Genomic DNA, 54,958 nt, shown 5'->3' on the forward strand with positions numbered 1-54,958 from the left:
TTGTCGTTGGGTGGGGCCTGCGGCCACGGCCTAAAACAGGGGCTTTTCGGTTTGGGAATTTCCCAAGCCGGCAGGCCTTCCCCGTGTCCGGACCCGGGACCTTCACTGTGCGGCTTATTCAACGCCAGCTTCAGGGGGCGGCATAGCTGGGCGATAATGCTGCTCCTTCGTTTAGAGGGTTTTTCTGACTTACGTGGTCAAATGCTATAGCTGGTTGCCCGGATAAATTCGAGAGCGGCTCTGAAACGGGCGCCCGAACGATGCATTTTTCAGCCTGCGGCGAGGGCTGCGTTGACGAGCTTGGCGAGTTCGGGTGCGTCGGCTGCGGTTACTGCACCCACGGTGCCGCTCTTCATAACGGTGACCGCCAGGTTCCCCTTAACTCCGAAAACGGTGAGATTGCAGACCTGTTTCTGCCCGCCTGGGGTGGTCTGAATGGTCAGTGCAGCCATCGACTTATCGGCCTGCACCGCTGCGTCCAGGGGTTTCAATTCGTTGGTGATCTTCTTCCCCTTCAACTCGATGGTGTACGTCGAGCAGTCATTCAGCGCCGCCGCGCTCTTCTCGAATTGGGCAGTCATCACCGAAGGGTCTTTGACCGCGAACACCGTCATCACCGTCGCCGTTTGAGCCTTCCCCGCCAGGCTCGCCCCGGCGGCGTAGGTGCTGCCCTCGGGAACCTGGGTGTTGTTATCAAATAGCACCCCGCAGGCCTCGGGCGTTATGACCGCGGTTTTGAGCATTTCCCGGGCTGCTATCAACCCCTGGTCGATCTGGGCGGCCGGGACCACGGACAGGGCATTCCCCTGGGCATCCTTGAGGCCGGCGACAATTGCATTGAGGTCCTCGTTGCTGTAAGCCTTAGCCGGCGCTGAGGCGGTCGTCGCGGAGGAGGACGCGGCCGCGGGCGGCGGGGTCGTGTTTGTTTGGTCCGACCCGCCGCAGCCTGTGAGGCTTATCGCCGCTGCTGCGATGGCAAGTGTCGCTGGTGCAATGCTTCGATTCATGAATGATTCCCGTCCCCTGGGGCCGGCCTGCCCGCGGGTTCCGCAGGCACGTCCCGGAATCACACCCTCAATGGTGGAGTGGCCGCACATTGAAGCTGCCAACCCGGCTGGCGCGATTGCTCAGAGCCTACGACTGGCGGGCAAACAGGCACCAGAGCCGCTGCTACCTGTCTTTCCCGGCACCTCTACCTGCCTGGCCGACCACCTCAACCCGATACGGCATCTGAGAACAGTTGTCCGCTGCGCGCCAGCCGGCGGTGAGCGTAGGAGGGGCAAGCATGCATCAGATGCAGTAATCACGACTTTGCTGGCACCCCTGCGGATCAAAGTCATGCGTATTCCTGCATCAGACCCCGAACTCAGAGTCGACAAGTGAAACCAAAGACGGTCGTTAGAGGGACACTTTACGGTTCTTGCCTGACGAGTTCGAGGACGTGGGCATGGGGCAGTCCCGTACTACCAGCATCGGAGTTGGTAGGGCTGGCGATCAGGCTGCCTTTTGCTGCATTGATTTGCCGGGTTAGCGTGGCTCCCCATTCTCCGTCGCCTTAGACAGCGTGAATATCCCATAGCGCATCGCACCAGTGCGGTAGGCCAGGATCAAGCGGGGGAAGCTCAAAACGAAGATGCGATTGCGTGCGCCAAGGGCGAGGCGACGGGTCTCGCGGTCCACGAGCAAGGCCTTCACAAGTCGACGGGCGCAGATCGTCCATGTGCGCGCGACGCGGCGGCTGACATCCTCATAGCCATCGATCGCAAAGCCCGCCGCCACTGCCATCGCCTCATAATCCTCGCGCGTGCCCATCGAGGGCAGGCGCCCTTCACGGCAGATCGGCTCGAGCAGGTGGCGAACCTTCCAACCGCTGGCATCAGTCTCGGCGAGCCATGCGCAGACGACGAAGCGGCCATTGGGCAATAGCACGCGATGCGCCTCGTCGAAGAACCTGGGCTTGTCGACCATGTGCTCGCTCGACTCGATCGCCCATGCGGCATTGGCCGAGGTATCGGGCACCCCGTTGACGAGCCAGTCGCGGAGATGGATGTCCACATCGGGTACGGGATGGGCGGCGGCGTAGTGGGCCTGCTCAGCTGAAAGCGTGAAGCCGGCGACGCGGACCTTGCGTTTCACCGCGAGTTGCCGTGCGGTGGAGCCATAGCCGCAGCCGATGTCAACGCACGCCTCGCCGGGCATAAGACGCAGCCGGTCAGCGACCGTGTCGACTAGCGCCTCGACGGCCTCGGCGGGCGTCTCGCGACCCGTTGCCCAGAGCCCGTGATGAACATGCTCGCCCCACACTCGACGATAGATCGGATCGAGCTCGTCGTAGTGATCCGCGACCGCCACGGCGTTCTGGGGAATATCGGGAACGATCACGCCATCACGTTACAACGCCAGCCCTTGCCATCGGAAGGTTTCAGCCCAAGACTCCATAGCTGCCATCACGCGCGGAACCCCTTGCGGCGGCAGGCCACTGATGCTTGGCTGGTGAAATGGTTGACGAAGAGGTTTCCAAAGACATTCCTGATGACGAGCACCTGCGGCAGGACGTTGCGCCAGATTCCGGGGGAGAAGCGCAGGACGCGCCGGACAGCGGTTTCACGCCGGGACAAACCAACGCCGGACAACAGGTGGGAGGGCTTGCTTCTGCCACCGGCTACGGCAAGGACCTGGATCCCGAAGCCCAGCCTGACGGAAACAACCCGGTGTAGGCGGAGATTCAAACAAAGTAACTAACGACGGCGACACTCGGCACACACCACCCGAATGCCGCCGTCGCTGTGTAACGGCAACGGCGTGGGGGACTAGACCGCCGCCGGCTCGAGCTCTCCGGCGGCCTCCACCTCGGTGGTTTCCGCGGGGTGGGGCACAAACCGGACAAACATGGCTTTGAAGCCGGGGGTGTTGGACTCGCGCGCCACGTTCTCCTTGTGGACCAGGGCGTTGGCTTCCGGGAAGTACGCGGCGGCGCAGCCCTTGGCGGTGGGGTAGGCCACGAGGCGGAACTTTTCGGCGTTACGGTCAACGCCGCGGAAGGTGCTGACCACGTCCACGAGGTCCCGGTCCTGGAAGCCGAGCTCTGCAAGGTCCTCCGGGTGCACCAGGATCACGCGGCGGCCGCCGGAAACGCCGCGGTAGCGGTCGTCCAGGCCGTAGAACGTGGTGTTGTACTGGTCGTGACTGCGGATGGTTTGAAGCACCAGGTGCCCCTCCGGCGGGGTCAGGTACTCCAGCGGGCTGACCGTAAAGCGCCCGCGCCCGATGTCTGTCTTGAACGAACGGGTGTCACGCGGCGGGTTGGGCAGCACGAAGCCGTTTTTGGTCCGGATCCGGGTGTTGAAGTCCTCGAAGCCGGGCAGGACGCGTTCGATGTGCTCGCGGATGACGTCGTAGTCCTCGGCCATGGCTTTCCAGTCCACCGAATGGTCCGGACCGAAGGTCGCCTCTGCCATCCGGGCCACGATGACCGGCTCGGCCAGCAGGTGCTCGGATACCGGCGTCAGCCTGCCCTGGGTGGAGTGGACCACGGACATGGAGTCCTCCACGGACAGGAACTGGGCGCCCTTGGGGTGCTTGTCATCCTTGTCCGTCCTGCCCAGGGTGGGGAGGATCAGCGAGGTGCGGCCGTGCACCACATGCGAACGGTTCGGTTTGGTGGAAATGTGCACGGTCAAGCCGATCCGCTGCATGCCGGCCTCGAGGGTTTCGGTGTCTGAGCAGGCCAGGGAGAAGTTGCCGCCCATGGACACAAAGACGTCCACCTCGTCGCGTTCGAAGGCCTCCATGGCTTCGACGGCGTCATGGCCGTGGTGCCGCGGGGAAGTGATTCCAAACTCGCCATCCAGTGCTTCGAGGAGCCATTCCTTTGGTTTTTCCCAGATGCCCATGGTCCGGTCGCCCTGGACGTTGGAGTGGCCTCGGACCGGGCAGGCTCCGGCGCCTGGCTTGCCGAAGTTGCCCTGCAGCAGCAGGACGTTCACCATTTCCTTGATGGTGTCCACCGAGTGCGGCTGCTGAGTGACGCCCAGGGCCCAGCAGAAGATGGTGGCCTTGGATTGGATCAGCATCCCGGCCACGGTCTCGATCTGTTCGCGGGACAGGCCGGTCGCCTTCTCGGTTTCCGCCCAGTCAAGCTCACCGCGGGCCTCGCGGTAGGCCTCGAATCCGTCCGTCTGCGCTTCTACGAAGGAATGGTCGACGACGGTGCCAGGGTTGCGTGCCTCCTCGGCCAGGAGGAGGTGGCCCAGCGCCTGGAACAGTGCCAGGTCACCGCCCACCTTGATCTGCAGGTATTCGTCGGCCAGCGGCGTTCCGCCGCCCACCACACCGGAGACCGTCTGGGGGTCCTTGAAGTTGAACAGTCCGGCCTCGGGCAGGGGATTGACCGCCACCACCTTGCCGCCCTTGTCCTTGCATTCCTTCAGCGCGGACAGCATCCGCGGGTGGTTGGTCCCCGGGTTCTGCCCGACGACGAAGATCAGCTCGGAATCGTGGATGTCATCCAGGGACACGGTCCCCTTGCCGATGCCGATGGTGGGGTTCAGTGCGGAGCCTGAGGACTCGTGGCACATGTTGGAGCAGTCCGGCAGGTTGTTGGTGCCCAGGGCACGGGCGAACAGCTGGTACATAAAGGCCGTCTCGTTCGCGGTGCGCCCGGAGGTGTAAAAGACACAACGGTCTGGAGTGCTGGCCCGGACATGCTCGCCGATCAGCTCGAAAGCCTCCGCCCAGGAGATCGGCGAATAGTGCGTTTCACCGTCCCGGATCACCACCGGTTCGCTGAGCCGGCCCTGGTTGCCCAGCCAGTACTCAGTCTTCGTTGCGAGTTCGGCAATGGAGTGCTTGGCCCAGAACTCGGCACCTACCGTGCGGAGGGTGTTTTCCTCGGCCACGGCCTTGGCGCCGTTTTCGCAGAACTCGGCCGCCTTGCGTTTCTTGTCCGACTCCGGCCAGGCACAGCCCGGGCAGTCGAACCCGCCCCGCTGGTTCAACCGCAGCAGCGACTGCGTCGTCCGCGTCACCCCGGCCTGGGCCACGGCGCGTTCCAGCGCCACCATCACGGCCTTCACGCCCGCCGCTTCCCTTTTCGGCTTGTGGACTTCGAGGTTGTCCTCATTGATGTCCGCCACGGGGGCGGGCTGCTTGCCGAACTTCATTGTTCCAACTTCCTTAGTTCACTGACTACTGCGAAACCTTCGCCAGCGTTTCCCGCTCGGCCTCGATCGTTGTGTTGTCGCCGTGCCCTGTACGGACCACGGTTTCGGGCGGCAGCGTCAGAAGCCGCTCGCGGATGGAGGTGAGGATGGTGGGGTAGTCGCTGTACGAGCGGCCGGTGGCGCCCGGGCCGCCGTTGAAGAGTGTGTCCCCGGTGAAGACCGTTCCTTCGCTTTCGAGGTAGAAGCAGGTGGAGCCGGGGGAGTGGCCGGGCGTGTGGATCGCCTGCAGCGTCGCGCCGCCCACTTCGAATACATCACCATCAGCCAGGGAACGGTCCGGCTTGAAACCCGGGTAGACCTGCTCCCACAGGATGTGGTCTTCCGGGTTCAGGTGGATCGGGGCTCCGACGGCGTCGGCTACCTCGCGGGCGGCACCGATGTGGTCGTTGTGCGCGTGCGTGAGCAGGATGGCCAGGACCTTCCGGCCCTTCACCTGGTTGATGATCGCGGCGGCGTCGTGCGGGGAGTCGATGATGACGCATTCCTCGTCGTTGCCCACGATCCAGACGTTGTTGTCCACGTCCCAGGTGCCGCCGTCGAGCGAAAATGTGCCCGAGGTGACCAGGTTCTCGATCTGGACGCCCATCAGGAAGCCACCGCCGGCTCGATCTCAACGACGGAACGCAGGACCTTGCCCTCGTGCATCCTGGCGAAGGCTTCTTCCACCTGCTCGATGGTGATGCGTTCGGTGACAAACGCGTCCAGGTCCAGGTTGCCCTGCTTGTAGTGCGCCACCAGCATGGGGAAGTCGCGGGAGGGCAGGCAGTCGCCGTACCAGGAGGACTTCAGCGACCCGCCCCGGCCAAAGACGTCCAGCAGGGGCAGCTCGAGCTGCATGTCCGGCGTCGGGACGCCCACCAGCACCACGCGGCCGGCGAGGTCTCGGGCGTAGAACGCCTGCTTGTACGTTTCGGGACGTCCGACGGCGTCAATCACCACGTCTGCGCCGTTGCCGTTGGTGAGGGCGCGGATGGCCTCGATCGGGTCTTCCTTGCTGGAGTCCACGCCGTGGGTGGCGCCCAGGGACTTGGCCATTTCCACCTTGTTCGCATCGATGTCCACGGCGATGATGGTGGTGGCGCCGGCCAGCCTGGCCCCGGCGATCGCGGCGATGCCCACGCCGCCACAGCCGATCACGGCCACGGATTCGCCGCGCTTGACCTCGCCGGTGTTGATGGCGGCACCGATGCCGGCCATCACGCCGCAGCCCAGCAGCCCGACGGCGGCAGCATCAACCTCGGGGTCGACTTTGGTGCACTGCCCTGCCGCCACGAGGGTCTTCTCAGCGAAAGCACCGATGCCCAGCGCGGGGGAGAGCTCCGTACCGTCCTCAAGGGTCATCTTCTGCGTGGCGTTGTGCGTGTTGAAGCAGTACTGCGGCTGGCCCTTGGCGCACGCCCGGCACTCACCGCAGACGGCACGCCAGTTCAGGATGACGCGGTCACCCGGGGCAACTTCGGTGACGCCCTCGCCAACGGCGCTGACCACACCCGTAGCCTCGTGGCCCAGCAGGATGGGGAAGTCGTCGGTGATTCCCCCCTGCTTGTAATGCAGGTCCGTGTGGCAGACGCCGCAGGTCAGGATGTCCACCAGAGCCTCGCCCGGACCCGGGTCCGGAACCAGGATGGTCTGCACTGACACCGGGGCGTTCTTTTCCTTGGCAATGACTGCCTTGACTTTGTGAACCATGAAACTGGTGTTCCTTTCCTAAGTCCCCGGACTCCTGGCTGCGGTAATCCGGGCAGGCCAACCGGCCCGGGTTCAACCTTCTCACTGCTGCCGCTCCCCAGCCCAGTGCGCTTTGGCCGCTCACGCCCTAATTGCGTAATGCACAACACGATGCACATAGCGCGTACTGGAAATATGTCAGCCGTCACAGCGCGTGTCAAGGGAGGCGCCGAGTACTACGCCCGCCCTTGTTTATATTCTCACGCGCTCGCGGCCGCACCTGCGCAACGCAATTCCTGTTAGCGCAACGGGCGGCAATTTTGCTTCAGCGTACGCATCCTTGCTGTGCCGCGCCGCCTTGCTGCGAAAATATGGCCACAGATACAACAAGCCCCATTGACCGTGGTGAAAATCACCCCTAGTCTGTTGCAACAGGGTTGCACCGATTGCAACCAACCCTCTTCTAGCTTCGTAGAACCCCAGAAAGGCCAACCACGATGACCATCACCACCGAGAACGCCACCACCGTCGCCGAACTGGAGCGCACGAAGGTCCTCAAGAACGGCGAAAAAGTCCGCCTCACCTTCTCTGACGCCGAGTTTGAGCGCAGGCTCGCCGGGCTCCGCCGCATCATGGAAGAAAAGGACCTCGACGCCGTCGTCCTCACCAGCTACCACTCCATCAAGTACTACTCCGACTTCCTGTTCACCACCTTCGGCCGCCCCTACGGCATGGTGGTCACCAAGGATGACACCGTCACCGTCACCGCCAATATCGACGCCGGGATGCCTTGGCGGCGGAGCTACGGTGACAACATCGTCTACACGGACTGGCGCCGCAACAACTACATCTTCGCCATCCAGGAAGTCCTGCGCACCCGCGGCATCAACCCCCGCCGTCTCGGCGTCGAGGACGACTCCCTGCCGCTGGACAACCGCAACAAGATCCAGGCCGCATTCCCCTCCGCAACCCTGGTGGACGTGGCGCAGGCAGCCATGCGCCAGCGCATGATCAAATCTGCCGAGGAAATCGAGGTCATCAAGCACGGAGCACGGATCGGTGACCTGGGCGGCGAAGCCATCCGCAACGCCATCACCGCCGGAATTTCCGAGTACGAGGTCGCCCTGATCGGCACCGAGGCCATGGTGCACGAGATCGCCCGGACCTTCCCCGACTCCGAAATCCGCGACACCTGGGTGTGGTTCCAGTCCGGCATCAACACCGACGGCGCGCACAATTGGGCCACCACCCGCAAGATCCAGGAACACGACATCCTGTCCCTGAACTGCTTCCCCATGACCTCCGGCTACTACACCGCCCTCGAGCGCACCCTGTTCTACGGCGAACCCGACGCCCGCTCCCTGGAGCTGTGGAACATCAACGTCGAAGTCCACAAGCGCGGCCTCGAACTCATCAAGCCGGGGGCGGTCTGCAAGGACATCGCCGCCGAACTCAACGAGATCTACGTCGGCCATGGCCTGCTGGCCAACCGCACCTTCGGCTACGGACACTCGTTCGGCGTCCTCAGCCACTACTACGGCCGGGAAGCCGGTCTGGAGCTTCGCGAGGACATCGATACCGTGCTCGAACCGGGCATGGTGGTGTCCATGGAACCGATGATCACGGTCCTGGACGGCCAGCCGGGCGCCGGCGGCTACCGCGAGCACGACATCCTGGTGGTGGGGGAGGACGGCGCGGAGAACATCACCAAGTTCCCGTTCGGTCCCGAGTACAACATCATCGGCGCCTAGTCTTTCAAACAGTGCCATACCTGGAAGCGGCGTCATCAATCCGGTGGCGCCGCTTCCGGCCGCCCTTAAGGAATGATGGGTAGCACCATGAGCGCAACAGAACCCGAGACCACAGGCAGCGGCGACAGCAAGGGCGCGTCCGTCATCGTCAACGCGATCGCCGTCCTCCGCACCTTCACGGCGGACGAGCCGCTCCTCGGGGTCACCGAGATCGCCAACCGCGTCGGGCTGCACAAAAGCACCGTCTCCAGGATCCTGGCCACCTTCGAGCAGGAACACCTGGTGGAACGGGACGCCGAGACCCGCCGCTTCCGGCTGGGACTCGGGTTGATTGCGGTGGCGGGACCCCTGCTGGCGGAGCTCGAGGAGCGGCGCGTTGCCTACCCGGTGCTGCGCGAACTGTCGGAGCAGACCGGCGAAACCAGCGCGCTCATGGTGTGGAGCGGGGACGAGTCCATCTGCGTGGAACAGATCGCCAGCCACCACCAGATCAAACACACCACCCCGCTCGGTGCCCGCTACAGCGACGCCCTCAGCGCTTCCGTGCAGGTGTTCCTCGCCCGGGAACCGGAACCCCGCGTCCGTTCCCTCCTCAGCAGCGGTGCCATCACCTACCCGGGCCTGGATGAGTCCAGCCTGGACGCCTACCTTGTCCGTCTGAAGGACGACCTCCGGCGCGGCTGGGCAATCAACTACGGGGAAACCTCCATTGACGAAGTGGGCCTGGCAGCGCCTGTCTACGACCACCGCGGCGAAGTGGTGGCCGCGGTCCTGATCCCGGCGCCCCGGTTCCGCGTATCCCAGGACCGGTTGCAGGCACTCGGTGAATCATGCGCCGCCGCGGCCGGGAAGGTCACAGCCCGCCTGGGCGGAAGGGTGCGCGGAACCGCCACGTAGACTGGCAGGATGCGGTTGGTGGCAAGTGACATAGACGGAACGATCCTCGGGCACGACGGAAAGATCAGTGACCGCACTGTCCGCGCCTTCCACGCCTGCCGGGACGCCGGCGTCGAGCTCGTTTTTGTCACCGGCCGGCCGCCGCGCTGGCTGCACCCCCTGCAGGACCAGCTCGGCCACGCCGGCACGGTCATCTGCTCCAACGGCGCCGTGGTCTGGGACCTCGAAGCCGAACAGCTTGTATCCGCCCGCACCCTCGCCATCAAGTCCGTGCTGGAGATCCGCCACATCATCAAGGAGCTCCGGCCGGGCGCCCTGTTTGCGGCGGAAACACTGACCGGATTCCACCTCGAACCCGGCTTCATCGAAAACGGGTCCAGCGAGCTGCTCTCCGAATTCACCCCGGCGCCGCTGGCCGAAACGCTCACCGCGGCTGACGCCGTCGTGAAGTTCCTGGCGATTGTCCGGGAGGGCAATCCCGACGACTTCCTGGCTGAGGTGCGGCCCGCCGTCGAACACCTGGCCGCCGCCACGCACTCCTCGCCCGGCGTGTCCATGCTGGAGCTGTGCCTTCCCGGCGTCAACAAGGCAGTGACGCTCGCCGAATATGCCGCCTCGCTGGGTATCGGCGCCGCCGATGTTGTGGCGTTCGGAGACATGCCCAACGACATCGAGATGCTCCGCTGGGCAGGCCACGGCTACGCAATGGCCAGCGGACATCCGGAAGCCATTCTCGCCGCAGGGCAGCAGGCACCCCATTTCGACGACGACGGCGTGGCCCAGGTTCTCGAGGCCCGCCTGGCGTCGCTGGGTGTCAAACTTCCCTGAGCTCAATTCACAGCTGACGCTCACCTTGCGTTCACTTCTTCTCTGTAGCGTGGAGTGCGGGGAGCCGAGACCTCCCCTTTTCGGGTCAAGGGGTAATGATGGCAAAGAACGTCAAGCACGACGCTGTTGATTCGCCGCTGCGCAGGGCAACCCCCGCGCCGCATTGGAAGCAGCTGCGTCAGGGCGACCGCGTCCGCGTGGTCTTCTCACCCGGATTCGAGGCCGGCGGCCTGGTGGACGCAATCACCGGGGACCACGCGGCAGTGTGGATCAACCTCGACGGCGGCCGTGGCCGCACCATGCTGCACTGCAGCGACGGCGTGGAGGTTCTTCCCGAAGAGGATTAGGGCCCGGCAAGTCCGGCGTTCGGGGACTCCGGTACGCTCGCAGGGTGAGTTTGCCGTTCTTCAGCAGCCCTGGTGCTGCTGGCCCCCAGCTGCCTGTCGCCATGGCCCACCGCGGGTTTTCCTACGACGGGCTGGAGAATTCAATGGCCGCGTTCCGTGCCGCAGTCGAACTCGGTTACCGGTACCTGGAAACCGACGTGCACACCACGGCGGACGGCGTGGTGCTCGTCTTGCATGATGACACACTGGACCGGGTGACGGACGGGACGGGGCGGGTTGCGAATCTCACCGCAGCCGAGGTGGCCCGCGCCCGTATTGATGGCCGCGAGCCCATCCCCACCTTCGAGGACCTGGTCACCGGGCTGCCCGGTGTCCGGCTGAACGTGGATGTCAAGGACTGGAACTCGGTCCGGAGCCTTGCTGCGGCGATCGAACGTCACCAAGCACACTCCCGCGTCCTGGTCACCAGCTTCTCGGACCGGCGACGGCGGGCGGTGCTGAAGCTGCTGAGCCGTCCGGTGGCGTCGTCGGCGGGGGTTGTCACGGTGGGCCTGTTCACGGCCCTGGGCCGGGTGCTGCCCGGACCAGTCTTCCGGTTGGTCCTCCGCCGCATCCTGCGTGACGTCCACGCGCTTCAGGTTCCCGTGCGGTACGGGCCGATTGAAGTGGTCACGCCCGGGTTTGTGCGTCGCGCTCACGCCCTGGGACTCGTGGTCCATGTGTGGACGGTCAATGATCCCGAGGAGATGCGCCGGCTGCTGCAGCTCGGAGTGGACGGGCTCGTGACCGACCGGGCGGACCTTCTCCGGGACGTGCTGCAGGAGCGCGGCGAGTGGCCTGACCCGGAGGTTTCCTAGCCCCGGCCGGTGCTGGTCGACGGGTCCTGGTCCCCTTCGGAAGGATCTGCGCGCAGTTCGTCCGGATCGCCGTCCGGCAGGCCTGCTGATCCCGGAACATCGCGCGGAACTCCTTCCGTGCCGCCCGATGGTGCAGAGGCGTTGCCGGTCAATCCGGTTGCATCCGCCCCGCTGCCACCTTGGACGCTGTGCGGCGTCCCGGCGTCTTCCCCTTCCTCGACGTCCCCGCCCAGGGGAGCTTCGGAAACCGGGCCCGGCGCCGCGCCCGTCTTCAAACCGGGAGCCTTTTGCTTCTCGGCTTCCATGGCGTTGGATCCCTCACTGAGGGAGGAGTGGACTTCCACGTCGTCGTTGGGATCCGAGGGGTCCGGAACATCCAGTTTCTCAGTGGGCTTGCTTGTTCCTGCTAAGTCCTCCATGGCGTTCTCTGCTGCCTTGCCGATGCTGTCGCCGATGCCCATGTGACTGCTCCTTCTGACATTGCCTGCCGGTGCCCCCAGTGGACTTCCGGAACATTACCTATCCAGAATTATCAGCATGCTTACAATTAGTCCAGAGCTGGGGCACCAGACCACGGCCGATCAGGAAGGGCGAGTACTGTGAGCAGCTACCATCCGGAAAACGACCCCGCGAACCCGGATCAGCCGGGCAAAGAGCAGCAGGCAACCAAGGAAGCTGGTGCAGGCCAGCAAAGCGGCCGGGACGCGGCCGGTTCAGCCAATCCGGACCCGGCGGCAGGCAACGTCACGGGGCTGGAACCCGGCGGGGGAGTACCGCCCGGGGAAACTCCACCCGCGGAGGACCAAATGAGCGCAGACCAAGGCCACGACGAATAGCCGGTCCGCAGCGGATAGCACCCGTCCACCAAGCCCGTTGGACCGCCCAAGCCCGTCGGACCGCCCAAGCCCGTTGGACCGCCGGTTACGCCGGAGGGTTCGACCGACAAAGCCGGGCGTCAGCGGGAATCGGTGGGCGGAGAAATCCGGCCGGACGTCTCAGGTCCGACCAGCTGGCGCTTCAGCCCGTCCAAGTCGACGCTGGTGTTCCAGCTTGACCAGTCCTGGGGCCGGACCGACGGCCTGCCCAGCAGGTAGCCCTGGCCCGCGCTGATCCCAAGCTCTGTCAGGACCTTCAGTTCGCCGACTGTCTCGATGCCCTCCGCCACTAGGGTGGTGCCGATCTGCTCGGCGAAGTCCACCAGGCAGGCAACCATGGCCCGCTGGATGCCGTCATTGTCCACATCACCGATGACGTTCCGGCCCACCTTCAGGAAGTCCGGCCGCAGATGCACCATCCGGCTCAGCGCGCCGGCCCCCGAGTGGGTATCGTCGACGGCGAGGCGCAGGCCCTTCTCGCGCAGCGGGTTGACCGCCGCGATGAACTGCGGGTACTCCTCGTCGCTGATGGTTTCCGTCAGTTCAAGCACCACGCGGCTGATGGGAAGGTCGATGTGCTGGAACAGTTCCGGCAGGCGCGGGTCCAGGCACGACGTGGGCGAAATGTTGAGCGAAACGTACAGATCCGCAGGAAGGTCCCTGGCCGCCGCAGCGGCGGATCCGAGGGCCGAAAACTCAAGGTTGGCGCCCAGGCCTACAGCCGCCGCCTCCGCGAACCACAGTTCCGCGGCGGCGCCGTCATCGCTGACGAACCGGGACAGTGCCTCGACCCCCACCACAGTTTCTTCGGAGAGTCCGTAGATGGGCTGGAATGCCGTCATCAGCATCTGGCTCTCGAGCAACGCGCTGATGCGTGACATGCTGCGGATCGCATCGAGTTGTTCAGCGAGTTTCGGTGGCATGGCGGCCGGTTCGAGGCGCATTTTCCGGGCGCTGTCCAGCGTTTCCACGGTATTGGCATCGCTGCGCCGCGTTTCCAGGAGGTACTCCAGCAAAGCCCTTTCGGGCACGCCGGGATTCTCATCAAGGCTGTTGCTAAGTCGCTGCCGGACAGCGGCCCCGGAAGGATCCGGATCCGCCAGCACAGCGGCGATGATTCCCCACGCCTGTACACGAACCGACATTAGCTACGCCCCCAGTTGACGAAGTAATGACCCATTGGCCCTTTTTTGTTCAATTTCCAACCGCTTCTAAAGTTCTATGCTGCTGGCAGGCCGCGATACTCACGGCGACGAAAAACAGACCCAGCACGATGATCGTATATCGGGGCGAACAAAAGCGCAGTAGTTTTTTGCTTACTGCTTCGCGCTTTCCGGCTGGGCCGCGAGCAATCCGGGAACCTCGTCGGGCGGGACCGGCCGGCTGAAGTAGTAGCCCTGGGCGCTGAGGCACCCCAGTCCGCGGAGTATTTCGGCCTGCTCCGCCGTCTCGACGCCTTCCCAGACAGCCTCCAGGCCGCACGCGCGCACGAGTTGCAGGACAGCAGCCACCAGGGCGGGCTGGCTGGGGTCGGTGCCGAGGCCGGAGATAAGGGAACGGTCCACCTTCACCCGGTCCACCGGCAGTCGGCGCAGGTAGCTGATGGATGAGTAACCGGTTCCGAAGTCGTCGATCTCGATCCCCACGCCAAGGCCGCGCAGCCCGCCGAGCGAGTAGCGGTCCAGTTCGTTGCCCTTGACGATGGCCACTTCCGTCAGTTCCAGGACCACCTGCTCCGGCCGGACTTTGGTTTCCTTCAGGACATTCCGCACATCTTCGATGAACTGCAGGCTTTGCAGGTCGGTGGCGGAGATATTGATTCGGACGGAAAAGTGGCTGTCCACGAGGGATGCGGCAATCCATTGCCGGAGCTGGCGCACTGCCGTGCGAAGCACCCACAAGCCAAGCTCGGAGATCAGGCCGGCATCCTCGGCCAGTGGAATGAACTCATCCGGCATGATGAGTCCGCGCGTCGGGTGGTTCCAGCGGACCAGGGCCTCCACGCCTTCGATCCGGCTGGAGCTAAGTTCCACCACGGGCTGGTAATGCAGGGTCAGTCCGTCGCTCTTGATCGCCGCCCGGAGATCCTCCACCAGTTGGCTGCGGAGCCTGCGGACCAGAAGGAGGCCTGGCTCGAACCGGTGGAGCCTGTTCTGGCCTTCCGCCTTGGAGGCGTACATGGCGACGTCGGCCTCCATCAGCATGTCCTCGGGGGTCTGGCCGGTTCCGCCGACGCTTAGCCCGATGCTCGCGCCGCAGCGCACGCTTCGCCCCGGCAGCTCAATCGGTTCGCTGAGGGCCGCAAGGATGCGGTGCCCCACGATGGCTGCCTGGTCTGAGGAGACTGCCGGCATCACGATCGCGAATTCGTCCCCACCAAGGCGTGCGACGACGTCCGTGGCGCGCACTGCGCCGCGGATCCGTTCCCCCACAGTGATCAGGACGTTGTCCCCGGCGGTGTGGCCCAGGCTGTCGTTGATGGATTTGAAGGCATCGAGGTCGAGCAGCAGGATGACGGGCCCTTCACCGGCATCGTCGTTGTCAATGGCCGCGCGTAAAGCCTCGAGGAGCGCCGAGCGGTTTGCCAGTCCGGTCAGCGGGTCCTGCATGGCCATCTTTTGCATTTCCAAGTGGGCCTCGTGCAGCAGCTGGGTGCGCACCTGCACGCGCTGTTCGAGTTCCTCGTAAATTATCTGCAGGTCCTCGGCCAGGAGGTTGGTGCCCATGATGATGGCGTCGAGCTCATCGCGGGCGTCGGATACCTCGATCCGGGAGCTGAGGTCCCCAGACGCCAGCCGGACAATGCCCTCCAGCAGTTGGGAGAGCCGGGGGTCGTTGTCAGCAAACATCGGTCCTCCTTCCCGCGCTCAGTTGGCCCGGCTGCGGCAGGGATCCAGCGGGAGGCTGACGGTGACCGTTGTCCCCGCGCCCAGGGTGGAAGCCACGTCGATGCGGCCGCCGTGGCGCGCCACTATATCCTTGGTGATGGCCAGGCCCAGCCCGGTTCCGGGGATGGCCCCGGACATTGCGTTGGAGGCGCGGTAGAACCGGGTGAAGACCTGGTCGATTTCCTCGCTGGAGATGCCGATGCCGTTGTCCGCGACGCGGACGGTGGCCCACCTGGTGCCGTCAGCCGCCGCGCGCGATTCGCTGCCCACCTCGATCCGGCCCCCGCTGGGGGTGAACTTAATGGCGTTGGACACCAGGTTGGTGAACACCTGCTGCAGCTGTACCTCGTCCGCCAGGATTTCCGGATCGTCAGGGAGGGGGTCGACGGCGATGGTTACGTTCTGCAGCTGGGCCAGGGGACGGAGTGCGCCGGCGACAAGGTCCAGGGTCTGTCCCAGGCGCACCGGGGTCAGATGCATCAGGTTGTCATCGAGCCCGTTGCGGGACACGCTCAGCATGTCTTCGATCAGCATCCGGAGCCGCTCCGTGTTCCGTACCACGATGTCCAGCATCTGGTGGACTTCGGGGGAGACGGGCTGGTCAGTACTTTCCTGGATCATGTCCAGATACGCCATGATGGACGTCAGCGGTGTCCTCAACTCATGGTTAACGGTGGCCAGGAAGTCGGTTTTCGCCTTGTCGAGCTGCTGAAGTTGCTTAACCACCTGTTGCTGGCTGCTGATCAGGTGGCTTTGGATCAGGCCGTGCGCGGCGTTGCCCGCCACGTGCTGGATCAGTCCCAGCTCGGCGCGCGACCATTGCCGCGGCTGGTCCAGCATCACGATCCAGATGATGCCCAGCGAGGAGCCTCCGTCGCCCATCGGTACCGCCAGCAGGGAGGCGGCAGGGGCAAGGCGCGGGGTGACCGATGCTTCACCCGCCCTCGTGTCCTCTTCGGACCCGTCGAAGGAAAGCGTTTCAGCCGCTGCCCAGAGCCTATTGGCCGTGTGCCGGGCGGAGTCCTCATCCGGAAGCGCTTCTGCTGGAAGCTTGTCGAGCCCCGGCCGGGTCCATGTTGCGGTAATCGGAGGAACCCGCTCGTCGGCGAACGTGGTCAGCCGGACATGGTCCGCCTTGAACGTCCTGCCGAATCCCTCCACTACCAGACGGGCAATTTCCTGCGGATCATTGGTGCCCCGGACGGCAGCCGAGACCAGGCGCAGCTGCTCACGGAGGCCTTCGGCTTCCTGCCGGGCCGCGGCCCGCCGGGACACCTGCCTGATGAGTGCTGTGGCCCGGTGAACCAGTTCTTTCGGCGGCACTGGTTTGGCTACGCAGTCGTGGATGCCGGGAGGCTGCATGGCTGCAAGTTCGGCGGCGCTGTCCAGGTCCACCATCACCAGGACGGGGGCTTCTGCTTCCACGGCCGACAAGGACGTATCAACGACGACCACCGAAGGTTCGCCTGCCTCGAGCAGGGCGGCAAGCCCGCCCGCATCCCCGGCAGTACGCACCTCGTAGCCGGCGTCGCGCAGTGCCTGCGCGTTGACCGCCAGCCTTCCGCCGTCGGGGTCCGCCATAACAGCAGTGCGGGGCACAGCCGAGTCCCACGGCATGTCAGCCGTCACAATGCCCCCTTCGCTCCCAGTTGAGTACATTGTATGGCGGACGCAGGCTGGATGGACCCGAAGAAGTTGAACATCCCGCAAGAGTGACGAAACAACCGGACGCGGACCACCGCCGCACAGTCGAAAGGGACGCTTGGCCGCCGGCTTGGCAGCGCAACCCATATATTTGATCCGTGTCCTCTCCAGCGAAATCAGTGCGCTCTGCCTGGCAGAAGTACCTGATGATTCCCAAACTCGTCCGCCTGTCCCGCTCTGCGCACAAGGACCGGCCGGTGGCTTGGGACAGGTACTGGGCAGGCATCAACGTGACCGGCGCGGATGGCGAGGTTCTCTGGGACTCCGGCAGGGACCATGAATTCCTGGGGTACAAGGAGGTGCTGGTGCGGTACCTGGACCCGGAGCTTCCCACGGTTGACGTGGGATGCGGGCACGGCAGCCTCACGCGAGCGCTCGCCGGGGTATTCCCTGCCGTAATTGGCGTAGACGTCTCTGCCCATGCAATTGAGCGCGCACGGTCTGAATCCGAAAAGGAGGGCGACAGGGCAGGGTGCGTCCGCTACGAGGTGCGGGACATGACAGCGCCCGGTGCTGCAACCGGGCTGGCAGACGAACGCGGGGCGAACGTCTTTGTCCGCGGCGTGTTCCACGTACTCACCACCGATGACCAGATGGCACTGGCGGAAAACCTTTGGAGCCTGGCCGGCAGGCACGGCACCGTATTCCTCGCAGAAACCAACTTCCAGGGAAACCCCGTGGACTATGTCTCGCACCTGGGAGCAACCACCAGGGGCATTCCGGCGCCGCTGGAGCGCGCCATCCGTGAGCTGCCCATGCCCGGCCATTTTGGCCCTGCCGAACGGGCGCGTGTCCTTCCGGGGGAAACCTGGGAGCTCCTGGAGGACGGTGCCGTCGCCATCCAGACGAACCCGATGACGGACGTGGCCGAGCAGAGCCTGATCCCCGGCTACTATGCGGTGGCGCGTCCCCGGACCTAGCCGCACGTAAGGGGCAGAGGTACAATCTTCATCCGCCCCGTCCCATGGCACTGCCCCCTTGACATGGAGGCGGAGCGGGAGGCTACATAGTAAGTAGACTTACTAATTGGCCGTAGGGGAAAGGATGGCCACCATGGCGCAGGACAAGGTCAATAAGACCCGCGAGTCTCAAACGGACCAGGACGAAGAGGACCTGGGCGCCGGCCCGGACGACGGGAAGGTCCGCACTGGACCGGAATCATCCAAATCACTGAAGTATTCCCAGGAGGTCACCTCAACGGAAGACGAACCGGAGCGCGAGGGCCGGAGCCTGGTCACCACGCACCATGAAGTCATCAGGCAGTGGGCAGAGGACCGCGACGGCGTTCCCGCCACGGTGGAAGGCACCGGGCACGGTGACCACCTTGGCGTACTGCGGATCGACTTTGGTGGCGAAAATGACAAGCTCCGCCACGTCAGCTGGGAGGAATGGTTTGAAACCTTCGACTCCCGCCAGCTGAACTTCATACACCAGGAACAGCGCAGCGACGGCCAACAATCAAACTTCTTCCGGCTTGAAAACCCTGGCCGGGAAGACGCCTAAGCCGCATTCGTCCAGCCGTACCCCGCAAGACCAGCACCGGATCACCTCCGGCGCCGTCCCGTCGTCGGCAGGCGCAAACCAACAGGAACAACCATGCGCGAACTTATCCCTTCCGGTTCCCTCCGCGGGATGCTGCTGCCGCCAACCTACGGCCGGCACGTCACGGACAGCACCGCATTCACCGTATTGTCCGTCGAGATCTGGACCACCGGCCTGGTGGTCACCATCCAGATGGCATCCGACGACGGGCCGGAGCCCAACATCATCCTCCAGGACCACTTCGGTACCGAGTATTCGCTGCGCAATTCGGCCAATTTGGGCTCCCGCAACCTCCAGGTATTCACCCCCTCGGTGCCGCCCGGGACCAGGAGCCTTACGGTCAAGTCGGCCGACGATGCCCACGCCCGTCCGGTGGTTACCTTCGCCGTCCCGCTCCTGACTATGCGGGACGCCCCGAACGACTCCAACGATGACGGCTACCCCTCGCCGCCGGAACTGCGCCGTCCGGCCTGAAGACAAAGGAGACACCATGCAGGACTCCACGGGGTTCAGCCCCACCACCGCCATTGTCACCGCGTCAGACTCCGGCATCGGGAAGGCTACGGCCGTTGCGCTGGCCAAGGCGGGCATGGATGTGGGCGTGACCTGGCATTCGGACAGGGCGGGCGCCAAAGCGACGGCCGAAGAAATCCGGAGCCTGGGACGTAAGGCAGTGGTGCGGCAGCTGGATACCACTGAGCTTGGGGCCGCCGGCAGGGTAATCGAGGAACTGGCCGAGGAGCTCGGCGGGGTGGACGTGTTCGTCAACAATGCCGGCACCGGCGACGGGACTAAGTTCCTGGACCTGGACGTAAACACCTGGATGCAAACCCTGGACACGAACCTCAATGGCGCCTTCGTCTGCCTGCAGGCGGCCGCCCGGCGCATGGTCCAGGCCGGCAGGGGAGGGCGGTTGATTGCCGTCACCAGCGTGCACGAGTTCCAGCCGCGGGTGGGATCGTCCGCCTACGACGCCTCCAAGCACGGCCTGGGCGGGCTGATGAAGACGCTGGCCCTGGAACTCGCCGAGCACGGCATTACCGCCAACAGCGTTGCCCCCGGCGAGATAGCCACCCCCATGACAGGGCAGGAGGATGAGGACCCGACGACGAAGGACCGGCCCGGCGTGCCGCTGGGCAGGCCGGGCGACGCGCGGGAAGTGGCTGCCGTGATTGCCTTCCTCGCATCGCCCGCTTCGAGCTACGTCACCGGCGCTTCCTGGGTGGTGGATGGCGGCATGCTGCAGATGGGCCCGCAGGGCGGCTCGCACATTACCGGCCACGGATGGCGCGAAGGGTAGGAGCTTCCGGCCGGACCTGCGGTGGACGGTGCCCGACCGGGTGACATATGGCAAGCGCTTTCCTGCTCGGTGCTGGCATGATGGAGCCCATGCGCATTCTTATTGCTCCGGACAAGTTCAAGGGTTCCCTCACAGCCGCTGAAGCAGCTGCCGCCATCGCGGAGGGTGCCCTGCGCGTTTACCCGGATGCCGTCGCCACACAGTTCCCCATCGCCGATGGCGGCGAGGGCACCCTCGAAGCTGCCGTCGCTGCCGGCTACGAGGAGCGGATCAACGCGGTGGTAGGCCCCATCCTTGCCCCTGTCGGCGCGGCCTGGGCCATCCGGAAGGGCGACGGCGGCAGGGTTACCGCAGTCATTGAAACGGCGCAGGCCTCAGGCCTGGCCGAGATGGAGCCCACCCCGGCCAACGCGCTCCGGGCCCACAGCTACGGCTGCGGCCAGCTGATTGCGGCAGCGCTGGACGCCGGTGCCACAGAAGTTGTGCTGGGGCTCGGCGGATCCGCAATGACCGACGGCGGCAGCGGCGCCCTGCGCGCCCTGGGCCTAAAGCCGCTGGACCGGGCCGGGAATGTGGTGCCGCTGGGTGGCGGCTCACTCGCCGACATCGTGGCGCTGGATTCCTCCGAACTGGACCCCCGGCTGGCCGGCACCAGCTTCCGTATCGCCGTGGACGTGCGGAACCCGCTCTACGGCACGCTGGGCGCCGCGCACGTCTTCTCCCCGCAAAAGGGCGCGGACGAGGAGGCCGTTGAGCTGCTCGACGCCGGGCTCCGCAACTGGGCGTCCCTCCTGCGCGAAGCTACGGGCCGGGACGTCAACATCGAGGGGGCAGGCGCCGCCGGTGGCTTCCCGGCGTCGTTCCTTGCCTTTACCGACGCCGCGCTGGAAGGCGGGTTCGCACTGGTGGCGGGACTGACGGGTCTGGCAGGTCAGTTAGCGGAAAGCGACCTGGTTATCACTGGCGAAGGATCCATGGACCACCAATCGCTGACCGGCAAAGCCCCGATCGCGCTCGCGGATGCTGCCAGGGAACGCGGCATTCCGGTCATCGTGGTGGCCGGCAGGATTCTGGTGACTCCCGAGGACCTTGCAGGGCACGGAGTGGTTGCCGCTGCCCAGTTGCTGGACGTGGCGTCAAGCCCGGAGGATGCAGTGGCCAATGCCGCCAAGTACCTGGCCTGGGCAACAAGCCAGGTACTCGAAGGCGCCTAGGTAAGTGCTGCGCATTCACCAGGCGACAAGTAGCTAAACGATGGTCTTTTTGCCCCTGAGGCGGTTCCAAACCAGGATCGCGATCAGCGTCAACAGGATGATCCCGCCGATGACCCAGGGTGTGTTGTCGGTCCGGGAGGATTCGTTCTCAGCGGATTCGCCCGTGCCCGGATTGGCCGGGCCGCTGGATGCGGTGTCGCCGGGCGAAGGCGTGGGGGAGGCGACGGACAGCGCAACGGTGGTTGCCGTGGTGTGCGCAGCCGGCGAGGCATGGGCGGCGCCGAGCGAAAGTGCCGGTGCGGCAAGCACCAGCAGGGCCGCCAGTGCGATCTTCAAAAGTGTTTTCATAGGGTTCTCCTGTCGTTGTCCGCCGCCGTGTGTCCGGCCGCGCGGCTGGTAAAGGGCAAATGGTTGTAGCTGGGCGAAAGAGTGGGTGACCGGCCCGGGAGCCGTCCGCAGGGCGGCTGTGCGGCTGCGCGACGGGTGGTAACTTACCGGCCTGCCTCGGCGCGCCTGTTCAGGTGGATGGGGACGTAGACCAGCAGGACCACCATCACGGCCATCAACGCTCCGCCGGCAGTGAGGCCGGCTGTGCGTCCTGCGGTCACGTCGAACACCAGGGCCGCTGTGCCGGCACTCAGCAGCGCGATTCCGGCAAGAGTGATCTTGGCGATGGTGTCGCCGCTGGAAACCAGGGTCTCCTTCAGCCGCTTCCGGAAGAGCCGCCGGTGGACACTGACCGGCAAAAGGATGAGTGCTGTGGTCAGCGCAGCGACCATTACGTTGGTCAGGTAGAGGGCAATCTGGAAGTCATCGAGGTCTTCGAACCGTTCCTGGAAAGGCAGGGTCAGCAGAAAGCCGCCCAGGATCTGTACGCCCATCTGCAGCACCCGCATCTCCTGCAGCAGCTCCGCCCAGTTGCGGTCCAGCTGTTCTTCACGGGTCTCATTCCTGCCTGTCCGGGCGGTGTAATCCTCCACATCCGACATTGCTTCTCCTTTCTGCGCCGCCCAGCCTCTGGCAGCCTTGCTACTCCCCAAGTACCCAGAAACAAGGACAACGTTGCGCCGCGCCCCACATTTGATAAGTTTACTGATTATTCGCACGGAACGGTGGACTTTGCTCCTCGGGCCGGGATAGCTTCGAAGGGCCGGTGCACGGCTGGGCCCTCGGAAACCGACACAGTGAGTAGGCGGACTATGAGCGACACGGAAAAGCAGACAGACCAGCCAAAGGACCCCCGGGGCGGCTACTACGCAGGTGGGTTCCCTGAGCAGGAGCAGAAGCAGCCCGGCCTGACGGCGCCCATGGAGCCCAAGCCGGACCACGGGGAACTCAGCTATGAGGGGCACGGGAAACTGCAGGGCAAGGCAGCCCTCATCACGGGCGGCGATTCGGGCATCGGCAAGGCAGCCGCCATCGCCTTCGCCCGCGAGGGCGCCGACGTGGCCATCTCCTACCTGCCCGAAGAGGAGGAAGACGCCCAGGACACCGCGGACTGGATCCGGAAAGCGGGCCAGCGGGTCCTCCTGTTTCCCGGTGACGGCCGCGAAGAGGAGTTCAGCACCCGGATCGCCAACGAAACAGCGGCCGAGTTCGGACGCCTTGATGTGGTGGTGCTGAACGCGGCGTACCAGAAGAACCGCGAGAGCCTGGAGTCACTTCCCACCGAGGAATTCGACCGGGTCTTCAAGACCAACCTGTACTCGCTGCTGTGGACGGCGCGGGCGGCCGTGTCCCACCTGAAGCCGGGCGCCTCGATCATCACCACAGCTTCAATCCAGGCCTTCAACCCTTCGCCCGGCCTGATCGACTACGCCATGACCAAGGCGGCCCAGGTGGCATTCACCAAAGCGCTTGCGCAGGAACTTGGCCCGAAGGGCATCAGGGTCAATGCCGTGGCTCCCGGACCGATCTGGACCCCGCTGATTCCCGCGACCGAATGGCCGGAGAAGCTTCCGACGTTCGGCCAGGACACCCCGCTGGAACGCGCGGGCCAGCCCGCCGAGCTTGCCGCGGCCTACGTGCTGCTGGCTTCAGAGGACGGGTCTTACATTTCCGGCGCCGTACTGCCGGTCACTGGTGGAAAGGGGCTCTGAGCAGCCTCCGAGGTCAGCTTTCATTCAACGCACAACAGGAGGAACCATGACACAGGAAAACCAGCACGCCCAGCCGGAATCAGACCCCGGCGGATATGGCACCCCCACCGCTGAGCAGGAAATGGGAGGAGCCCAGGGCTCCGTAGACGGCTCGGCCGCAGGCAGCACGGGCGGAGCGGACACAAATGAGCCGCAGTCCGGCACCGGCGGGGACCCCTTGCCCCGGGACGTGGACCTTCCCTCCGGCGAAGCTGAACTGGATGAGTCGAACGACGACTCCCAGGGCTCTGCCCCGGTGTCCTCCGAGCCCGGGCAGGAAGCCACCGGGATCCCGGACGGCAGCGGCAATGACTTGCCCAAGGAAAAGTCACCGAACGACGACGGCGGCGAGAGCTTCGACGCCGGATAACCGGTCGGGTGCCGCTCCCTAAGAGAGAGCGCACCTGATCGCTGAAGGCCTCCCCCTGCTGCCCTCCGTGTGGCACCGGGCGGAGGCCTTCGCCGTGCCCGGGCATACATGGAAGCTGAAGTGGGTACAGCACACGACGAACCCCATTCATCAATGCCGAGGCAGGCGCCAGGAGGTTGGGTGTGAGCAGGAGATCATCAGAACAGTGGGCACGGCGTGTTGAGGTGCCGGACAGTGTTGCAGTGGACGTGCTGATTCCCACGTGCAACCGCCCGGCAGAACTGCCCGTGACACTGGCCGGACTGGCAGGGCAGGCCGACCCGACCTTCCGCGTGGTGGTCAGCGACCAGTCCACCGGCACTCCCGGTTGGGAACATCCGGCGGCGGCGGCGATGGTCCGCGTCCTCGAAGCGCAGGGCCGCCCTGTCACGCTGCTCCGGCACCTGCCCCGGCGCGGACTGGCGGAGCACCGCCAGTTCCTGCTGGAACAGTCGACGGCTGAACAGAGCCTTTTCCTTGATGATGACATCTGGCTGGAACCGGGAGCGCTGGAACGGCTCAGCCGGTCGCTCGACGAGCTGGACTGCGGTTTTGTGGGGATGGCTCCGCAGGGTTTGTCCTACCTTGACGACAGGCGGCCGGAGCAGACAGCCGGCTTTGAAGCGTGGAACGGTCCCGTCACCGCTGAGCGCATCCGGCCCGGCGCCCCTGGATTTGACCGCTGGCCGCTTCATAACGCCGCAAATCTCAGCCACCTCAGCGCTGACCTTTCCCTGGAACCCGGGGAGTGGTTGCCCTATCGCGTGGCCTGGCTTGGCGGATGTGTGCTCTACCGGCGGGAAGCCCTGAACACCGCCGGCGGCTTTGCTTTCTGGACAAGCCTTCCGGTCGACCACGCGGGCGAGGACGTTGTGGCCCAATGGGAGGTCATGGAAAGATACGGAGCTGCCGGTATCCTGCCCTCGGGCGCTGTCCATTTGGAGTCCCCCACCACGGTGACGGACCGGCGGGTGGAGGCATACGACGTCGTACTGACCGCAAACGCGCAGGCGTACGCAGGGAACGCCGGCGAACCAGACTAGGCATGCAACCGCACTGCCCCCTCCCGCGCGCACGGCGCGGGACGTATCCTTAGAACCAGGTTTTGCAGTAGGCCGCCAGCGCTTCAACCAAGGCATGCAACATGGCCGCAGGACCCACGGAGCAGGTCGGATGGGGACCGCCTCCACTGCCCCCGGAGCCGGTTTTCGACAGCAAGGACGTCGAAAACTACCTCTGGGAGGTCACCCGCGAGTTCATGACGGACATCGAGGGCGAAATCCGCGGTATCGGCTGGGCCGCCACCCTCTTCCGCCTCGGGAAGGCGCGCACCCTGGCTGCAAGCACCGACCGGGCGCTCGAGGCGGACCGGGAACAGTGTTCGTTTGCTGACGGACCGGTCATCGAAGCGCTGCGGAGCGGCGAGTTCGTATTGCTTTCCGACGTCGGGCGGGACCGGCGCTGGCCCGGGTACGCGAGTGCGGCGGCCGGCCACGGTGTCCAGTCACTCCTGTCAGTGCCCATCGTGTCCGAGGGCGGTACGAGTGCAGCCATCAATCTTTATGCATCTTCGCCGCATGCGTTTACCAGCGATGACCTCCTCCGAAGCCGCAGCTACGTGCAGCAGGTGGCGCGCTCGCTGCGCGTAGTAGTCAGGGTGGCCGAGCGGGCGGAGGCCACGGCGGGCCTTGCCGTCGCCCAAAGTTCGCTGGTCCTGGTGGATCTGGCGGTGCGCAGCCTTATGGACGAGTACGGCCTCAGCCGGGAAGGTGCCCTGCGCTTCCTGCAGAGGGAGGCGTCGCACCACGAGTGGGGCCTGCGGGATGCGGCCCTGAATGTTGTTGCTCCTGGCCCCGGCCGGGATCCGTCCGCGCCCCGGAGGGACTTGGCCGATGACCTGGAGGACTTCCGCCTGATGGCCCCGGCGGAGCTGGACCAGCCGCTCGAGGCAGTTGCTGCCCCGGAAACCTACCCTTCCACGACGACGACGACGACGGCGAAAGGACGGCCGGCATGACCATCGAAGAGCAAGAGACGCGCCCTGGACGGCCGCCGGCTGAACGGCACCCGTGGCACCGCTTCGTAGCCCTTGGCGACTCCTACACCGAAGGAATCGGTGACCCGGAGCCCCGCAGCCCCGGCGGTCTCCGCGGCTGGGCTGACCGGGCCGCCGAGGAACTCAGCAATGGCCAGAGCGACTTCGCCTACGCCAACCTTGCCGTGCGGGGAATGGTGCTCCAGGAGATCCTGGACCGGCAACTCGAGCCGGCCCTGGCACTCAAACCGGACCTGACAGCAATGTCCGGCGGCGGAAATGATGTAATTTTCCACCGCGGCGATCCTGACAAGCTGGCCGAGAAGATGGACTTGGCCGTGGGCCAGTTGGCTGAAAACGGCGGCACCGTCCTGCTGTTCGCCGGGCCGGACTGGGGCAGTACACCGGTGTTCGGCCAGATCCGGGGAAGGCTGGCCGTCTACAACGAGCACCTCCACACAATCGGACTGCGTCACCACGCGGTGATGGTGGACCTGTGGTGCTTGCCGGCGCTCCACGACGCCCGAATGTGGGACAGGGACCGGCTGCACCTTTCGCCGCTGGGCCACCACGTGGTGGCCGTCGCCACCCTTGACGCACTGGGGGTGCCGCATGCGCTCAAGACCCTGCAGCCGCGGCCTGTACCGTCCCATGGCTGGAAACAGGCCAGGGCGGATGACCTGATCTGGGCGCGGCAGTACCTGTTCCCCTGGGTCCTTGACCGGCTGCGGCCCCACTCGGCGAAGTCTTTGGCGGCGAAGCGGCCGCAGGCGGGCCCTGTCTTCGGCGTTGGCTTGCCTGGTCCGTTCCCTCCCGGTCATCCGGCCGGAATGGGCGTGGCTAACCTGCCGGAGGACGGTATTTCGACGGCGGGCGGCTTCGGGCTCCAGGCCACCTCCGGGCTGGAGGGCGGGGACGGGCCTGAGGACGCGGAAGACGCCGGGGAAGTGGCCTAGCTGATGTGGCGCTAGCGTTTTTTGGGCGTGCGCTTGGCTGCTGCGTTCATGGCCGCCTTGGCTGCCGGCGGCAGGCCGGCCTGCTCCGTCTCGGGCTCCGCCACGGTGCCGCGGGCCTTCGCGATGGCCTTCATGCCGTGGTAGATCACCAGGGCGGCGGCGGAACCGAGGGCGATGCCCGTGAACGTGAGGTCGCCGATGGTCCACGTGTAGTCGGCGATGCCGATGATCAGGGCCACGGCTGCGGTGGTGAGGTTCACCGGGTTCGAGAAGTTCACCTTGTTCTGCACCCAGATCTTCACACCCAGAATACCGATCATGCCGTACAGCATGGTGGCGGCGCCGCCCAAAACACCTGGCGGAACGGTGGCGATGAGCTCGCCGAACTTGGGGGAGAAGCTCAGCAGGATGGCGAAGACGCCCGCCACCCAGTAGGCCGCCGTTGAGTAGACCTTGGTGGCGGCCATAACGCCGATGTTCTCGGCGTAGGTGGTGGTTCCGGAACCGCCGCCAAAGCCGGCCAGGACGGTGGCGGCGCCGTCGGCCATCAGCGCGCGGCCGGAGACGCCGTCGAGGTTCTGTCCGGTCATTGCGGCAACTGACTTTACGTGGCCGATGTTTTCAGCCACCAGCACCAGTACCACGGGTACGAACAGGCCCAGGACGCCCACATGGAACTCGGGGGTCTGGAACTGCGGGAGGCCCACCCAGGCGGCGGCGTCCATCTTCCCGTAGCTCACTTCGCCGCGCAGCATGGCAACGAGGTAGCCCACCACCACGCCCACGAGGATGCTCAGGCGGCCCAGGATGCCACGGAAGAGGACGCTCACCAGGATGATGGTGGCCAGCGTGACGACGGCGGTGACGGGGTCGGCGTCGAAATTGTTCTTGGCGGCGGGGGCAAGGTTAAGGCCGATCAGCGCCACGATGGCACCGGTGACGATCGGCGGCATGAGCCGGTTGATCCAGCCTGCACCGAACTTCTGCACAATGGCGCCCACCAGGGCCAGGGTTGCGCCCGCCAGCACCACGCCGCCGAGTGCCCCGGGCACGCCGAACTGCTGCTGGGACGCCATGATGGGAGCGATGAACGCGAAGCTTGAGCCGAGGTAGCTGGGCACCCGGCCCTTGGTGATCACCAGGAAAAGCAGCGTGCCGATGCCTGAGAAGAACAGCGTGGTGGCGGGCGGCATGCCGGTGATGATGGGCACCAGGAACGTGGCGCCGAACATGGCCACCACGTGCTGCATGCCAACGCCGATGGTCAGTGGCCAGGTGAGCCGCTCATCAGGTGCCACAACGTGGCCGGGCTTGATGGACTTGCCGGTGCCGTGCAGCTTCCATTTGATTCCAAGCATGCTCATGGGCGGGAGGCCTTTCAAAAGGGTGGTGCCTCGGAGGGCGAAGATCAACTGGCTCCAGAATACCGCCAGCGTTCGCTGCCGGACCGCTGTGCCCAACGTCACCCGCCGTTACGGGAAGAGGCCTCGGCTACTTGAAGTTGCAAGGATGGAAAGCAACAAGGCCGCCCCAAGAAGCGGGGAGGCGCAGCGAAAGGTAAGCCAATGACCATTGCCCACGAAGAAGCAGTAATCGATTCGGCCGCCATCGACGCCATCTTTGCCCAGGCCCGCACCGCCAACTCCTTCACCGGAGAGGTGACCGACGAGCAGGCGCAGGCCATCTATGAGCTGACCAAGTTCGGCCCCACGGCTTTTAACTCCCAGCCGCTGCGGGTCACCTACGTCCGGTCGGACGAGGCCCGCGCCACGCTCGTTGACGCCCTCTCCAACGGGAACAAGGCGAAGACCGCCTCCGCGCCGCTCGTGGCCATCCTCAGCTACGACACCGACTGGGCCGGGCAGTGGGACAACTTCCTCCCCGGCTACAACGCCCCGAAGGCCATGTACGACGCCAACCCGGAACTCGCCGCCGCCACGGGCAGCAACAACGCCCACCTGCAGGCCGGCTACTTCATCCTGGCCGTCCGCTCCCTTGGGTTTGCCGCAGGTCCCATGACCGGCGCAGATTTCGGCGCGATTGACGCCGCCTTCTTCCCGAAGGGCGACCAGAAGAGCTTCCTGGTGGTCAACATCGGCCGGCCCGCAGAGGACGCCTTTGGTGAAGCCAAGCCCAAGTTCTCCTACGAGGACGTCGTCCGCACCGTTTAACCCCTAAGACCCCCGCTCACCCCCGCCGCAGGAGGTGAGCGGGCGTTTGGGTTTAAGCCGGCCATTAGTGAGCGGGCGTCTGGGGTTTAAGGGTCATAGGTGAGAGAGCGTCCGAGGGGCGGTGGGAGACTGGGCCTATGCGGAACCTCATCTTCGTGGCCTTCGTCGAGCCCGTGACGGACGGGCTGGTTTTCCCGCGGACGCACTGGCCCCTGCACATCACGCTGGTGAGGTTCGATGTCGACAGTGACGGTGCTGCCGGACAGCTCGCCGCGATGGCGGGCCCGCTCACCGAGCCGGCCCTGGGTGCGAATCTCACCGTAGGGGAGGACGCCGGGTTCGGCCGGAACGGGTCCGTGGCCGTCAGCCTCGTCCAGCCGCAAAAAGACCTGCAGGCACTGCACGAGCAGCTGGTTGCCGCAGTCAGGAGCCTTGCCGGCAAAGTCCTGACGCCGGCCCACACCCTGTCCGGCTACCGGCCCCACGTGTCGCACCACGGTGACAAACGGCTGAACCCGGGCGACGCCGTCGTGCTGGACCGGATCGCGCTGGTGGACATGGCGCCGGACGGTGACCGAACCGTCCGGCGCATCCTCAAACTGTGGAGCCGGAACTAAACCGCTTAGGCGATAACGCCGTCCACCAGGGCCTTGGCTTCCGCCTGCACCTGCTTGAGGTGCTCCTCGCCCTTGAAGGACTCGGCATAGATCTTGTAGACGTCCTCGGTGCCGGACGGGCGGGCAGCGAACCAGGCGTTCTCCGTGACCACCTTGAGCCCGCCGATGGACGCGCCGTTCCCCGGGGCTTCGGTGAGCTTGGAAATGATCGGCTCGCCAGCCAGTTCAGTTGCCGTGACGTCCGACGGCGACAGCTTGCCGAGTGCCGACTTCTGCTCCCGCGTGGCTGCTGCGTCAATGCGGGCGTAAACGGGCGCGCCGAACTGGTCCGTGAGGCCCTTGTAGAGCTGGGACGGGGACTTGCCCGTGACCGCAGTGATCTCGGAGGCGAGCAGGGCCAGCAGGATGCCGTCTTTGTCTGTGGTCCAGACGCTGCCGTCCTTTTTGTTGAAGGAGGCACCGGCCGATTCCTCGCCGCCGAATGCACCCTCGCCGGAGAGCAGCCCCGGAACGAACCACTTGAACCCCACCGGGACCTCCACCAGCTTGCGGCCCAGGCTCTCCGCCACGCGGTCGATGATGGAGGAGGACACCAGCGTTTTGCCCACCACCGAGTTGGGGTTCCAGCCACTGCGGTTGCGGTACAGGTAGTCGATCGCGACGGCGAGATAGTGGTTCGGGTTCATCAGCCCGCCCACCCCATCAACAACAGGTGTGACGATGCCGTGGCGGTCCGCGTCGGCGTCGTTGCCCGTGGCAATATCGAACGCCGGCTGGCCCGAAGACGAAGCATCGGCCATGCGCTGGATCAGCGAGGCCATGGCGGCGGGGGAGGAGCAGTCCATCCGGATCTTCTCGTCCCAGTCCAGCGTCATAAAGGCCCACTGCGGATCCACGGTGGGGTTGACCACGGTGAGGTTCAGGTGGTGGCGCTCGCCGATCTCGCTCCAGTAGTCCACAGCAGCGCCGCCCATGGGATCAGCTCCGATGCGGACGCCGGCCTCGCGTATTGCATCCAGGTTCAGGACGGAAGGCAGGTCATCCACGTAGCTGCTGAGAAAGTCGAATTTGCCGGTGGTGTCGGCGGCCAGCGCGTCCGCCAGCGGGATGCGCTTCACACCGCGCAGGTCGTTTTCGAGCAGTTCGTTGGCGCGGTTGGCGATCCAGCCGGTGGCATCCGAATCGGCGGGCCCGCCGTGCGGGGGGTTGTACTTGAAGCCGCCGTCGGCCGGCGGGTTGTGGCTGGGCGTGACCACGATGCCGTCAGCCTGGGGAGCGCCGGCACCGGCGTTCCGGTTGTAGGTGAGGATGGCGTGGCTAAGGGCAGGGGTGGGGGTGTAGCCGTGGCGTGCGTCGATGAGGACCTGGACGCCGTTGGCGGCCAGCACCTCGAGCGCGGAGTTCTGCGCCGGCTCGCTGAGGGCGTGGGTGTCCTTGGCCAGGAACAGCGGGCCAGTGATGCCCTGCCCCGCCCGGTACTCCACGATGGCCTGGGTGATGGCCACGATGTGCTTCTCGTTGAATGACGCCTTGAGGCTCGACCCGCGGTGCCCGGAAGTGCCGAACGCCACGCGCTGGCCTGGATCACCCAGATCCGGTGTGATGTCGTAATACGCGTCAAGGAGCGCAGTGATGTCAACAAGGTCCTGGGGTTGGGCAACTGTACCCGCGCGGCTAGCCATGGCTACAGCATGCCAGACCCGGGCCGCAGTCAAAACGATCCGTCCACAATTCGGCCACTGTGTCCGGCCCTGTGACGGAACAACGTCATCAACCAAGTAGCCCACCTGAGTACAGGGCCATCAAAGTACTTATATACCGGCGCCTCTGCACCCTGTTAGTTTCGAAAAATCGGGCGGAATGTCCGCAAGCAAAAGGGCGGCGGCGGCCTTCGGCCGTCGGTATTCCAGTGGGGAAAGCAGGGACGGCCATGGGGGCAGGGGACGGGGCAGCGGAGCATTCCAGGCTGGCTGCGGAAAGGGTCGCGAGGCTCAAGCGCCAGCTCGACCAGGCAGAGCGCTCCACCAAGGCCTGGGACGCCAGCGCCGCCCACGGGCGGGTGGTGGAGGAGAAGCTCAGCGAGCTGGTGCCGCGCGGCTGGTACGTGATGCACGACGTGCACTGGCCGGGCCGGCCCAAGGCCAACCTGGATCACGTCCTGGTGGGGCCGGGCGGCGTGGTGGTGGTGGACGCCAAGAACTGGACCGGCGAAGTCCGGGTGGCCTCCGGTGTGCTTTGGCAGGGCCGCTACGCACGCACCCAGGCGGTAGAAGGCGCGCTGGCCCAGTGCGCCGCCGTCGCCTCCGTCATGGCGCCGCCGCACCGCAGGCTGGTCCGTCCGTTGATCTGTATGGCTGCGCAGCCGGATCTCTTTGGTGTGACGAACGCGGACGTGCCCGTGGCTGGTGCCCAACGCGTTGTGGGGGCCATCGAGGCCTTGCCCCCGGTGCTGGACCAGCAGGCCGTGGTGGGGCTCTACGCCCACCTCGGCCAGCAGCTCACGCATGAACAGGAGCCGGGCATCACGGCGTTCAGGAATGTCAGGCCGGGCACGGTGGTAAGGCCGGTGGACCCGCGTCAGGCGCCCTCGAACAGCGATATGGAGCATCGTCCCGTGCCTGCCCGGCGCGTGTCTCCCCGTCCTATGCCTCCCCGATCCAGGGTTCGGGAGACCGCGCCGGAAACGGCCGCTGGCAAGCGGAACCCGAAGGCCCGCCAGCACGGCACAACCGGGGCAGGAACACTGGCACTCCTGGCCGCGTTCGTTATTTTCGCCGTCTACGTGCTGCCGTACTGGGGGCAATAGACCTGCCGCCGAGCCCGTACAACCAGCCGGGCCAGTACCAGCCGGGCCCTTACAGCCAGCAGCCGGGCCCATACAACCAGCCGGGCCCGTACAGCCAAGGCGGAATTCCCTACAGCCAGCCCGGCTACTACGGCGTGCCCGAGCCGAAGACACTCAGCATCGCGAGCATGGTGTGCGGCATCGCCTCGGTGATCATGGGCTTCCTCCTCCTGCCGCAGATCGCCGCCATCATCACCGGCCACATGGCGCTCAAACGCGAACCGTCCGGCAAGGGCATGTCCATCACGGGCCTGGTGCTGGGGTACCTCTGCCTGCTGGGCTACGGTGCGTTGTGGCTGCTGGCCATTATCGGGCTGGCCGTCGCGAGTACCACCACCGGTACCACCTCCACCTTCTGAAACCAGCAGCCGACGGCGGCCCGGGGCTGAGGTGCCCGAGCCGCCGTCGTGCCTCTATGCCTTGGTCCCGGCCGGGAGCGGAAGGCTCTCCGCGGGGCTGTCCGGATAAATCGATTCGGCCGGCGCGCGGTTGGTAGCCTTCGCCCACGGGTAGTAGATGGCGAGGGTGACAGCGATCCCCACCAGCCACGAGATGTCCGCGCCGCCCAGCCAGCGTGTCACGGGTCCTGTGTACAGCGCCTGCGCGAGGAACGGGATCTGGACCACGACGCCGATTCCATAGGACACCAGGGCGGCGGTGTTCCAGCGGCCGTAGCGTCCGTCCGGGTTGTAGAGCGCGGGGATGTCCAAGCGGTCCCGGGAGATTTTGTAGTAGTCCACGAGGTTGATCACGGACCAGGGAGTGAACACCATCAGCAGCAGCAGGACAAAGTTCTTGAAGAGATTCAGGAAGTCTTTGCTGGCGAAAAGCGCAATGAGGACGCTGGCCGCTATTACCGCGATGATAAAAACGATCCGCATGGCTTGGGAAACCGAGTCCCGGCGGTTGACGGCGGTGCTGATGGTGACGCCGCACATAAAGGCGCCGTAGGCGTTGAGGCAGTTGACGGTGAGCTTGCCGGTGACGATCATCAGGTAGATGAAGATGGCGATCAGTCCGCCGCCGGCAAGGTCGCCCATGTAGCCAACCTGGTTCTTCAGGAAGTCGCCGCCGAGCTTGGCTGCCGAGAGCCCGCCGGCGATGGCGCCCAAAGTCATGGCCCACTGTGCGCCGCCAACTGACCCGGCGAAGGTATACCAGAAGGTTTTGCGCTCGGAGGTGCCGGCCGGCAGGTAGCGGGAGTAGTCCGCCACGTAGGGGCCGAACGTGAGCTGCCACCCCGCCCCGAGTGCGATGGCGGTCAGGAACGTGGGCCATTCGAAGCCCTTGACCATCATCACCTGGGTGACGTCGAACTTTGTGAAGACGGCGACGGTGAGGTACAGGAATCCCGCCAGCCCCACCACTGTGGCGATGCGGCCCAGGGCGTGGATGTACTTGTAACCCAGGATTGCGAGCAGGGCGGTTGCGGCGCCGAAGATCAGGATGCCGACCGCCGGGGCTTCCACCCCAAGCATCAGGTTAATCGCCTGGCCGGAGAGCACTGTTCCGGTGGAGGCAAACCCTATATACATCAGGATCACCAGGACCAGCGGGATGACTGCTCCGTAGACGCCGAACTGCGCGCGGCTGGAAATCATCTGGGGCAGGCCGAGTTTGGGTCCCTGGGCTGAGTGCAGAGCCATCACGGCGCCGCCCACCACGTTGCCTACCAGCAGCCCCACAATCGCCCAGAACGCATCGGCACCAAAAACAACCGCGAGGGCACCGTCAACGATGGCGGTGATCTGGGCGTTGGCGCCGAACCAGAGCGTGAACTGCCCCCGCGGGTGGCCGTGGCGCTCGCGCGGCGGAATCATTTCAATCGATCGTGCCTCTACGGCACTGCTTGTTGCGGCCATGGCCAACTCCTTGTGAAGAACGTAAGTTCCATCACATCGGTTTGGGCGCGCAAAGAGAACCAGAACTGGGGCCACGCTGTCTGGGGAAGGAGACAGTGTTGGCTGGTTCAGGCGTGTCGGGTTGTGCGGGACCTCAACGGAGCAGTTCCACGTCCGACACCAGTTCGATGTGGGCTGGCATCGCTTCCCCCGCCGCTTAGGGATCCTGCGCCCGGACGGTTCACCTCCGGGCGACCTCCCGGCCGTGCTGGTTCTGTTGCTAAGCGCACCAGGCACCGGCCGCCGTCGTGCTACTTCCGCTGCGGGGACCGGGCGCGGTGGGCATTCCTGCGAAGCTGCAGGATGCGGGCCCCGCCGGCCACGGCAACCAGAACCCCGCCGGTCACGCTTGCGATAAACAGCGCCATTCCGAGCGGGACGAATCCTTCGAGCCCGAAGTAGCGGACGGCCACCTGGTCCTGGTTCTGCAGGATGAAGATGATCAGCAGGATCAGGAGTACCAAGGCGGCGACGACGGCAGCCCACACGACTCCGGCCCGGGTCACCCCCGGTGGGTCTGCAGCAGGCCGGGGTGCGGTTGCTGGAGTGGAATCTGCAGCCGGCCTGCTCGGGCTTACGCCGGTCCCGGGGGCCGGGGAATCAGCGGTGGAGGAGGTCCCGGCCGAAGACGGCGCCTCGGCGTGGGTTCCGTTGCCAGGTTCCGGCTGTCGGTCAGGTGCGGGGGACGGGTAGTTTCCGGTGCTCATGATGCTTCCCTTCCTGGGGACATAATAATAAGCATGCTTATTGTCCTACCCTAGTAGGAGGTGTTCCTGCAGCACAACGCGGGAGAGGCGCCGCCCCTCGACGCAACGGAAGGGCCTCCACTGGAGTCCCTTCCGTTGTCATTTGCAGTGCAGGCGTCAGACCCTCTCCTCGCTCCGTTCAGCTGACGGGGTGCGCGGGGCTGGTGTCCTGCGCCAGTTAGGGAATGCCCAGAACGTAAAGTCCTGTGCCTTGACCGGCTTCTCCGGCGCTTCTACCGGGGTTTCCTGCTTGGCCTCGGGCTGGCGGTCAGCTTCTTTTCTGGTGCTCCGCCCGAAGTCCTTGCTGTAGGAATAACACATGACAGGCCTCCTCATGGTGACTGCCCTTTAATCGTCCTCCTGTTCGCCCACGGAGTCGAGGAGTTCAACCCCGGACATCAGGTGGGGCAGAGGTGGGTCAAGTCAGGTAGGTGCAAATCAGCTGCGGCCGGACATCACGTCGTCGGCATCCTGCGGCCGGTGGAACTCACAGGGACCGTGGTGCCGGAGCGGGAGAAGGCAGATCCGGCCAGTGGGCAAATGCACCAGGGCGCAGCGCCCGGTCCTGGCCAGGTCCTCCCTGACATTGGCGTTGCTGAGGTCGGGCCTGCCTGGATGCATCTGGCGGGAGGCTTCGCTGGCGGTGGTGGGATGTTCAGCGTTCATTAGGGCAACTCCTCGTTGAGTATCGGCCTTGGGTGGAACGGAAACTGTGCGGATCCTGCCAGTCTTGTGCAATACGGTTACGGCAGGATTAAACCCGCGTTAGATGCAGGTCAACAAGCCCCAGTGCAAAGCTTTAGTACCCCAATTCCCTGGCCACCTGCAGCAGGAGTGCCTCGGAGCCCATGGGCCCCACCAGTTGGATCCCCATCGGAAGCCCGAGGCCGGGGGCGTTGCCGGTCCAGTGAACGGGAATGGTGATGGCGGGGAGGCCGCACACGTTGACCATCGAGGACCACGGCGCGAATTCGCACTGTTTCCGGTAGTCGCCGTCGGCATCCCCTGCCCACCGCGCGGCCGGCCAGCGGTCGCTGCCGTGGGCCGTCCCGGTGAACCAGCCCACCGGGCGCGGAGCCTGGGCGAGCGCCGGCATTAGCAGCAGGTCCCACTGCGCGTATTGCGTCACAGTATCCCGCTGAAACTGCCGCAAGAACGCGGTGGCTTCGTTCAACTTGCCCGGGCTGCGCTGTTGGGCCCGACGGCGGAAGGTCCGGGTCAGCGGTGCCAGCAGGGCTTCACGGTGGGGACTGATCCTGGCCGCGCCCACCGGCGCCGTCCAGGCCGTGGTGAACGCATCGGGGTAGCGGTTGTCGTAACGGATGCTTGCTTCGCTGAGCGAGTGGCCCGCGTGCTCCAAAAGTTCCTGCCCCTTCCGGAGCGCGTCCAGCGCCTCTTGGTCGGGAGTGAACGGAAAGGTGCCGGACCAAGGACTGTCCAGGGTCACGCCGATCCTCAGCCGCGGCGGCTCCTGTTCAACCGCCGCGAGGTAGCCGCCGTTGTGTACGGACCCAGGCGATGGGGCCAGTGCGTCCAGCAGCAGGGCGGCGTCGGCGGCGCTCCGGGCCAGGGGGCCGGCCACGACCAGCCGGGCAGGGTCGCCCAGGCTTTCCCCGGCAGGCACCAAACCCCGCCCCGGCTTCAGTCCCACCAGCCCGCAGGCGGCGGCCGGTATGCGAATGGAGCCGCCGCCGTCCGTGCCCGGCGCGAACGGAAGGAGCCCGGCGGCCACCGCCGCGGCGCTTCCGCCGGAGGATCCCCCGGAGCTTCTGCTGGGTGCGTGGGGATTGCGCGACGGCGGCGCCACGCGGTTTTCGCTGTAGGCCGTCAGCCCGAATTCGGGCACCTGGGTCTTGCCCAGGGAAACCACGCCCGCGTCCTTGAGGAGGGCTACCAGCGGCCCGTCGCTGACGGCAGGTTTGTGGTCCAGGGCAGCGCTTCCGTGGGTGGTGACAACACCGGCCACGTCTGTGAGGTCCTTGAAGGCCAGGGGCATGCCGTGCAGCAAGGGCAACTCGTCAGGAGGAATGCTGCTTCGGAGCGCGTCGGCCGCGCGGGCACTTGCCCTCGCCTGTTCGGCCGTCACCGTGACAAACGCCCCGAGCAGGGGATTATGCTTTTCGATCCGGGCCAGGAAATGCGCTGCCGCTTCCACCGATGAGACTTCCCCTTTCCGGAGGCCGTCCCGGAGGGCGACGGCGGATAGGTCGTGGAGTTCAGCCAAGGTACCGCGGCTCCAGGCGTTCCTCAACAACGCCGTCCGCACCCCCGGAGGCCGTGACGATATACGCACCCTTGCCGGGGACTTCGGTCACCGCCTCCACCAGTTCCGTGCCGTGGTAGACCAGCCCGACGCCGTCGTCCGTGCAATGCGACTCGCCCAGCGTCCCGTCCGCCACCAGCCGGTGAACCAGCGGCCGCCTGCGCTCCTCCGAGTCATAATGCACGCCGTTGGCGAAAGGCAGGAAGGCGAGGCCGTTGGTCACGGCGCGCAGTTCGGGGCCAAAGGAATCGGTGGTGCCGCCCTGGAACCAGCAGATGGACCCGGCGGACACCCCTGCCAGGACCACGCCGCTTTGCCACGCCTTGTGCAGAATGTTTTCCAGGCCGTGGGCCCGCCACACCGCCAGCAGGTTCACCACCGAGCCGCCGTTCACCCACACGACGTCCTGGTCCAGCAGATGCGCCTCGGGATCAGCATGGTTGGGCATCGTGAAGAGGTTAAGGTGGCTGAAGTCGAACCCCGCCAGCCGTGCTGCCTCATCCATTTCGGAGTTGAACGCGCGCTGGTCGCCCGCAGCGGTGCCGATGTGCGTCACCTTCGGCGCCCTGCCACTGACCCCTGAGAGTTCGACGGCGTGGTGCAACAACCGGTCGAACTCGAGACGGGTGCGCGTGCCGGGCTTAAAGCCGCCCGAGGTTGCAAGGATGGTGGGCTGCGCTGCAGGCAAGGGTTCCTCCTAGGGGGTCTTTCCAGAAGCCTAACTTGCTGTACTTCCGCTGTACTTCCGGGCACACGGGGCCGCGGGCACTAGGCTTAACACTGAACCCGATCTGCCAGACAGGACTTCCCATGAGCGACTTTGATACCGTCCGCGTCAACGACCTCCCTGCCGACGCCGCCATCCTGGACGTCCGCGAGGACTACGAATGGGTGGCCGGGCATGCTGAGGGCGCCCTTCACATCCCCCTGGACCAGCTTCCCGCACGGCTGGACGAACTCGATCCGGACCAGGACCTGTACATCATCTGCCGCACCGGCGGCCGGTCCTTCCGCGCCGCGCAGTGGCTGACCGGCCAGGGCTACACGGCGATCAATGTCTCCGGCGGCATGGACCAGTGGCTCGAGGCCGGCAAGCCCCTTGTCTCGGACAACGGGCTGAAGCCCCTGGTTCTCTAGCGCACCGCCGCCTTTCCCGGGTGCCCGCGCCAAGGGCGCTCCATACCCCGAAGGAATACCTATGCCTGCGCCCTCTGCCACCTACGCCTTCCTCGGGCCCGAAGGCACGTTCACCGAGGCGGCCCTGCTGAAGGTTCCGGGAGCGGCGCAGGCCAGCCGCGTACCGGCGTCGAACGTCAACGTGGCGCTGGACATGGTGCGGGCGGGGTCAGCTGACGCTGCGATGGTGCCGATCGAAAACTCGGTGGAAGGCGGCGTGACGGCCACGCTCGATGCCATCGCCACCGGTCCGGAACTGCGGATCGTTCGGGAAGTCCTGGTCCCCATCAGCTTTGTGCTGGTCGCCCGGCCGGGCGTGAGGCTGCAGGACATCCGCCGGGTCTCAACGCACGGCCATGCCTGGGCGCAGTGCCGGCTTTGGCTGGACGCCAACATTCCCGGGGCCGAGTACGTGCCGGGATCGTCCACCGCCGCCGCAGCCATGGGGCTGCTGGACGAGGACTGCCACTACGACGCCGCCATCTGCGCCCCGCTCGTGGCCCAGGAGCAGCCGGGACTTTCCGCCCTCGCGGAGGATATCGGTGACACCCCCGGCGCAGTGACCCGGTTCATCCTGGTCAGCCGTCCCGGCATTCTGCCCGAACGCACGGGAGCGGACAAGTCCACGGTTGTAGTGCCCCTCCCCGAAGACCGCCCCGGTGCACTGATGGAGATCCTGGACCAGTTCGCCAGCCGCGGCGTGAACCTCAGCCGCATCGAATCCCGGCCCACGGGACAGTACCTGGGGCATTACTTCTTCAGTATCGACGCAGACGGCCACCTCGAAGACGCGCGTGTGGCGGATGCCCTGGCGGGACTCCACCGCATCAGCCCGGCCACCCGATTCCTTGGCTCCTACCCGCGGGCGGACAACCAGGAGACGGTGGTGGAGCCGCACACTTCTGATGATGCCTTCGAAGCAGCTAAGAAGTGGGTGGACGGGTTACGGCCGCAAACCGGGCGTCCGGAAAGCGGTTCCGGCGCTTCGCCCACAGCGTAGGTGATTGCCTTCCTTACCACTTCCGCGGGCTGTGGACAATGCGTATGCTTACTTGATCCACATTGGGGGGATGGCCCTTAGCGAAGGGAGCGGGTCATGAGTACCAACGGCTCTGACAACGATGGCCAGGGGATGATTGTTAATCCCCGTCCCGCCGCCGACAACCAGGACTGGGACGGCGACGAGGCCGACCGGGCGGACCGCCTGCGCTTCGAAGAGGAGCAGGCCATGATCCGTGAGCAGTCCGAGGCCCGGGCCGCCGCAAAGGCCGCCGCCGAGGCACACAGGGAAGCCCACGCCTGAACCTCGCGCGTCAGACCAGCGAGCCTTGCCCCCTAACCCTGATCAATAACGAACCCGGCTCCACCTGCACGGTAACCTTGGTGGCTTCGCCTGCCGTGTCGCCATCGAGCTGCGTGGGCATCGGCTCGGGGCACTTGATGACGACTTTGCCCGACCGATAAACGGTCATGATGGGCAGTTTCCTGCTGTGCTTGAACATGATTTTTACGTACATCAGCACCCAGCCGATCGCACTGCGCGGACTCATCACCACCACGTCCAGCATGCCGTCATCGATCATGGCCTGGGGGATAAAGTCGATGCCGCCGGGAACCAGGCCGCAGTTGGCAAAAAGGATGCTGCGGATGTTCCGGACCTGGTCCGGGCTGCCGTCCAGCGAGATGGAAATCTTCTTGCGCCGGCCCGGCAGGTGGCGCATGCCCGCCTCGGTGTAGGCGAGCCAGCCGAACGTCTTCTTCAGGCCGGCGTTGGTGTCGGCCAGGACTTCTGCGTCCATGCCGATGCCCGCGATCACCAGGAACGCGTGTTCGGACGAATGGCCGGTCCAGGAGTTTTCGATGCCCATCCGGGCGGTGTCGATGTAGCGCTGGTGGCCGAAGAGGGCCGTCTGCACGTTGCCGTGGAGGTCGTTGACGTCAAGGTCCACATTGCGGGCCAGGAGGTTGCCGGTGCCCAGCGGAATGAGGCCCATCGCAACACCGGTGCGGGCAAGGGACTCAGCCACCACCCGGACGGTGCCGTCGCCGCCGCCCACCACTACGACGTCGGGCTTGTGCCCCAACGCCGCCTGCACCTGCGAAAAGCCGGGATCCTCCGCCGTCGTCTCGTAAAACACCGGCTCGTCCCAGCCAGCTGTCAGGCAGGCGCGCTGGATGGTGGCCTTGGCTTCGTCCGAGCGGGCCTTGACCGGGTTGAGAATCACCGCTACCCGCTGCTGGCCGAGCCCCGGCTCGTGCGCGTCCTCACCAACCGCGCTGCGCACATGCAGCGCCTTAAGCCTGCGGACTCCCCACCAGCTGGAGACCGCGAAGGCAAGCGCCACCGCGATCAGCAGGTAGAGAATCAGGTCGCTCATGGTGGTTCAACAGTATCCCGGCGGCAGGTGCGCCTGTCCCGCACGCCGGCCGGCCGCCGTCGTACCCCTGCGGATTGGATACCCTTATGGGGTGATCGACGTAAAAGACCTCAGCGAAAACCCGGACAAGTTCCGAGCCAGCCAGCGCGCCCGCGGCGCGGACGAATCAGTGGTGGACGCGATCATCTCCGCGGACTCTGCACGCCGGGCGGCGTTGATCCGCTTCGAGAACCTCCGCGCCGAGCAGAACGTATTCGGCAAAAAGGTGGCACAGGCCAAGGGCGATGAGAAGAAGGCGCTGCTGGCGGAGGTGAAGGAACTGGCCAACTCGGTCAAGGCCGCTTCCGCCGAGGCAGATGCCGCGCAGTTGAAGCAGGAAGAACTGCTGCGCACCATCCCCAACCTCATCGAGGACGGCGTTCCCGAAGGCGGCGAGGACGACTACGTGGTGGTCAAAACCGTCGGCACGCCGCGTGAGTTCCCGGACTTTGAGCCGAAGGACCACCTGGAAATCGGTGAGCTGATCGGTGCGATCGACATGGAACGCGGCGCCAAGGTGTCCGGCGCGCGCTTCTACTTCCTTCGAGGGGTGGGTGCCCGGCTGGAGATGGCGCTGCTGCAGATGGCCATGGACCAGGCCATCGAGGCCGGCTTCGTCCCGATGATCACGCCCACTCTGGTGCGCCCGGAGACCATGCAGGGCACCGGCTTCGACGTAAAGCACGACGCCGAGATTTACCGCCTCGCCGAAGACGACCTTTACCTTGTAGGCACCTCCGAGGTTGCGCTGGCCGGATACCACGCCGACGAGATCCTGGACTTCTCGGCAGGCCCCATCCGTTACGCGGGCCAGAGCTCGTGCTACCGGCGCGAGGCCGGTTCGCACGGCAAGGACACCCGCGGCATCATCCGCGTGCACCAGTTCAACAAGGTGGAGATGTTTATTTACACCACGGTGGAGGAGGCCGCAGCCGAGCATCAGCGGCTGCTGGCGTGGGAAGAGGAAATGCTGACCAAGTGCGAGCTGCCGTACCGCGTTATTGACACGGCTGCCGGTGACCTTGGCATGTCCGCCGCCCGGAAGTACGACTGCGAAGCCTGGGTTCCCACCCAAAGCGCGTACCGGGAGCTGACCTCGACGTCCAACTGCACCACCTTCCAGGCCCGCCGCCTCAACATCCGCGAACGCGCAGTCAATGCGGAGGGCGTGGCCAAGGGCACCCGTGCCGTTGCCACCCTGAACGGAACTCTGGCCACCACCCGCTGGATCGTGGCTCTCCTGGAGCACCACCAGAACGCGGACGGCTCGGTCAACGTTCCGAAGGCGCTGCAGAAGTACATCGGCGGGCTTGAGGTCCTCCCGGTCCTGTAGGTTTCCGCTGCTTTTGGGCTTCGCCCGTCATGGGCTTAGCAACCTCCGGTGGACTCTGCACCCGCGAATTCGCGGGTGCAGAGTCGGTCAGGGGGTGTTTTTGGTTTTGTTTCTGCTGTTGGGCAGACCTGCCTGGCGTAGCAGTGCGCCGAGCCGGGCTGGATCAGAGGCGGTGGCCCAGTCCCAGCGCACCACTTTGAATCCGGCTGCACGTAGCTTGTCCTCGCGCTTCTTCTCGGCCAGTACGGCTTGACGTGCCGTTTGGTCGCCGAGGTACTCGTCGCGCAGGTATTTCGCGTCGCCATCGAACTCTCCAATCAGACGATACTGGGGCCAAAAGAAGTCGGTCCGGGCAAGGAAGCGCCCTCCTGGGCGGAACGTCACTTGCAGCAAGGGAACAGGGAACCCCATGAGGTGCATCTGCGCCCTGCTCAAAGACTCCCCTGCCGACTCGGAATCAGTAACCGCAAATTCAAGCACCTGCATAACCCACCGCCGGCGCGCTCCCGATTCGAGACGCGCAGAGTGCTCAAGCAATTCCTCCTTGGTAACAGGCGGTCCGGACGAACGTCGCCGACTGATGGCGTGGTCGGCGAGCACTACCCCGGCGGTGAACCCTTCCCTGGCGATAACTGCCACCACCGTCTGCGGCGCTGGGGTTATCAGCAGCCCTTCATGCGGGAGGGTTTCTGTCTGCGAAGAGTGGCGCGCGACCCCGTAGGAAGTGAGCCCCTCAAGTCCAGACTGTCCGGACGGCATCAAACCCGCGGACGTGGTGGGAAGGCTTCGGCCCGTGTGGCCCCTCGATGCACCGGCCAGGTGGATGTGGCTCGGAACATCCAGCAGCTCCAGGTTCCACAGCGAAGCGGCCGTGTTGAGGCAAAACTTTGACAAAGGTAGTTCAAGGTTCACAGCGAACACTGTTTGCCGGTACCTTTCCCACGGGGTCAGTGAAATCCACTCGTCTTTGGGGGCGTATATGCCTTTCCGGACGCGGACCAGCTCGCCGCGGACGTAGCGTCTGCTGAGGGATCGGGCGTCCCCGGTACTGCGCCGGAGATGGCTGGCATCAATGAGCTGCATGCCCTCATAGTCGCTGCACGCTGGCGGGGCAGATAGCTCGATGCTGCTCCATGTGGACAACTGCAGATTATCAATCGCACCGTGAAACGGTCCTTGCACCAGTGAGTGCGGCGGTGCTTTGTCCAGGTGCGGTTTCGCGAACAAGGTTAGGATCCGGGGATCCGGAAGCGGGGTGAACACTGACACCGGGCACACCCTGTGGGTATTTACCAACTGTTCAATAACACTGTGGCGCGCGTCCTAGCAGGTTTTTGGGGGCGTCTGCTCTACTTGATGGATGACAACCCTGACTGAAACCTCAGTCGCCGGCAACGATGACCGGCGAGAGAACGAAAACAACAGCACAGACCAAAAGCTTATGGTTGCCCTGGACGTGGACGGCACCCTGGTGGACCACGACGGGCACATGTCGGCGGCCGTCCGCGAAGCGGCACAGGCAGTAGTAGCCGCCGGGCACGAGGTCATGATTGCCACCGGCCGCTCCCTCAACGCCATGCTGCCCATCATCGAGAACATCGGCATCGAGCGCGGCTACGCGGTCTGCTGCAACGGCGGTGTGACCTTGCGGCTCCACCCGGAGCTTGAATCCGGCTACGAGGTCATCCACAAGGCCACCTTCGACCCGGCTCCTGCCCTCCGTGCACTCCGTGAACGGCTTCCGTCCGCCAAGTACGCGCTGGAGGACGAGGACGGTAACTTCCTTTCCACCGAACGCTTCCAGGACCCCAGCTTCGGCGTCGAGGCCGTCGGCGTGGACTTCCAGACCATGCTTGAGGCCACTGCCGTGCGTGTGGTGGTCTTCAGCACCGAAAACACGCCCGAAGAGTTTACCGAGGCAATCGAGCACATCGGCCTTGCCGGGGTCACGTACTCGGTGGGCTGGACCGCCTGGCTGGACATCGCCGCTGCCGGAGTGACCAAAGCCAGCGCCCTGGAAAACCTGCGCGGCCGCCTCGGCATCGAGCCGCACCTCACGGTGGCCGTCGGTGACGGCCGGAACGACATCGAAATGCTCAGCTGGGCCGGACGGGGCGTGGCCATGGGCCAGGCTCCTGAGGAAGTGATCGCCGCCGCGGACGAGGTCACCCACTCAGTGTTTGACGACGGCGCCGCCCACGTGCTGCGCAGCCTCCTCTAGGCTGCCGGGGGACTTCCGGTGCTCCTGGTTCAGGTTGCGGCCTTCGCCGCCTGTGCGGTATTGGCCGGCCTGGCCGTTTTCCAGGCCGCACTGCTGACCGGGGCCCCGCTTGGCAGGTTCGCGTGGGGCGGACAGCACAACGTCCTGCCCACCGGGCTGCGGGTGGGAAGCGCAGTGTCCATCGTCCTGTACGCGGCCTTCGGATATGCCGCGCTTGCCAACGCAAACGTGGTGCCGCCCCTCGGCAATGAGACTTTCACGTCGGTCATCGCCTGGGTCCTGACAGGCTATTTCGTGCTGGGTGTGCTGATGAACGCCATCTCGCGGAGCAAACCCGAGCGCACCGTTATGACGCCGGTGGCGCTTTCACTTGCCATCGCCTACCTGGTTCTTGCCATCAACTGATCTCCCTGCAGACAGCCCACCTGAGCCCTGCGTCAAGGGGACGCCCGCCGTCGGGCAGAATGGAAAGCATGACCCTTACGACGTTCGCCCTCATCCGCCATGGCCAGACTGACTGGAATGCGCAGCGCCGGCTGCAGGGATCCACAGACATTCCGTTGAACGACGTCGGCCGGGCCCAGGCACGTGACGCCGTCGCCGTTTTGTCCGCCTACGAATGGGACGCCATTGTGTCCTCGCCGCTGAGCCGCGCCGCCGAGACTGCCGATGTGATTGCCGCAGGACTCGGGCTGAGCGACGTCCGTCGCGTTCCTGAACTTGTCGAGCGCAGCTTCGGTCCCGCCGAGGGCATGCAGGCCGGGCCGGAACTGGACGCCATGCGTATTCCCGGCGGTTTCCGCGGCGCCGAAAGCGAGGACGAGGCAGCAGACCGGGGACTGGCAGCCCTGGAGGCACTGGCCGAGGAGTTCCGGGGACGCCGGCTTCTCGTCGTCGCCCACGGGACGCTGCTCCGAGTTACCCTTAGCCGCGCCGTCGGCAGCACCCTGGCGAGCATCGACAACGCGGTACTGAACCTTGCGCATCACCACGTGATCGACGGCTGGCAGCTCGAATACTTCAACGGTGAGCCGGTGATGGCAGCCAGCCAGGGCTGACCAAGCCACTCAGTGGGAGGGCCACCCAGCGTCACCCAAACAGCAGTGCGGCTCCGAGCAGGAGCGGGACTGACAGTACGGTGGTGATGACCGCAGTTGACTGTGCCAGCGCCTGGCCCACGCCGTAGCGGATGCTGTACAGGACGACGTTCTGTCCCGTTGGCAGGATTGCGCAGGCAGTGACCACGAACGTGCTGAATTGGTCCAGGTGAAAGACGTAGGCCGCCAAAACCCAGGCCAATGCCGGCTGGACCGCTGATTTCAGCACCACGGCGACGGTGGTAGGGGCCGCGTCGCCAGTGCCTCCCCGCAGGCTGATGCCGTGCAGGGACATGCCAAAAATGATCAGCATCAGCGGGACTGTCATCTGGGCAGCCAGGGATATGGGCGCGAGCACCAGTTCCGGTACTTCCACCTCGAGTGCGCTCAGCAGGATGCCCAGAATGGCGGCGACGGTGACGGGATTGCGGAAGGGCGTGCTGACGACTTTCAGGACCGACAGCTTGTGTCCCTTGGGGTCCGCGAGATCCAGGATGGTGAGGGCAACCGGTGTCAGCAGGGCCAGCTGGAAGAGCATGATGGGGGTGACGTACGTGGCGCTGCCAAATACGTAGACGGAGAGCGGCACGCCCAAATTAGTGGAGTTAACTATCCCCGTGGTCAGCGCCCCGATGACGGTTCGCCGGGTGCCCCACCGGCGGAGCGCCCCCACGGCCACGAAGATCATCATGCAGGCAACGGCGGTGATCACCGAAATGAGGCCGGTGGCGCTCAGGACTTCGGAGACATGCCGGGTGGCGATCATGGAGAACATCAGGCTTGGGAGGCCCACCGTGAACGAGAGGGCGGAAAGAACCTTGGTTCCCTGCGGCCCCAGCACGTCGTAGCGGGCCAGGAGGTAGCCCGCAAACAGCACCACGCCCACAACAAAAAAGCCCTGTAATACACCTTCCAAAAGGCAGGCCTCAATTCGGTTGCGGGATGTTTGCACTTGTAAACCTACTTGGCTTCGAGCACGGCGATGCAAAGCGCGCTTGAGTGCGAACTCCTGGCCGCGGGAGGCGTTATCAGCATGATTCTTCGCAGGGCCCTGCAGGCCGAGCTAAAGCCGCTACCGCACCTCGAGGATCAGCGCCAGGAGCCTGGCCGCAGCGGGCCGCGCCGCATGCTCCTCGTTCCATTGCGAGCGCGCCACGGCCTTGCTGACTGCCTGTGTGGTGATGCCCAGTTCCTGGGCCACGGCCTTCTGCTGGCCGCGGACGCCGGGGGTCAGCAGGTCGAGGACCCGCCACTCGGCGTCGGAACGGTCACGGACGATATGTCCCAGGAGCCGAAGCACGGCCTCAGCATCGTGGGCTACATCGGCCAATGGCCCCTCCACTGCCACCGGAATCCGCTCTTTGCTGTACCGCAGCCGGTCAACAGCACGCCGTGCATACACCAGCCCGTGGCCGGAGGCGTCCTTGATCTGGTTGGGCAACGGCTCGTTTACGGGCCCAACGCCGATCCCCACGTACCAGGAACCGCAGCGCAGTGCGATCAGCGCAGCCTCCACGGCCTGGCGCGGACAGTCCACAATGCCCTGGACCTCGTCCTCCACCGAGCGGTCAAAGTCCAGGCGCGCAGGAATATGCCGCAGGTCTTTTAGCAACTGCGGCACCCGGTCACCATCGCGCCGGCTGTCCGTTTGGTTGATAGTCAGCGTGAACACTGAACCAAAGACTACCCGCTGGTAGCAGAGTGCAGGCAAGCGGGGTTGCCTCGCCCGGAACCATCTGATGCGATGGACCGACGGCCGCCTTGGCGGCGAACGTTACGTGAGGATGGTTATGACCAGCAGCATGGGGCAGGACGAACTCGAACTTGTGGACCGCTGGTGGCGCGCCGCCAACTACCTTTCAGTGGGCCAGATCTACCTCCGCTCCAACCCGCTGCTGCGCGAACCACTGAAGGCAGAGCACACCAAGTCGCGCCTGCTGGGCCACTGGGGCACCACGCCCGGGCTGAACTTCGTCTACGCCCACCTGAACCGCGTCATCCGCCGCGACTCCGCCGAGATGCTCTTTGTGGCAGGGCCTGGCCATGGTGGGCCTGCCGTCGTCGCCAACGCCTGGCTGGAAGGGACCTATTCCGAAATTTATGGGCACGTGGGCAACGACGCCGACGGCATGGCGGAGCTGTTCCGCCAGTTTTCCTACCCGGGCGGCATTCCCAGCCACGCCGCTCCGGAGAGCCCCGGCTCCATCAGCGAGGGTGGCGAACTGGGGTATTCCCTAGCTCACGCCTATGGCTCGGTGCTGGACAATCCCCAGCTGGTGACGGCCGTCGTGATTGGCGACGGCGAGGCGGAGACGGGTCCGCTGGCCGCCAGCTGGCACTCCCACAACTTCCTGGACCCGGCCACGGACGGCGCGGTGCTGCCCATCCTGCACCTGAACGGGTACAAGATCGCCAACCCCACCATCCTGGCGCGGATGCCCGAAGCACAGCTGGAACAGCTCCTGCGCGGTTACGGCCACGAGCCCTACTTCGTCACCGTGAAGGACCCGGACGACACCGAGCAGGCGCACCGGGACTTCGCCGAGGCGCTGGAAAACTGCATGGCGGTCATCCGCGCCATCCAGGATTCCCGGCGGACGCCGCCGGCCGGCTCGGACGAGGAAGCGAACGAAGCGCCCCGATGGCCGATGATCGTGCTGCGCTCGCCAAAGGGCTGGACAGGACCCCGCGAGGTGGACGGGCTGCAGGTTGAGGGGACGTGGCGCAGCCACCAGGTGCCGCTGTCCGAGGTCCATACCAACGAAGACCACCTGCGGCTGCTCGAGGAGTGGCTGCAGTCCTACCGCCCGGACGAACTGTTCGACGCCGACGGCCGGCTCCGGCCCGACGTCGCTGAGGGTGCGCCCACGGGTGAGTTCCGGATGAGCGCCACGCCGCATGCCAACGGCGGCCTGCTGCGGCGCGCGCTGAAGCTGCCCGACTACCGGGACCACGCCGTCGAGGTCGCCCGTGCAGGGACCGAGCGGGTCAGCCCCATGATCACGCTGGGCTCCTGGATGCGGGACGTCATCGGGCTGAACATGGAAACGTTCCGGCTGTTTGGCCCGGACGAGACGGCGTCGAACCGGCTCCAGAACGTTTACGAGGTCACCGACAAGGTGTGGCAGTACCGGATTGACGACGTCGATGAGCACCTTGCGCGTTCCGGCAGGGTGATGGAGGTGCTGAGCGAACACCTGTGCCAGGGCTGGCTCGAGGGCTACCTCCTGACCGGCAGGCATGGTGTCTTCAGCTGCTACGAGGCCTTCATTCACATCGTTGACTCGATGTTCAACCAGCACGCCAAGTGGCTGAAGGTGCACCGCAAGCTGCCATGGCGCCAGCCGGTGGCCTCGCTGAACTACTTGCTGTCCTCGCATGTGTGGCAGCAGGACCACAATGGTTTTTCACACCAGGACCCGGGGTTCATCGATCACGCGGTGAACAAGAAGGCCGCGGTCATCCGGGTGTACCTGCCGCCGGATACGAACACACTGCTGTCCGTGATGGAGCACTGCCTCGCGTCAACGGACTACGTGAACATTGTGGTCAGCGGGAAGCAACCGTCCCCCACCTGGCTCGGGCCCGCTGACGCTGCTACCCACTGCCAGCGGGGGCTGGGCATCTGGGAGTTCGCGGGGTCCGAGGTCCCCGGGGAGGAGCCCGACGTCGTCCTGGCATGCGCCGGCGACGTGCCCACGGTGGAGACGGTTGCCGCAGCCGAGCTGCTGAAGGCAGGCGCGCCGGGGCTGAAGGTCCGCGTGGTGAACGTGGTTGACCTGATGCGGCTGCAGGACGAGGGGGAGCACCCGCACGGGCTTCCGGCCCGTGACTTTGACGGAATCTTCACCGCGGACAAGCCCATCATTTTCGCGTACCACGGCTACCCCGCACTCATTCACCGGCTGGCTTACCGCCGCAGCAACCAGGAGGGCCTGCACGTGCGCGGCTACAAGGAAGAGGGCACCACTACCACGCCCTTCGACATGGCCATGCTGAACGGCATCGACAGGTTCCAGCTGGCCATCGACGCCATCGACCGCGTGCCGGGCCTGGCGGAGAAGCACTCGATGCTGCGGCAGGAACTTCAGGACAGCAGGATCCGCGCCCGCGAGCACACCCGCACCCACGGAGAGGATCCGGAAGAGATCCGGAACTGGAAGCTGGCCGGCTGACCCTCTATTAGTTGGGGAGGCTGTCGAGACCGCCTGAGGGCAGGTGGATCCAGCCCTCGCTGCGGGCCGTTTCGGCGTGGGTGTCATCAGGGAGAAGCGTCCGGCCGACGCCGACGGCGCGGGCGGTGAGGGAAGCGACGACGGCGTCGAACAGGTCGTCCGAGCCGGCCAGCCGGTCCTCGTGGCCGGTAAGGTCCAGCCACGGTGCTTGCTCCCTCAGATTCGCGAGCAGCACTGAAAGGCGTTCGGCTTCGGAGCTGCCGCGCCCTTTGTAGCCGCGGGCGTTCAGTCCCCAGAGCTTCAGCGACGCCGCGGGGTATACCTCGGCCAATCGCCCTGATCCGTCCCTCGGTTGGGCACCGTGGAGACCTGCGATCTTCGCCTGGATCACCGCGCACCTCATGGCCGGGTGCGCCAGCCTGTCCGCCGAGACGCTGAGCGGAATCAGGCCGGTCCGTGCGGTGACGAAGCGGTCGGTGTCCCGGTACGCGAGCAGGCGCCGGCCTTCGATGCCATCGTGTTCCAGAACGGGGCCGCCGTCGGAGTCGAAGTGTGCGGTGAGGAACGGGATCAGGGCCTGTGGCCAGCCCACCGGGCAGTCGATTCCGGTCATGGCTGTAGTGCCGAAAAGCTCGACGATCTCCTGGTCGGCCACGTCCAGTTCGAGGTGGACCAACCGGGCCGAACCCTGGCCCCATTCGATGACCGCCACTGCCGTCTTCCTGGCCGCTGCCGCAAGGTCCACTCCCAGCGTTTTCACGGAACCAGACTCTACATCGGCTGGGCGCACGTGCAGGTTGTCCGCTGTCCGGCTGCCTCCGCGTCGGCGCCCTCTTTGTTTCCCGTTTGTGTTGCGCCAAGGGTCTCCCGGGGGTGACTCCCCGCCTCAGTTCTGCAACGCTGGTGCCTGGTGGCCCGCCCGGCACACTGCGAAAGGACCATCCTCATGCCATGGCTTGATGTGCTCGGCAACGACATCCACTACACTGACTCCGGCCGCGGGCAGCCGGTGGTGTTGCTGCACGGCCACGCATCGGCGGCGGCATGCTGGGAACCGATCGCCGCTGAGCTGGAACAGGACTTCCGGGTATTGACGTACGACACCTACGATCACGGCTGGTCCTCCAACTCCCCGCGAAACGGACCGTTGGTTGACCGGGCTGCAGAGCTGGAGCGCTTTCACAACTCCCTCGGCCTGGAGAACCCGGTGATTGTGGGGCAGTCCATGGGCGGCATGACTGCGCTTCGCTGGGCCATCCGGCATCCCGGTGGTGCCGCCGCCCTGGTGGTGTGCGGCATGGGCTGGCCGCTGGTGGTGCCCCCTCCGGGCCAACCGGGGCAGCCGGAGAAGTTTGAGGTGTTAAGCTCCCTCGACTCCGACGAACGGATCTGGCTGGGCGTCGGAAACTCGTTCACGGACCGCTGGATCGCGGAGAACCCGCGCGACTACGCCCGCTACATCCGGGTGCGTTCAACCGCCACTGCCATCGAAGCCGCCCGCTACCCGCGCAGCCTCGAGCAAAGCCAAGGAGAATTCTTGAGCGCCGACCCGCAGGACGTCGACTGGTTCCAGAAGGGACTGGAGTCAGTAGCCAGCCCGCTCACGGTTTTGATCGGGGACCAGGAAAGGCCCCGCATCCGCCGCGGGGCTGAACACGTTGCCGCCACGGTCCCCGGAGCCCGCCTCCTGGTGGTGGAAGACGCCGGCCACAACGCCTACTTCCAGCGCCAGGACATCCTGGTGGAAGCCATCCGCGACACGGTCGCCAGTAAACGGGGCCGCTGACGCGGTGCGGGCCGCTCTGATGTGAGCTTCAGGGCTCCCGGAATCCCAGCATTCCCGCCAAAGCCGTCGCCCCGGGCGAACGCTGCCCACAAGCTCCTCAGCTCCCGACCCACCCCGTTCACGTCCTCCCAGCTGGCTCCTGCAATCAGACCCACGCCGTCCCACGTGCTCCGGTTGCCAAAAAGGAGCGGCAGGTCGATGGTGTGGGCGGCACCGAAGATGTTGCCGGGCGCGTGCCAGTGCAGGACGTAGCTATGGGCCTTTCCGCCTGCTTGGGCATGCCGCCGGGCGAATTTACGGGCAGCCCTGCCGTAGACGGTTTCGGTCACCACCCAGTCAATGGCGCGGATGGCGGCCGTTCCTGCCAGGGGAATCCGGGCAAGCCGGCTGAGGTACGGGCTTCGCGGCAGGAACAGCCGAGCCTCCTCCGACGTATGTCCGATCAGCACTTCAATGCCGGGGGCGGAACGATTCCAGGCGGGTTCAATATCCTGTTCTTCCGGCAGCGGCTCGTGCCCGTATTGGGTCCCGAAAGGCATGGCGGCGAGCATTCCGAATTTCCGGGCCACCTGCGCCACGTGGTCCTCGCGTTCCACCACTTCCATCGCGGGAGTTTCCTCGGAGACCGCTTCGGCAGCGATGCCCATTGCGTGGTTCATTCTGGCCCGCCCGCGCGAGATGCCCAAAGGTGCGCTCTGGATGATGGCCCGCTGGAACAGCGACGGTGCTTCCGGAGTGGCCATGAGATGGGCGATGGCGTCGCCGCCGGCGGACTGGCCGAAGGCGGTCACCCGGCCGGGATCGCCGCCGAACGCGGCAATGTTCCGCTGCACCCAGCGGAACGCCTCGAGCTGGTCCAGCAGGCCCAGGTTGCCTGGGCGGCCCGAGCGTGTGGCCAGGAAGCCGAACAGCCCCAGCCGGTAGGTCACAGAAACCACCACCACGCGGTTCTCGGCCACCAGTACCACGGGGTCGAAGATGGCGAGGTCTCCGGATCCGGTGGTGTAGGAACCCCCGTGGATCCAAACCATCACGGGCAGCTTCTCACCGGCGGCGAGGTCCGCCGGCATGGTGATGGAAAGGTTCTGGCAGTTCTCGCTGCCCGGAAGTTCACCGTAGCGGGTGCCCAGGACGTCGTCGAGGAACGGCACCGGCCCCTGCGGACAGGCGGGAGCCAGGGAGGTTGCGGCAAACGGCTCAGTCCAGTCCGGCGCAGGGCTGGGGGCCTGAAAGCGGCCGGCGGTGGCGTAAGGGATGCCGGTGGCCCGGACGACGTCGCCGTCCCGCCATCCGGTGACGGGGCCGCAGGGCGGGGTAAAAGTTGGTGCGAAGTTCACGCACCAAGAGTTTCATATCCGGCTGGGAGGTCCTGACAGACGACGGCGGCGGGTGCCCGGCTCTCGCGGACCCGGCACCCGCCGTCGTACTGCTCCGGTGGTTGAGCTGTGCTCAGCCACCCCGGGGTCAGTGGCCCGTGGGAACGTAACGCTTGATGGAGGCTTCCAGCTCGGCTTCGGCGGCGGCGCGGTCGCCCCAGCCCTCGGCCTTGACCCACTTGCCCGGCTCCAGGTCCTTGTAGCGGGTGAAGAAGTGCTCGATTTCCTTGATCAGGAAGTCGCTGACGTCGCTGACTTCCTGGATGTGGTCGAAACGGGCGTCGACCGGGACGCACAGGACCTTAGCGTCTCCGCCGCCGTCGTCGGTCATGTTGAACACGCCGATGGGGCGGGACTCAACAATAACGCCCGGGTGCAGGTCGAAGTCCTGCAGGAGCACCAGTGCGTCCAGCGGGTCGCCGTCCTCGCCCAAGGTGTTTTCGAAGAACCCGTAGTGCGTGGGGTACTGCATGGAGGTGAAGAGGACGCGGTCCAGGCGGACGCGGCCGGTCTCGTGGTCAACTTCGTACTTGACGCGTGATCCCTTGGGAATCTCGATGGTCACGTCATGCTTCATGGAATGCTCCTCGGCAATTGCAGGGGGTTCGCGGCACACTTGACGGCTCACCAAAAGGGAGTGTCCGTGCCGCCGACTATTATTGAGGATATAGCGAGAGGCCCTGGAATCAGGAACTTGTGGGGATATTTCAGGACTTGAGGACCAGCACCAGCATGACCAAACCAACTGCCCCGGAACCTGGGCTCGACCATGTCCGCCACAGTGTCCGCGCCGGCGTCACCGGCCTGCTGCGGTCCTGGCCAGCGTTTTTGCTGACGGTCCTCCTGGTGGTCCTTCTGGTCCCCGCAGCCCTGCTGGTGGCCCCGGGTTTCCTGGGGCCCGAGCCCCCTGGGCCCCCTCCGCCGGTACCGGTATGGCAGCAGGCTCCAACCATGTTGGCGCCCGGGCAAGGACTTGCCCCGCTGGATGACAGAGCTGCCGTCCCGCGGGCGTCCAGCGTGTCAGCGAAGTTGGAGCCTCTGTTGAAGGCCGACGGCGGCGGATCGTTTACGGGGCTGGTGCAGGATGCGCTCACCGGGCAGGTTCTCTTTGACCGCGGCGGTTCCGAGAACAGGGTGCCGGCCTCCAACCTGAAGCTGTTGACTGCGGTGGCTGCCCTGCGCTCCCTTGGCCCCGAGCACCGCTTTACCACCTCCGTGATTGCAGGGCCCGCCGCCGGGCAGGTAGTGCTGGTGGGCGGCGGCGATGCTCTCCTCGCGTCGGGGGACTCCAAGGAGGACCAGGTGATGGGACATGCCGGCTTGGCTACTCTGGCCGCGGCGACTGTCGAGGCACTGAAGTCCGCGGGAACTGCGGGTGAGATCCAAGTCCTTGTGGATGACTCCCTGTTTACCGGTCCGGCACTCAACCCCGCGTGGCAGGAGGGGGATGTGGCTGCCGGGGAAGTGGCGCCGCTGTTTCCCCTGGCACTGAACTCGGCCCGCTACGATCCTGCCGTCACCACCGGCCCGCGCCCGAAGGACTCCGCAATCACAGTGGCCGAGGAATTCGCGGCCCGGTTGCGGACGGCAGGCGCGGCCTCGGGACTCACCGTGGCAGCCGCCGTCGAACGTTCCCCGCGGCCGGGGCAACCAGCGGGTGAGCCAGCGGAAGATGCTGCAGGGGAGCCGGCAGTCCTGGCCGAGGTGGAGTCGGCCACGGTGGCGGAGCAGGTGGACCACATGCTGCAGGAATCGGACAACTACCTCGCGGAAGTCCTGGGCCGGATGGCATCAGTCGCGGCAGGCCAGCCCGGCAATAACGACGGCGCCACGGCTGCCGTCCGCGCGCAGCTCGCCGACGCCGGAATCCCCGCAGACACCGTGAAACTGGTCGACGTGTGCGGCCTGGCCATGGGCAACCAGGTTTCAGCCCGGCAGATCGCCGAAGTGGTACGGGCAATGACCACGGGCTCGGACGGCAGGCTCCGCGCGGCGCTGGACGGTTTTCCGGTGGCTGGCCTCACCGGAACCCTGGATCAGCGCTACGGCGATGACTCAACAGCCAGGGGCGCAGGGTTGGTCCGCGCCAAGACCGGAACGCTGAATTCCGTGGTGGCACTCAGCGGCTTTGTGGTTGACGCCGACGGCCGCCTTTTGGTTTTCTCCTTCATCGGCAACGGGCTCACGCCGGGCGCCGCAGGCA

The 54,958-nt window shown here is 65.6% G+C and carries 56 protein-coding genes (1 of these 56 cut by a window edge); 31 read left to right on the plus strand and 25 right to left on the minus strand.

The features are described from left to right. Positions 1-269 precede the first annotated feature (269 nt). Together AC50X7_RS17500 and AC50X7_RS17505 are read right to left on the minus strand one after the other, a co-directional pair. Entirely contained in the window at positions 270-1,007 is a 738-nt protein-coding gene (locus AC50X7_RS17500) for a hypothetical protein (protein ID WP_494980169.1), read from the minus strand. Between the two features lie 520 nt (positions 1,008-1,527). Further along, on the minus strand, positions 1,528-2,382 hold the full coding sequence (locus AC50X7_RS17505; protein WP_494980170.1) for an SAM-dependent methyltransferase: 855 nt from the start codon (positions 2,380-2,382) through the stop codon (positions 1,528-1,530). Positions 2,383-2,498: 116 nt separating this feature from the next. Here AC50X7_RS17505 and AC50X7_RS17510 point away from each other — a divergent pair, with 116 nt between their 5' ends. Then, positions 2,499-2,717, plus strand: coding sequence for a hypothetical protein (locus tag AC50X7_RS17510; protein WP_307097217.1), 219 nt, complete (start codon positions 2,499-2,501; stop codon positions 2,715-2,717). Positions 2,718-2,810: 93 nt separating this feature from the next. Here the strand turns inward: AC50X7_RS17510 and AC50X7_RS17515 are convergent, their stop codons facing one another. The 3 genes from AC50X7_RS17515 to AC50X7_RS17525 are packed head-to-tail and all read right to left on the minus strand — an operon-like array spanning position 2,811 to position 6,911. Then, on the minus strand, positions 2,811-5,162 hold the full coding sequence (locus AC50X7_RS17515; protein WP_494980171.1) for an FdhF/YdeP family oxidoreductase: 2,352 nt from the start codon (positions 5,160-5,162) through the stop codon (positions 2,811-2,813). A gap of 25 nt (positions 5,163-5,187) precedes the next feature. Further along, the gene (locus tag AC50X7_RS17520) at positions 5,188-5,808 is read right to left on the minus strand and encodes an MBL fold metallo-hydrolase (RefSeq protein ID WP_494980172.1); all 621 of its coding nucleotides are present in this window, start codon (positions 5,806-5,808) and stop codon (positions 5,188-5,190) included. Continuing rightward, on the minus strand, positions 5,808-6,911 hold the full coding sequence (locus AC50X7_RS17525) for an S-(hydroxymethyl)mycothiol dehydrogenase (RefSeq protein ID WP_494980173.1): 1,104 nt from the start codon (positions 6,909-6,911) through the stop codon (positions 5,808-5,810). The genes AC50X7_RS17520 and AC50X7_RS17525 overlap by 1 nt, the downstream gene beginning before the upstream one ends. Before the next feature lie 476 nt (positions 6,912-7,387). Between AC50X7_RS17525 and AC50X7_RS17530 the strand changes: the two genes are divergently transcribed. From AC50X7_RS17530 to AC50X7_RS17550, 5 genes are all read left to right on the plus strand, one after another. Continuing rightward, positions 7,388-8,641, plus strand: coding sequence for an aminopeptidase P family protein (locus AC50X7_RS17530; protein ID WP_494980174.1), 1,254 nt, complete (start codon positions 7,388-7,390; stop codon positions 8,639-8,641). Positions 8,642-8,728: 87 nt separating this feature from the next. After that, positions 8,729-9,538 (plus strand): IclR family transcriptional regulator, encoded by an 810-nt coding sequence (locus AC50X7_RS17535; protein ID WP_494980175.1) that lies wholly within the window; start codon positions 8,729-8,731, stop codon positions 9,536-9,538. Positions 9,539-9,547: 9 nt separating this feature from the next. Continuing rightward, the gene (locus tag AC50X7_RS17540) at positions 9,548-10,366 is read left to right on the plus strand and encodes an HAD family hydrolase (RefSeq protein WP_494980176.1); all 819 of its coding nucleotides are present in this window, start codon (positions 9,548-9,550) and stop codon (positions 10,364-10,366) included. Positions 10,367-10,464: 98 nt separating this feature from the next. Then, on the plus strand, positions 10,465-10,713 hold the full coding sequence (locus tag AC50X7_RS17545; RefSeq protein ID WP_494980177.1) for a hypothetical protein: 249 nt from the start codon (positions 10,465-10,467) through the stop codon (positions 10,711-10,713). A gap of 44 nt (positions 10,714-10,757) precedes the next feature. After that, complete coding sequence (locus AC50X7_RS17550; protein ID WP_494980178.1) at positions 10,758-11,570, plus strand: glycerophosphodiester phosphodiesterase family protein; 813 nt, start codon at positions 10,758-10,760, stop codon at positions 11,568-11,570. Here the strand turns inward: AC50X7_RS17550 and AC50X7_RS17555 are convergent. After that, positions 11,567-12,031, minus strand: a complete 465-nt coding sequence (locus tag AC50X7_RS17555; protein WP_494980179.1) for a hypothetical protein — start codon at positions 12,029-12,031, stop codon at positions 11,567-11,569. The genes AC50X7_RS17550 and AC50X7_RS17555 overlap by 4 nt on opposite strands. Before the next feature lie 138 nt (positions 12,032-12,169). Between AC50X7_RS17555 and AC50X7_RS17560 the strand changes: the two genes are divergently transcribed. Then, the gene (locus tag AC50X7_RS17560; RefSeq protein ID WP_494980180.1) at positions 12,170-12,406 is read left to right on the plus strand and encodes a DUF6480 family protein; all 237 of its coding nucleotides are present in this window, start codon (positions 12,170-12,172) and stop codon (positions 12,404-12,406) included. 119 nt (positions 12,407-12,525) lie between these two features. Here the strand turns inward: AC50X7_RS17560 and AC50X7_RS17565 are convergent, their stop codons facing one another. From AC50X7_RS17565 to AC50X7_RS17575, 3 genes are all read right to left on the minus strand, one after another. Further along, on the minus strand, positions 12,526-13,590 hold the full coding sequence (locus AC50X7_RS17565; RefSeq protein WP_494980181.1) for an EAL domain-containing protein: 1,065 nt from the start codon (positions 13,588-13,590) through the stop codon (positions 12,526-12,528). A 171-nt stretch (positions 13,591-13,761) separates the two neighbouring features. Next, complete coding sequence (locus AC50X7_RS17570; protein WP_494980182.1) at positions 13,762-15,294, minus strand: putative bifunctional diguanylate cyclase/phosphodiesterase; 1,533 nt, start codon at positions 15,292-15,294, stop codon at positions 13,762-13,764. A gap of 18 nt (positions 15,295-15,312) precedes the next feature. Further along, positions 15,313-16,950, minus strand: a complete 1,638-nt coding sequence (locus tag AC50X7_RS17575) for a sensor histidine kinase (RefSeq protein WP_494980233.1) — start codon at positions 16,948-16,950, stop codon at positions 15,313-15,315. 233 nt (positions 16,951-17,183) lie between these two features. On the opposite strand from AC50X7_RS17575, the gene AC50X7_RS17580 reads away from it, so the two are divergent. The 5 genes from AC50X7_RS17580 (at position 17,184) to AC50X7_RS17600 (ending at position 21,093) form a co-directional block, all read left to right on the plus strand. Continuing rightward, positions 17,184-17,957 (plus strand): class I SAM-dependent methyltransferase, encoded by a 774-nt coding sequence (locus AC50X7_RS17580; protein WP_494980234.1) that lies wholly within the window; start codon positions 17,184-17,186, stop codon positions 17,955-17,957. A 106-nt stretch (positions 17,958-18,063) separates the two neighbouring features. Further along, the gene (locus AC50X7_RS17585; protein ID WP_494980183.1) at positions 18,064-18,540 is read left to right on the plus strand and encodes a hypothetical protein; all 477 of its coding nucleotides are present in this window, start codon (positions 18,064-18,066) and stop codon (positions 18,538-18,540) included. Between the two features lie 93 nt (positions 18,541-18,633). Further along, on the plus strand, positions 18,634-19,053 hold the full coding sequence (locus AC50X7_RS17590) for a hypothetical protein (RefSeq protein ID WP_494980184.1): 420 nt from the start codon (positions 18,634-18,636) through the stop codon (positions 19,051-19,053). Positions 19,054-19,069: 16 nt separating this feature from the next. Next, positions 19,070-19,879, plus strand: coding sequence for an SDR family oxidoreductase (locus AC50X7_RS17595; protein WP_494980185.1), 810 nt, complete (start codon positions 19,070-19,072; stop codon positions 19,877-19,879). Between the two features lie 89 nt (positions 19,880-19,968). Continuing rightward, a complete protein-coding gene (locus tag AC50X7_RS17600; protein ID WP_494980186.1) occupies positions 19,969-21,093 on the plus strand; it encodes a glycerate kinase in 1,125 nt (374 codons plus the stop codon). A 33-nt stretch (positions 21,094-21,126) separates the two neighbouring features. On the opposite strand, the gene AC50X7_RS17605 is transcribed toward AC50X7_RS17600, so the two are convergent. Both AC50X7_RS17605 and AC50X7_RS17610 read right to left on the minus strand, forming a co-directional pair. Beyond that, positions 21,127-21,441, minus strand: coding sequence for a LuxR family transcriptional regulator (locus tag AC50X7_RS17605; protein WP_494980187.1), 315 nt, complete (start codon positions 21,439-21,441; stop codon positions 21,127-21,129). A gap of 143 nt (positions 21,442-21,584) precedes the next feature. Next, complete coding sequence (locus tag AC50X7_RS17610; RefSeq protein WP_494980188.1) at positions 21,585-22,082, minus strand: DUF6328 family protein; 498 nt, start codon at positions 22,080-22,082, stop codon at positions 21,585-21,587. Positions 22,083-22,292: 210 nt separating this feature from the next. Between AC50X7_RS17610 and AC50X7_RS17615 the strand changes: the two genes are divergently transcribed. The 5 genes from AC50X7_RS17615 (at position 22,293) to AC50X7_RS17635 (ending at position 26,631) form a co-directional block, all read left to right on the plus strand. Then, positions 22,293-23,192, plus strand: coding sequence for an SDR family oxidoreductase (locus AC50X7_RS17615; RefSeq protein WP_494980189.1), 900 nt, complete (start codon positions 22,293-22,295; stop codon positions 23,190-23,192). Positions 23,193-23,238: 46 nt separating this feature from the next. After that, a complete protein-coding gene (locus tag AC50X7_RS17620; RefSeq protein ID WP_494980190.1) occupies positions 23,239-23,601 on the plus strand; it encodes a hypothetical protein in 363 nt (120 codons plus the stop codon). A 182-nt stretch (positions 23,602-23,783) separates the two neighbouring features. Beyond that, complete coding sequence (locus AC50X7_RS17625) at positions 23,784-24,683, plus strand: glycosyltransferase family 2 protein (RefSeq protein WP_494980191.1); 900 nt, start codon at positions 23,784-23,786, stop codon at positions 24,681-24,683. 101 nt (positions 24,684-24,784) lie between these two features. Beyond that, a complete protein-coding gene (locus AC50X7_RS17630; protein ID WP_494980192.1) occupies positions 24,785-25,657 on the plus strand; it encodes a GAF domain-containing protein in 873 nt (290 codons plus the stop codon). Further along, a complete protein-coding gene (locus AC50X7_RS17635) occupies positions 25,654-26,631 on the plus strand; it encodes an SGNH/GDSL hydrolase family protein (RefSeq protein WP_494980193.1) in 978 nt (325 codons plus the stop codon). The genes AC50X7_RS17630 and AC50X7_RS17635 overlap by 4 nt, the downstream gene beginning before the upstream one ends. Positions 26,632-26,642: 11 nt before the next feature. On the opposite strand, the gene AC50X7_RS17640 is transcribed toward AC50X7_RS17635, so the two are convergent. Continuing rightward, positions 26,643-27,995, minus strand: a complete 1,353-nt coding sequence (locus AC50X7_RS17640) for a uracil-xanthine permease family protein (protein ID WP_494980194.1) — start codon at positions 27,993-27,995, stop codon at positions 26,643-26,645. Between the two features lie 201 nt (positions 27,996-28,196). Here AC50X7_RS17640 and AC50X7_RS17645 point away from each other — a divergent pair, with 201 nt between their 5' ends. Further along, positions 28,197-28,802, plus strand: coding sequence for a malonic semialdehyde reductase (locus AC50X7_RS17645; RefSeq protein WP_494980195.1), 606 nt, complete (start codon positions 28,197-28,199; stop codon positions 28,800-28,802). A gap of 137 nt (positions 28,803-28,939) precedes the next feature. Then, complete coding sequence (locus AC50X7_RS17650; RefSeq protein ID WP_494980196.1) at positions 28,940-29,419, plus strand: 2'-5' RNA ligase family protein; 480 nt, start codon at positions 28,940-28,942, stop codon at positions 29,417-29,419. A 5-nt stretch (positions 29,420-29,424) separates the two neighbouring features. On the opposite strand, the gene pgm is transcribed toward AC50X7_RS17650, so the two are convergent. Next, complete coding sequence (pgm, locus tag AC50X7_RS17655) at positions 29,425-31,101, minus strand: phosphoglucomutase (alpha-D-glucose-1,6-bisphosphate-dependent) (protein ID WP_494980197.1); 1,677 nt, start codon at positions 31,099-31,101, stop codon at positions 29,425-29,427. 248 nt (positions 31,102-31,349) lie between these two features. On the opposite strand from pgm, the gene AC50X7_RS17660 reads away from it, so the two are divergent. After that, positions 31,350-32,225: an NERD domain-containing protein gene (locus tag AC50X7_RS17660; protein ID WP_494980198.1), complete on the plus strand. Its 876-nt coding sequence runs from the start codon at positions 31,350-31,352 to the stop codon at positions 32,223-32,225. Between the two features lie 134 nt (positions 32,226-32,359). Next, positions 32,360-32,623 carry a DUF4190 domain-containing protein gene (locus AC50X7_RS17665; protein WP_494980199.1) on the plus strand — a complete coding sequence of 88 codons (264 nt, stop codon included), beginning with the start codon at positions 32,360-32,362 and terminating at the stop codon, positions 32,621-32,623. A gap of 54 nt (positions 32,624-32,677) precedes the next feature. On the opposite strand, the gene AC50X7_RS17670 is transcribed toward AC50X7_RS17665, so the two are convergent. The 5 genes from AC50X7_RS17670 to AC50X7_RS17690 form a co-directional block, all read right to left on the minus strand. After that, entirely contained in the window at positions 32,678-34,126 is a 1,449-nt protein-coding gene (locus AC50X7_RS17670; RefSeq protein WP_494980200.1) for a purine-cytosine permease family protein, read from the minus strand. A gap of 290 nt (positions 34,127-34,416) precedes the next feature. Continuing rightward, positions 34,417-34,872 (minus strand): LapA family protein, encoded by a 456-nt coding sequence (locus AC50X7_RS17675; protein WP_494980201.1) that lies wholly within the window; start codon positions 34,870-34,872, stop codon positions 34,417-34,419. A 477-nt stretch (positions 34,873-35,349) separates the two neighbouring features. Next, the gene (locus AC50X7_RS17680) at positions 35,350-35,577 is read right to left on the minus strand and encodes a hypothetical protein (RefSeq protein ID WP_494980202.1); all 228 of its coding nucleotides are present in this window, start codon (positions 35,575-35,577) and stop codon (positions 35,350-35,352) included. 133 nt (positions 35,578-35,710) lie between these two features. Next, the gene (locus AC50X7_RS17685) at positions 35,711-37,135 is read right to left on the minus strand and encodes an amidase (protein ID WP_494980203.1); all 1,425 of its coding nucleotides are present in this window, start codon (positions 37,133-37,135) and stop codon (positions 35,711-35,713) included. Then, positions 37,128-37,862: a Type 1 glutamine amidotransferase-like domain-containing protein gene (locus tag AC50X7_RS17690; RefSeq protein WP_494980204.1), complete on the minus strand. Its 735-nt coding sequence runs from the start codon at positions 37,860-37,862 to the stop codon at positions 37,128-37,130. The genes AC50X7_RS17685 and AC50X7_RS17690 overlap by 8 nt, the downstream gene beginning before the upstream one ends. Positions 37,863-37,984: 122 nt before the next feature. On the opposite strand from AC50X7_RS17690, the gene AC50X7_RS17695 reads away from it, so the two are divergent. The 3 genes from AC50X7_RS17695 (at position 37,985) to AC50X7_RS17705 (ending at position 39,653) form a co-directional block, all read left to right on the plus strand. Continuing rightward, a complete protein-coding gene (locus AC50X7_RS17695) occupies positions 37,985-38,311 on the plus strand; it encodes a rhodanese-like domain-containing protein (RefSeq protein ID WP_104044120.1) in 327 nt (108 codons plus the stop codon). A gap of 61 nt (positions 38,312-38,372) precedes the next feature. Further along, positions 38,373-39,350: a prephenate dehydratase gene (pheA, locus tag AC50X7_RS17700; protein WP_494980205.1), complete on the plus strand. Its 978-nt coding sequence runs from the start codon at positions 38,373-38,375 to the stop codon at positions 39,348-39,350. A gap of 96 nt (positions 39,351-39,446) precedes the next feature. Continuing rightward, entirely contained in the window at positions 39,447-39,653 is a 207-nt protein-coding gene (locus AC50X7_RS17705; RefSeq protein WP_307097158.1) for a hypothetical protein, read from the plus strand. Positions 39,654-39,663: 10 nt separating this feature from the next. On the opposite strand, the gene AC50X7_RS17710 is transcribed toward AC50X7_RS17705, so the two are convergent. After that, a complete protein-coding gene (locus tag AC50X7_RS17710) occupies positions 39,664-40,728 on the minus strand; it encodes a diacylglycerol/lipid kinase family protein (protein ID WP_494980206.1) in 1,065 nt (354 codons plus the stop codon). Between the two features lie 91 nt (positions 40,729-40,819). On the opposite strand from AC50X7_RS17710, the gene serS reads away from it, so the two are divergent. Then, entirely contained in the window at positions 40,820-42,100 is a 1,281-nt protein-coding gene (gene serS / locus AC50X7_RS17715) for a serine--tRNA ligase (protein ID WP_494980207.1), read from the plus strand. 87 nt (positions 42,101-42,187) lie between these two features. On the opposite strand, the gene AC50X7_RS17720 is transcribed toward serS, so the two are convergent. Further along, a complete protein-coding gene (locus tag AC50X7_RS17720) occupies positions 42,188-43,183 on the minus strand; it encodes a hypothetical protein (RefSeq protein ID WP_494980208.1) in 996 nt (331 codons plus the stop codon). A 277-nt stretch (positions 43,184-43,460) separates the two neighbouring features. On the opposite strand from AC50X7_RS17720, the gene AC50X7_RS17725 reads away from it, so the two are divergent. The 3 genes from AC50X7_RS17725 (at position 43,461) to AC50X7_RS17735 (ending at position 45,379) form a co-directional block, all read left to right on the plus strand. Beyond that, complete coding sequence (locus AC50X7_RS17725) at positions 43,461-44,321, plus strand: HAD family hydrolase (protein WP_494980209.1); 861 nt, start codon at positions 43,461-43,463, stop codon at positions 44,319-44,321. A gap of 18 nt (positions 44,322-44,339) precedes the next feature. Continuing rightward, a complete protein-coding gene (locus tag AC50X7_RS17730) occupies positions 44,340-44,726 on the plus strand; it encodes a hypothetical protein (RefSeq protein WP_494980210.1) in 387 nt (128 codons plus the stop codon). Between the two features lie 68 nt (positions 44,727-44,794). Further along, complete coding sequence (locus AC50X7_RS17735; protein ID WP_494980211.1) at positions 44,795-45,379, plus strand: histidine phosphatase family protein; 585 nt, start codon at positions 44,795-44,797, stop codon at positions 45,377-45,379. 31 nt (positions 45,380-45,410) lie between these two features. On the opposite strand, the gene AC50X7_RS17740 is transcribed toward AC50X7_RS17735, so the two are convergent. Together AC50X7_RS17740 and AC50X7_RS17745 are read right to left on the minus strand one after the other, a co-directional pair. After that, positions 45,411-46,370, minus strand: a complete 960-nt coding sequence (locus AC50X7_RS17740; protein WP_494980212.1) for an AEC family transporter — start codon at positions 46,368-46,370, stop codon at positions 45,411-45,413. Positions 46,371-46,490: 120 nt separating this feature from the next. Further along, positions 46,491-47,090 carry a hypothetical protein gene (locus AC50X7_RS17745; protein ID WP_494980213.1) on the minus strand — a complete coding sequence of 200 codons (600 nt, stop codon included), beginning with the start codon at positions 47,088-47,090 and terminating at the stop codon, positions 46,491-46,493. A 118-nt stretch (positions 47,091-47,208) separates the two neighbouring features. On the opposite strand from AC50X7_RS17745, the gene AC50X7_RS17750 reads away from it, so the two are divergent. Then, positions 47,209-49,593: a phosphoketolase family protein gene (locus AC50X7_RS17750; RefSeq protein WP_494980214.1), complete on the plus strand. Its 2,385-nt coding sequence runs from the start codon at positions 47,209-47,211 to the stop codon at positions 49,591-49,593. 7 nt (positions 49,594-49,600) lie between these two features. On the opposite strand, the gene AC50X7_RS17755 is transcribed toward AC50X7_RS17750, so the two are convergent. Continuing rightward, entirely contained in the window at positions 49,601-50,353 is a 753-nt protein-coding gene (locus AC50X7_RS17755; RefSeq protein WP_494980215.1) for a DUF429 domain-containing protein, read from the minus strand. Positions 50,354-50,539: 186 nt separating this feature from the next. Between AC50X7_RS17755 and AC50X7_RS17760 the strand changes: the two genes are divergently transcribed. Beyond that, positions 50,540-51,379: an alpha/beta fold hydrolase gene (locus tag AC50X7_RS17760; protein ID WP_494980216.1), complete on the plus strand. Its 840-nt coding sequence runs from the start codon at positions 50,540-50,542 to the stop codon at positions 51,377-51,379. Here AC50X7_RS17760 and AC50X7_RS17765 read toward each other — a convergent pair. Together AC50X7_RS17765 and AC50X7_RS17770 are read right to left on the minus strand one after the other, a co-directional pair. After that, entirely contained in the window at positions 51,310-52,716 is a 1,407-nt protein-coding gene (locus AC50X7_RS17765) for a carboxylesterase family protein (protein ID WP_494980217.1), read from the minus strand. The two genes, AC50X7_RS17760 and AC50X7_RS17765, sit on opposite strands and share 70 nt — an antisense overlap. Positions 52,717-52,843: 127 nt before the next feature. Next, positions 52,844-53,332, minus strand: a complete 489-nt coding sequence (locus AC50X7_RS17770; protein WP_104044131.1) for an inorganic diphosphatase — start codon at positions 53,330-53,332, stop codon at positions 52,844-52,846. Positions 53,333-53,487: 155 nt separating this feature from the next. Here AC50X7_RS17770 and dacB point away from each other — a divergent pair, with 155 nt between their 5' ends. Next, positions 53,488-54,958, plus strand: partial view of a D-alanyl-D-alanine carboxypeptidase/D-alanyl-D-alanine endopeptidase gene (gene dacB, locus AC50X7_RS17775; protein ID WP_494980218.1) — the 5' portion only. The gene runs 56 nt beyond the window's last position; only the first 1,471 of its 1,527 coding nucleotides appear in the window; the start codon lies at positions 53,488-53,490; its stop codon lies off the right edge, out of view.

The sequence above is a fragment of the Pseudarthrobacter sp. Hb11 genome, from assembly GCF_059383655.1.

What these genes read in the sequence shown, in the direction of transcription:
- AC50X7_RS17500 (WP_494980169.1), bottom strand. Translation starts at nt 1,007, where the DNA reads ATGAATCGAAGCATTGCACCAGCGACACTTGCCATCGCAGCAGCGGCG.
- AC50X7_RS17510 (WP_307097217.1), top strand. Translation starts at nt 2,499, where the DNA reads ATGGTTGACGAAGAGGTTTCCAAAGACATTCCTGATGACGAGCACCTG.
- AC50X7_RS17515 (WP_494980171.1), bottom strand. Translation starts at nt 5,162, where the DNA reads ATGAAGTTCGGCAAGCAGCCCGCCCCCGTGGCGGACATCAATGAGGAC.
- AC50X7_RS17520 (WP_494980172.1), bottom strand. Translation starts at nt 5,808, where the DNA reads ATGGGCGTCCAGATCGAGAACCTGGTCACCTCGGGCACATTTTCGCTC.
- AC50X7_RS17525 (WP_494980173.1), bottom strand. Translation starts at nt 6,911, where the DNA reads ATGGTTCACAAAGTCAAGGCAGTCATTGCCAAGGAAAAGAACGCCCCG.
- AC50X7_RS17530 (WP_494980174.1), top strand. Translation starts at nt 7,388, where the DNA reads ATGACCATCACCACCGAGAACGCCACCACCGTCGCCGAACTGGAGCGC.
- AC50X7_RS17535 (WP_494980175.1), top strand. Translation starts at nt 8,729, where the DNA reads ATGAGCGCAACAGAACCCGAGACCACAGGCAGCGGCGACAGCAAGGGC.
- AC50X7_RS17540 (WP_494980176.1), top strand. Translation starts at nt 9,548, where the DNA reads ATGCGGTTGGTGGCAAGTGACATAGACGGAACGATCCTCGGGCACGAC.
- AC50X7_RS17545 (WP_494980177.1), top strand. Translation starts at nt 10,465, where the DNA reads ATGGCAAAGAACGTCAAGCACGACGCTGTTGATTCGCCGCTGCGCAGG.
- AC50X7_RS17555 (WP_494980179.1), bottom strand. Translation starts at nt 12,031, where the DNA reads ATGGGCATCGGCGACAGCATCGGCAAGGCAGCAGAGAACGCCATGGAG.
- AC50X7_RS17565 (WP_494980181.1), bottom strand. Translation starts at nt 13,590, where the DNA reads ATGTCGGTTCGTGTACAGGCGTGGGGAATCATCGCCGCTGTGCTGGCG.
- AC50X7_RS17570 (WP_494980182.1), bottom strand. Translation starts at nt 15,294, where the DNA reads ATGTTTGCTGACAACGACCCCCGGCTCTCCCAACTGCTGGAGGGCATT.
- AC50X7_RS17575 (WP_494980233.1), bottom strand. Translation starts at nt 16,950, where the DNA reads ATGCCGTGGGACTCGGCTGTGCCCCGCACTGCTGTTATGGCGGACCCC.
- AC50X7_RS17580 (WP_494980234.1), top strand. Translation starts at nt 17,184, where the DNA reads ATGATTCCCAAACTCGTCCGCCTGTCCCGCTCTGCGCACAAGGACCGG.
- AC50X7_RS17590 (WP_494980184.1), top strand. Translation starts at nt 18,634, where the DNA reads ATGCGCGAACTTATCCCTTCCGGTTCCCTCCGCGGGATGCTGCTGCCG.
- AC50X7_RS17595 (WP_494980185.1), top strand. Translation starts at nt 19,070, where the DNA reads ATGCAGGACTCCACGGGGTTCAGCCCCACCACCGCCATTGTCACCGCG.
- AC50X7_RS17600 (WP_494980186.1), top strand. Translation starts at nt 19,969, where the DNA reads ATGCGCATTCTTATTGCTCCGGACAAGTTCAAGGGTTCCCTCACAGCC.
- AC50X7_RS17605 (WP_494980187.1), bottom strand. Translation starts at nt 21,441, where the DNA reads ATGAAAACACTTTTGAAGATCGCACTGGCGGCCCTGCTGGTGCTTGCC.
- AC50X7_RS17610 (WP_494980188.1), bottom strand. Translation starts at nt 22,082, where the DNA reads ATGTCGGATGTGGAGGATTACACCGCCCGGACAGGCAGGAATGAGACC.
- AC50X7_RS17615 (WP_494980189.1), top strand. Translation starts at nt 22,293, where the DNA reads ATGAGCGACACGGAAAAGCAGACAGACCAGCCAAAGGACCCCCGGGGC.
- AC50X7_RS17620 (WP_494980190.1), top strand. Translation starts at nt 23,239, where the DNA reads ATGACACAGGAAAACCAGCACGCCCAGCCGGAATCAGACCCCGGCGGA.
- AC50X7_RS17630 (WP_494980192.1), top strand. Translation starts at nt 24,785, where the DNA reads ATGGCCGCAGGACCCACGGAGCAGGTCGGATGGGGACCGCCTCCACTG.
- AC50X7_RS17635 (WP_494980193.1), top strand. Translation starts at nt 25,654, where the DNA reads ATGACCATCGAAGAGCAAGAGACGCGCCCTGGACGGCCGCCGGCTGAA.
- AC50X7_RS17640 (WP_494980194.1), bottom strand. Translation starts at nt 27,995, where the DNA reads ATGAGCATGCTTGGAATCAAATGGAAGCTGCACGGCACCGGCAAGTCC.
- AC50X7_RS17645 (WP_494980195.1), top strand. Translation starts at nt 28,197, where the DNA reads ATGACCATTGCCCACGAAGAAGCAGTAATCGATTCGGCCGCCATCGAC.
- AC50X7_RS17650 (WP_494980196.1), top strand. Translation starts at nt 28,940, where the DNA reads ATGCGGAACCTCATCTTCGTGGCCTTCGTCGAGCCCGTGACGGACGGG.
- pgm (WP_494980197.1), bottom strand. Translation starts at nt 31,101, where the DNA reads ATGGCTAGCCGCGCGGGTACAGTTGCCCAACCCCAGGACCTTGTTGAC.
- AC50X7_RS17660 (WP_494980198.1), top strand. Translation starts at nt 31,350, where the DNA reads ATGGGGGCAGGGGACGGGGCAGCGGAGCATTCCAGGCTGGCTGCGGAA.
- AC50X7_RS17670 (WP_494980200.1), bottom strand. Translation starts at nt 34,126, where the DNA reads ATGGCCGCAACAAGCAGTGCCGTAGAGGCACGATCGATTGAAATGATT.
- AC50X7_RS17675 (WP_494980201.1), bottom strand. Translation starts at nt 34,872, where the DNA reads ATGAGCACCGGAAACTACCCGTCCCCCGCACCTGACCGACAGCCGGAA.
- AC50X7_RS17680 (WP_494980202.1), bottom strand. Translation starts at nt 35,577, where the DNA reads ATGAACGCTGAACATCCCACCACCGCCAGCGAAGCCTCCCGCCAGATG.
- AC50X7_RS17695 (WP_104044120.1), top strand. Translation starts at nt 37,985, where the DNA reads ATGAGCGACTTTGATACCGTCCGCGTCAACGACCTCCCTGCCGACGCC.
- pheA (WP_494980205.1), top strand. Translation starts at nt 38,373, where the DNA reads ATGCCTGCGCCCTCTGCCACCTACGCCTTCCTCGGGCCCGAAGGCACG.
- AC50X7_RS17705 (WP_307097158.1), top strand. Translation starts at nt 39,447, where the DNA reads ATGAGTACCAACGGCTCTGACAACGATGGCCAGGGGATGATTGTTAAT.
- AC50X7_RS17710 (WP_494980206.1), bottom strand. Translation starts at nt 40,728, where the DNA reads ATGAGCGACCTGATTCTCTACCTGCTGATCGCGGTGGCGCTTGCCTTC.
- AC50X7_RS17720 (WP_494980208.1), bottom strand. Translation starts at nt 43,183, where the DNA reads ATGCAGCTCATTGATGCCAGCCATCTCCGGCGCAGTACCGGGGACGCC.
- AC50X7_RS17725 (WP_494980209.1), top strand. Translation starts at nt 43,461, where the DNA reads ATGACAACCCTGACTGAAACCTCAGTCGCCGGCAACGATGACCGGCGA.
- AC50X7_RS17735 (WP_494980211.1), top strand. Translation starts at nt 44,795, where the DNA reads ATGACCCTTACGACGTTCGCCCTCATCCGCCATGGCCAGACTGACTGG.
- AC50X7_RS17750 (WP_494980214.1), top strand. Translation starts at nt 47,209, where the DNA reads ATGACCAGCAGCATGGGGCAGGACGAACTCGAACTTGTGGACCGCTGG.
- AC50X7_RS17760 (WP_494980216.1), top strand. Translation starts at nt 50,540, where the DNA reads ATGCCATGGCTTGATGTGCTCGGCAACGACATCCACTACACTGACTCC.
- AC50X7_RS17770 (WP_104044131.1), bottom strand. Translation starts at nt 53,332, where the DNA reads ATGAAGCATGACGTGACCATCGAGATTCCCAAGGGATCACGCGTCAAG.